Below are 55,088 nucleotides of genomic sequence, written 5' to 3' on the forward strand. Positions count from 1 at the left end.
TCTCCCTCCGGAGACGGCGGCGGCGTGGAGACGCGTTGTCGGGTTTCGCTCCGGACGTGCCTGTGCGGCACACATGGTTTCTCGCTGCCGATGGAGGTGGCGAGGGTCGCAGAGAGACCAGAGTTGCGGGCATAAACCGCCGAACGGGGCGCTCGACGGCGCCATGTATTTTATTAGTGATGAGGCACTTTCGAGCGCCCCGTCCGCAAAGCATACGGTGCTTCGCCGCTTGAGGCTGAGCGCCGATCTTCAAAACACGGGCCGCAAGGATCGCGTGGCGGCTGCGCCGTGCGCTCGCCGCGACGCAAGGCGCAGGGGCGCTTCGCACGGTGAATTCGGCACCTGGCCCATCAACCAATCCCGGAGGATGTCCATGTCTGACTATGACCACCACGAACTATTTTACGGCAGCCGCCCGACCAGGGCCGAATGGGTCGCGGACTATTGGCAGGGGCGACCGGCTCGCTTCGAGAAGCTGCAGCGGATGACCGCCGAGATGATGGCGATACCGCAGCTTCGCTGCCGCAGGCGCGTCTGCCGCCGGCGCCATTCCTGCCGCTTCGTGGGTCGCGACGACCGCCGCCCCTCATGCCTCCAAAATCTAAGGGCCGGCGAGCGCGAAGGCTACGAGGCGCTGCTGGAAAAGGCGAAGTACCGCCATGCCGAGCTCATGACGCGCGGCTATATCGCGCGCAGCGATCTCGATTTCGCCGCGCTCGAGGTGGATCTGGCGGTCACACCGCCTGGCGACGAGCGGATTGCCGACCTGCGCGCCTTTTGGCGACGTTTTCCCGTTAAGCCCTGAGAGATGCTATTCAGCGGCCTCTTCTCGCGGCTCTTCCACCACCGGCGCTGGGGCTTCCAGCTCGTAGCCGTAGCCTTGCAGCATCGTATAGGCCTGTTCGATTGCCTCGATCTGGGCCTCGGCGCCCTTTATGGCCTCGGCGATCGATTGCGAGCGGGCGCGCAGCATCGACCCCAGCACGTCGGCTTCCGGGCGACGGCCGAGGCGGTCCATGTGCTTGCGGATACGGGAGCGGTGGCGCTCCAGTTCGAGAATATGGAAGCGGCTCTTGACGATGTCGTCCGAAAGCCTGCGGCGCATGGCGGCCACGGGGTCGAAGCTGCCGGGCTCGCGCTCGTCGAGGATCATGTCGTTGACCAGCGTCTCCAGCATCATCAGGCCCTTGAGATCCCTCGGGTCGGCGAGCTGGGGGTCGTAGCCGGTATCGTCGAAGACCTTTCGGCGCACCGGGTCTTTCAACAGGTCGTAGCATGCCTGCAGCTTGCCGAACTGCTCCGTGTCGCCGCCACTGTCGGGATGGACGCTCTTTGCCACCTTGCGATAGGCCGTCTTGACGGCCTCCGCATCGGCATCGCGCGCAATTCCGAGCGTTGCATAGGGATCGATCACCTTGCCACCTGTCTTTCCGCCTGCCTCTGCCTGTTCGAGCCGCGGCCCTGCCGCTTCGTCCACCTGCTGCATAATCCCTCGAAGCGGCCTAATTCAAGGAAAGGATTGTTTGCTCCCGATAAATTCCGCCGTTCAGGCCGGCTGGCGATCGGCCGTCACCGTTGTCGCCATATGCGCGCCGGTCGGGACGGAATTGTGGAAGTCTTATGTTTTCCCCACTTTCCATCGCCGCGGGCGCCTCCGTTTCGCATGCGATCGGCGGGCGACGACAAACGTTTTTCCGCCAAGCCTTTGAAACTTGAAGCATCTTGCCGTCGAAAAGCCCTAATTTCTCGCTTGCTTTATGATGCAAATGCTGGCACGACTCGCGCGTTCGGGTATTTGCTCCCGGAGACTGGACCGACGTGGTATTGCCGCGGATGCGGCTGCTTGGGCTGATGCTCACGCGCGTAGACGTTCTTTCCCCGTACGTGACTTCTCGACTGACCTTTTGCGACCGCGTGAAAGGCACTGAGCCGTCCGCTCCCTGACAAGGGCGCGAACAACACCACTAGACCAACGGGAAAAGGACTATCCCATGGCCACCAAGGGCATCGTAAAATTCTTCAACCAGGACAAGGGTTTTGGTTTCATCACGCCGGATGGCGGCGCGAAGGACGTTTTCGTTCACATTTCCGCGCTGCAGGCTTCTGGCATCCAGTCGCTGCGCGAAGGCCAGCAGGTTACCTTCGACACCGAGCCGGATCGCATGGGCAAGGGCCCGAAGGCCGTCAACATCCAGGCTCACTAATTCGGCCTCTGGTCGACCGAGTGACATTCGACGGCGCGGTTAAAACCGCGCCGTTTTTCTTGCGGTACACAAGGCGCGATCGATGCCGGCCGGCGGTCTCGCCTTATCGAAGATTGCGCTGTATAAGCGGGCCGAAACCGAAAAAGCCTTTGTCCGCTCCGCCGCCGATCTGGCGAATGCCGGCGGCACACCCCATATCCGGCGCGATCCGCAACGTGGTTTCCAGGAGAGTCTCGATTTCGATGCGTTATGAGAACCCGATTTTCGCCGTCGCGCCGATGATCGACTGGACCGACCGCCATTGCCGTTACTTCCACCGGCAGATCAGCCGCAACGCGCTGCTTTATACGGAGATGGTGGTTGCGGACGCGATCATCCACGGGCCGCGAGACCGGCTGCTCGGCCATGACGCGGCGGAACACCCGGTCGCGCTGCAGCTCGGCGGCTCCGATCCGGCAAAGCTGGCCGAGGCGGTGCGCATCGCCGAACCTTTCGCCTATGACGAGATCAACCTCAACGTCGGCTGCCCGTCCGACCGCGTTCAGTCCGGCACCTTCGGCGCCTGTCTGATGCAGACGCCCGATGTGGTGGCCTCGAGCGTCTCGGCGATGAAGCAGGTCGCGCGCGTGCCGGTCACGGTCAAATGCCGCATCGGCGTTGACGAGCAGGACCCGGAAACCGTGCTGCCGGATTTCATCGCCCGGGTGCTGGACGCCGGCGCCGACGCCGTCTGGGTTCATGCCCGCAAGGCCTGGCTCAAGGGTCTGAGCCCGAAGGAGAACCGCGAGATCCCGCCCCTCGACTACGAAATCGTCTACCGCATGAAGGAACGCTGGCCGCAGGTCTTCATCGGCATCAACGGCGGCATTCAGTCGCTCGACGAGGCGGCGGCGCATCTGAAACATGTCGACGGCGTCATGCTCGGCCGCGCTGCCTATCAGAACGCTGCAATCCTCGCCGAGGTCGATCAGCGTTTCTTCGGCCGGGAAAGCTCGCCGTTCGACTGGCTGGCGCTGCGCGACACGATGATGGCCTATGCCGAGGCCCATATTGCCGGTGGCGGCAGGCTGCAGCATATCGCCCGACATATGGTCGGCCTGTTCACCGGGCTGCCCGGCGCTCGGCGCTACCGCCAGATCCTGTCCACCGATGCGGCAAAAGCCGGCGCTGGGCCGGAAGTGATCGCAGCCGCCTTCGCCGCCGTCGATCTCGCCGCCCTGTCGGAAGAGGCGCTGACGGCCTAGGCCGGTACTTTGCGCGGTGTCGCCGGCGAATAGAAGGAAAGTCCCAAGGAGAACTGCCCATGCCCCTCTACGCCCTTGCCGGCCACGCCCCCAAGACGCCTGCCCCGGGCCTCTACTGGCTGGCGCCGGACGCGACTGTGATCGGCAAGGTCGAGATCGCCGGGGAGGTAGGCATCTGGTTCGGCGCGGTGCTGCGCGGCGACAACGAGCCGATTGTCGTCGGCCGTCGGAGCAATATCCAGGAAGGCGTGATGGTGCATACCGATCCCGGCTTTCCGGTCTCGATCGGCGAAGGCTGCACCATCGGCCACCATGCCATCATTCATGGCTGCACCATCGGCGACAATTCGCTCGTCGGCATGGGCGCAACGATCCTGAACGGCGCGAAGATCGGCCGCAACTGCCTGATCGGCGCCAATGCGCTCGTCACCGAGGGCAAGGAATTCCCCGATGGCTCGCTGATCGTCGGTTCGCCCGCGCGAGTGATCCGAACACTCGACGAGGCCGCCGTCGAAGGGCTCAGACGCTCCGCGCGCAACTATGTGGCCAACTGGCAGCGCTTCGCCCGCGATCTCAAACGGATCGATTGAGGGCGGAACACCGGTTAGCGCTTTCCCTGGAATGGCGTCACGAACACGCCGCGCAATGTCCGCGCACTTCGATCGTCGCCTTCTCCGGCTTGAACGACTGCCCTTTCAGCCAGCCAAGCAGGCGATGGTCGACCTCATGGTCGTGGAACTCGATGACGTGGCCGCATCCGTCGCATATGGCAAAGGCGACGATGCCGTGATTGTGGCAATCCTCGTCGGGGTGGGCGCAGGCAACGAAGGAATTGATGCTTTCGAGCCGGTGGACGACACCGTATTCAAGCAGCTTGTCGAGCGCGCGATAGACCTGCAGCGGCGCGCGAAAACCGTGGTCGCGCAGGCGGTCGAGGATGGTGTAGGCGCTGAGCGGACCTTCCGCCTTCGTCAGCACCTCGAACACCAGCGTCTGGTTCTTGGTCAATGCCGGGCAGGTCATGGGGCCTCCTTCTCCTGCGGCACGGCGGCCGCCGGGTTGCGGCGAAAAGCGGGAAGCAGGCTGAGCAGGAAAAGGAAGAGCGCGGCGACGACGATGGACGGACCGGAGGGCGTATCGTAGCGCAGCGACCCGAAGAGCCCGCCGACCACGGCCGCCGCTCCGATCAGCGAGGCAAGAACCGCCATCGTTTCGGGCGTCAGCGCAAAACGGCGGGCGGTCGCGGCGGGGATGATAAGGAGAGCGGTGATCAGGAGGATGCCGACGATTTTCATCGCAATGGCAATCACCGCCGCCATCAACAGCATGAAGACGAGCTTGGCGCGCTCGGGCCGCAAGCCTTCGGCTTCCGCAAGTTCCGGATTGACGGTCGCGGCAAGCAGCGGCCGCCACAGCCAGGCGATGACCGCAAGCACCAGCACGCCGCCGCCCCAGACGAAGGCGATATCGCTCGGCGAAACGGCGAGGATGTCGCCGAAGAGGAACGCGATGAGATCGATCCGCACCCAACTCATGAAGGCCACCATGACGAGGCCGATCGCGAGCGTCGCGTGAGACAGAATGCCGAGCAGCGCATCCGCCGACAACGCCTGCCGGCGCTGCAGGAAGAGAAGTAGTATGGAGACGATGGCGGCAACGGCGAAGACCGAAAGCGTCAGGTTGACCTGCAACAGCAGCGAAAGCGCCACGCCGAGCAGCGCCGAGTGCGAGATCGTATCGCCGAAATAGGCCATGCGCCGCCAGATGATGAAGCAGCCGAGCGGCCCGATGGTGAGCGCCAAGCCGACGCCGGCAAGCAGTGCGCGCAGGAAGAAGTCGTCAAGCATCGCGGCCTCCTTCCCCTTCGACGCGCGCGGCTGTCGCTCCGCCATGGCCCTGATCGTGACGCCCGTGATCGTGCCCATGATGGTGGGCGTGATCGTGCGCCTCGCCATGCGCGTGGTCATGATCGTGCGCGTGATGGCCGTCGTCCGCATGGCAATGGTCGGTGATCGAGCCGTCCTCGTGCTGGACCCGGCCGTCCGGCAGATGGGTGTGGTCGTGATGGTGACTGTAGACGGCAAGCGACTGCGCGGCGCGCGAGCCGAACAGGCGCACATATTCCGCGCTTGCGGTAACGGACTGCGGCGTGCCGCGGCAGCAGACGTGGCCGTTGAGGCAGATGACGGTATCCGTCGCCGCCATGACGACGTGCAAATCATGCGAAATCAACAGGATCCCGCAGCCGGAGGAATTGCGGATCGACTTGATGAGATCGTAAAGCGCGATCTCGCCGCTGAAATCAACGCCCTGCACCGGCTCGTCGAGCACCAGGAGATCCGGCTTGCGGGCGATGGCCCGGGCAAGCAGCGCGCGCTGGAATTCGCCGCCGGAAAGGTGCTGCACCTCGGCGCGCGCCAGATGGGCAATGCCGGTCGCCTCGAGCGCCGCCATCAATTCCCCTTCGGGCAGCGGGCCAGTCAGCGTCATCAGCCGGCGAACGCTGAGCGGCAGCGTCCAGTCGACGGCGAGCTTCTGGGGAACGTAGCCGACCTTCAGGGACGGTATCCGCACCACCTCGCCTTCGTCCGGCTTGAGGACGCCGATCGCCGCCTTCGCGCTCGTCGATTTGCCAGAGCCGTTCGGCCCGATCAGGGTAACGATCTCGCCGCGGCGCACCGAAAAATCGACGCCGCGCACCAGCCATCGGCCGTTTCGCCGCACGCCGACATTCGAAAGCGAGACAAGCGGCCCGGTTTCGGCCTTTACCGAAGAAAGCATGATTTTCCCATTGCGCTGTTGCGTCCTGCTATCGCACACGTTATAGCATAACGCAATTGATGTAATAACATTACACATAACCTTCAAGGAGTTTTCGCAATGAGGTTGGCAAAAGTCCTGTATTTCGGAGCATCGATGTTTGCCGCAAGCTCGGCGCTGGCAGCCGAGCCGCCGGCGGTGGTGGCGTCGATCAAGCCTATCCACTCGCTGGTCGCGGCCATCATGGCTGGCGTCGGCACGCCCGAACTTATCGTCGAGGGCGCCTCGTCCCCCCATACCTATTCGATGAAGCCGTCGAACGCTCGCGCGCTGCAAGGCGCCAAAGTGATCTTCTGGACGGGGCCAGGCATGGAGGTGTTTCTGCAAAAGCCGCTCGCCGCACTCGGTAGCGGTGCTGTGCAGGTGGAACTGGACAAGGCCTCGGGCCTGACCAAGCTGAAGTACCGCGAAGGCGGCGCGTTCGAAGCCGATGACGACGGCGACGAGCCCGCGCCGGACGCCGTGGGCGAGCAGTTCGACATGCACCTTTGGCTAGATCCGATGAACGCGAAAGCCATGGCCGCGGAGATCACCGCAACCCTGGTTGCCGCCGATCCCTCCAATGCGCTGGCCTACCAGGCCAATCAGACGACCCTGAATACCCGGCTCGACGCGCTCGACAACGAGATCGCCAAGACCGTTTCGACCGTCAAGGACAAGCCTTTCATCGTCTTCCACGACGCCTACCAGTATTTCGAGCACCGCTACCGCGTCAAAGTCGCAGGATCGATCACGGTGAGCCCTGAAACCATTCCGGGAGCGGAGCGCGTCGCCGATATCCACCGCAAGGTCGCCGACCTCGGTGCGACCTGCGTCTTTGCCGAACCGCAGTTCGAGCCTCGTCTCGTGAATGTGGTGATCGAGGGAACCAAGGCGAGATCCGGTGTTCTCGACCCGGAGGCTGCCACCCTGCCGGAAGGCCCGGATCTTTACTTCAACCTGATGCACGGCGTCGCAAACGCCTTGAAGGACTGCCTGTCGCAGGAAAGCTGAAGCACGTCCGCCGGGCGGGCTCGGTCCCGCCCCGCTGGTCGAGCGTCCCGCGGCGTTGGCTTTCGCCTACGCGGTCAGTGCGCTCCTGACCGCAACCCGTACCTGCACCAACGCACCGAGAACCTCACCCTTTGCACCGCGCACGGGCGTCATCTTGCAGCCGATCAAGTGGTCGCCCTGGTCCTCGAGCGTATACTCGTAGCTGAGAGAATTACCCGCGAAGCAACCGTCGAGATTGGCGCGCGCCCTGTTTTCGAAGCGCTGGCTGCCAATGACTTCGCGGATATGCTTGCCCACCAGTTCGATGGGCTTCCTCGAAAGAGCGGCGGCATGGGCGGTGTTTGCATAGAGATAGCGGTAGTCGCGCGTTACGACTGCGACGTGATCGGTCATGCTTTCAAGAATAACGTCGCTGAGCCCGCCCGAATGCGCAAAAAGCGGCAACTCTGGCTCCGGAGGTCTCGAGGCGATCAGGACGGCGTCTGTCGCCGCACCGTGCGCATCCGAGAAATAGCGGTCGAGCAAGGCTGACATCGCGTTGGCGTCACGCGCAACACACGCACTATCGTCCGCCTCTTGACGGATCATGCTGATCAGAAACTGAAGCTGCATGTAGATTTCGAGCGTACTGCGCGCCCTGTAGGCGAGAATGGCCGCGACAATGCTTTCCATGTCCCGGTCGAGCAAACCCACGAGATCGTCATTGCCCGTTTTGATTGCCCGCTGCATCTGCGTGCTTTTCAGCGAAAAAGCATGAAAGAGTGCCAACAATTACGCTCTCCTGGTCCTGCGGCGCATGAATGCTTCTGACGTACGTACCCGTAACATGATCTTTGATCACGTTCAATCTGCGCCATGCGCGATTTCGCGTATAAAGGGAAATCTGTTCACGCGATAATTCACTTGAAGACGCTGTCTTTTATGTCCCAACGGTCGTGATACCAAAGCCATTGCTCCGGGTTCTCCCTGACCCAGGCTTCGACCTTGTCGTTCATCTTCTGCGCCGTCGCGGTAAGGTCGAGATTGCCGGCTGCGTCACGCGGCAGCTCCATGCACGGCTCGATCTCCAGCCTGTAGCGATTGCCGGGCAAACGCACGCAGCGCGCCGGATAAACCTCGCAATTGAACTGCCGGACGAGCTTCGGCAGCAGCGGATTGGTCTTGACGGGCCGTCCGAAGAACGTGGTCTTCAATCCCTTGCCGAACTTCTGGTCGACCAGCACGCCGACGCCTGCGCCGGCCTCCAGCTGACGTGCCAGTGCGAAGGAGGAGCCGGCATGCGAAGGCACCAGCTTGCCCATGCGGGCGCTGCGGAAATCGAAGACCTTCTGGGCGACATAGGGATTGTTCGGCGGCCGGAACAGCACGGTGACGTGCAGGCCGAAAGCCGCGCCCGCGACCGGCAGCAGCTCGAAATTGGCCGTGTGGCCGGTAAAGACGATGAAAGGACGCGGGTTGTCACGCAGGTCCATGAAGATCGGAATGCCAGAGACTTCCACCCTCCCCGGCTCGGCCCGGTAATAGTCGTAATCGAACAGCCGGTCGAGAAACACGTATTCCGCCGCGAGCCGCCCCATGTTGCCCCAGCTGGCAAGCGCGATCGCCTCGATCTCCGCCTCGCTCTTTTCCGGGAAGCCGTTCCTGAGGTTTGTCAGCATCAGCTTGTGGCGACGCGTGCGGGGCCCGATGAGCCGCGTCAAGCGGTCGGCGAAATTGATCGCCGCATCCGCCGGAAACAGCTTTAGGAAATTGAGGAACGCGAAAGCGACCTGCGCCACCAACCATTGCCGAAAGTGGATCAGCGACAGCACGAGCCGTGTAATGACGAGCTTCACGCGCTCAACCCACGTTGAGGATGATCTTGCCGAAGACCTGGCGGGTCTCCATGCGCTCCAGCGCCCGGTCGATATCGTCGAAGCCGACTTCCGTGTCGATTACAGGATGAACGAGGCCGCGCGCCATCTTCTGCATGGCGTTGGCCATGTTCTCCATCCGGCAACCGAAGGAGCCGAGCAGCTTCAACTGCTGCTGGAAGAGCATCATCAGGTTAAGATCGGTCGACACGCCGGAAGTGGAGCCGCAGGTGACGAGACGTCCGCCGCGCTTCATGCAGAGCATCGAGCCTGCCCAAGTATCCTTGCCGACATGTTCGAAGACGACGTCGACGCCCTTCTTCTTGGTGAGCTTGCGCACCACGCCCTCGAAGCGGTCGGTGCGGTAGTTGATGACGTGATCGGCGCCGAGCGCCTTCGCCCTTTCGATCTTGTCATCCGAGCCGACCGTGGTGATCACGGTGCAGCCGATCTTCTTGGCAAGCTGGATCGCCGCCGAGCCGATGCCCGAGCCGCCGGCATGGACAAGGATCGTCTCGCCGGGCTCAAGCTTGGCATTGTCGAAGAGCATGTGTTCGACCGTGCCGAAGGTCACCGGCGCAAGCGCCGCACTGACGGCATCGACGCCAGGAGGGGCCGGAACGAGCAGGCGCGCCGGAAGGTTGACCTTCTCCTGCGCGAAACCGTCGAGATGGAAACCGTGGACGCCGCCGACATGTTCGCAGAGGTTGTCGCGGCCTTCGCGGCAGGGACGGCAAAGCCCGCAGGTGCGCGCGCCGTAGATCGACACGAGCTGACCGGGCAGCACGTTGGCAACGCCGGGTCCAATGCTTTCGACGACGCCGGACGCTTCCGCGCCGATGACGAGCGGCATCTTGCGCTTGGCGAACGCCATGCCGCGCCAACCCCAGACGTCGATATGGTTGAGCGCGACAGCCTTGACGCGCAACGTCACCTCACCGGCACCGGGAGCTTCGGGCTCCGGCACGTCGGTGATCTCGAGTTTGCGGTCATCGATCAGTTGCAGAGCACGCATGATGTTTAGCTCTTTCTTCTACGTGGTTCACCGACATCCTCGGGGCTTATCCCGAGGATGACGTCAAAAACCACCTCGTCTCAAAATCAAGGAGGGTCTCTATGCCGGTTCGAGCGCCATGACAAGGCTGGCATTCTGCCCACCGAAGCCGAAGGAGTTGGAAAGGACGGCTTGCACCTGCTTTTCGCGCTTCTTGCCGGGCACGACATCAAGCGCAATCGCCGGATCCGGGCTGTTATAGTTGATCGTCGGCGGCACCGTGCCGGTCAGCATGGTCTGCAGCGAGAACACGGCTTCGACGGCGCCTGCGGCAGTCAACGTATGACCGATCATCGACTTGTTCGAAGACACCGGGATGGAAGCCAGCTTGTCGCCGAAGACGGCGAGCATGGACATGTACTCCATCTTGTCGTTTTCCGGCGTCGAGGTGCCGTGCGCGTTGATGTAGCCAATGCCGTTCTCGTCGATGCCGGCGTCGGCGAGTGCCGCGCGGATTGTCGCGATCGCCGGGCCGCCATCCGGCGACGAGCGGGTGCGGTGGAAGCTGTCGGCCTTTTCGCCGGCGCCCTTCATGATGCCGAGTACCCTGGCGCCGCGCGCGACGGCGGATTCCAGGGATTCCAGCACCAGGGTCGCGGCACCTTCGGCGATGACGAAACCGTCGCGGTCCTTGCTGAAGGGCTTGGAGGCCTTGGTCGGCGGATCGTTCTGGGTCGACAACGCCGAAAGCAGCGAGAAGCGGATCAGCGCTTCGGCGCTGAGCGAACCGTCGGTCGCGACCGTCAGCGCCCGCGTCGTGCGGCCCTGGCGGATCGCTTCGATGCCGAGCTGGATGGCGGTGGCGCCCGAGGCGCAGGCCGTCGACAACGTCACGGGCAAGCCACGTGTCCCGAAGCGATCGGAAAGCCGCTCGGAAATGGCGCCGAAGAGCGATGCCTCGTGGAAGGCGGCATCGGTGCGCTGGCGCATCGCGGCAAGAAAACGCTCATAGGCGTCGCCCGGATGATCGGCCGGCGGCGAGCGGTCGGCAAGGTCGAAACGGGCGCTCCATTCCGGTTCGATCGGCGGGGCTGCGAGGAACAGCGGCCCGTTGAAATCACCCGAGAGGCCGGCCTGCGCCAGCGCCTCGATGGTGGTTTCGCGCGCGAAGGCATAGGAGCGCTCGACGGCGTTCGGCACGGGAATGTCGATGAAATCGACCGTGCCGGCGATACGCGTCGAAAGCCCGTCCGTCGGAAAGCGGGTGATCCCGTGGATACCGGAAGTGCCCGAAGACAGCGCGTTCCAATTGTCGGCGAGCCCTTGGCCGAGCGAAGTGATGATGCCCATGCCGGTGACGGCGACGATCGGGCGGCCGAGATGATCCTTGTAAGCAGTCATGATCCTGTTACTCCTCACGCATCCGCGGAAAGTACGGCGATACCTTCGCCGCGCACATGGCCAACCGTCGTGACGACCGCGGTCCTGGTGCCGACAGCCATCGGCTTTTCATGCTCGCCGTCGAACGGCGGCACCTTGGCGCCATTGGCGACCGCAAGCGCGGCAAGCGCAAGCCCAAGCGGAAACTGCGCCTCCAGGCCGTGACCGAGCACCCCACCGTAACCACGAATGGCAGCACCCGGAAGCGCCGCTTCCAGCGTTGCCTTCTCGCGGGCGGCAAGGTCGAGCATGCCGGTCGTCCCACAGAAGACAGCCGTGCCGTCCGCGAAGGAAGCCTTCGCCGGTTCGAGCAGCCGTTCGAGGCGCGCTTCCAGCTTGCCGCCGTCGCGGTTGCCGCGATCCCCTTCGATCGCGTCGATCCTGGCATAGATGCGCGCGCCCCGCGTTTCTGCGTGAGCGCGCGATTCCAGAACCAGGAAAACGCCTGAAGAGCCTGGGATCAGGCCGCCGCCGTCTTGCGGCCCGCGCGACCAGAGCGGGCTCCACTCGCCACGATGATGCGCGCCGATCGACTCGGTGAGCAGGATCATATCCGGACGCTCCGCCGAGAAGGCGGCGCCCACCAGCGCATGGCTGGATTCACCGGACTTCAGGCGATGAAAGGCCGTCTCGACGGCGGAAATGCCGGCGGCCTCCTCGCCCATGAACGTGCGCGACGAGCCCGTCACCTTGTGGACGATGGAAATGTTGCCGGCGAGCAGATTCGAGAGTTGGGCAAGGAACAGCGTCGGGCGAAGCTCGGTCGTCAGCTTTTCGTTGAGCAGAAGCTCGCGGTCGTTGCGCTTCAGGCCTTCGTCGACGATCATCGTGTCGACATTGATATCGCGCTCGCCGCCACCGGCCGCCACGATCATGTCCATGGCGCCGCAGGCGTCGAGATCGTCCTTGAAGCCGGCATCGTCGAGCGCAAGGCCGGCGGCAAAGACGCCGATCCGTTGCCAATTCTCCATCTGCCGCTGGTCGCCGCGCTTGGGGATCTGCGCGGACCAGTCGATCACCGGCAGAGGATGCACGGGATACGGCTTGAACTTCTCGGTCTCGATCACCGTTTCGGGCGGACCGCCAGCGGTGAGCATGGCGATATGCGCGTCCGTGCCGACGCCCTGACAGGTAACGATGCCGATACCCGTGATGACCACATCATTCTGAGCCTTGCTCATACATCAACCCTCTTTATTGCAGCGTCGCCGAAACCGTCTCGGACGGGTTCAGGCTCTACAGCGCCTGCCGTCATTCATGACGGGCAAAGGACGCTGTCGCACTTTAGAACAGGCGCACAGCCCTTGGATCGTTACCGATTTGGGGATCATGCGCTGGCGGCGATGGCGTCGAGAAGACCCACCTCGCCCGCCCGCTTGCGAACGATCTCGGCAAGCGGCACTTCGTTGAACGGCATCGTGCGCAGCTTCAACTGCGCGTCGCAAACCCTTTTTCCGGCAATGGAAATCTTCGCTTTGGTCACGGCAAAGCCGGACCCTTCGTGCTCCAGCTGGGCCTCGATGTCCAGCACCGCTTCCGGTTCGACGAAGGTGCGCATCTTGGCGCCGTCGACCATCATCAGGAATGGCATGGCGGAGAACTTCGTCACACCAAGCACCAGCATCCCCGAGGCCTGAGCCATGGTCTCGATCAGAAGTACGCCCGGAACGAGGGGCATGCCGGGAAAATGGCCTTCGAACACCGGGCTCTTGGCCGGCACGACCGAACGCGCCCTAAGCGTCCCCTTTTGGAGATCGACGGCTTCCACCCGGTCAATCATCTGGAAATATTCCAGCAGCATCACGCTCTCCGGCCCGACCCCGGCAATTCCGCCGGGACATGGTTTAGAGGTTCAAGAACAAAACCGCCCGGCCGCCATAGTAGGCGGCAGGGCGGTCAAAATCATGTCGCGAGTGCTCAGCCCTTGGCGGCGCGCAGTTCGTCGATCTTGGCGCAGAGGTTCTTCAGGACGAAATACTCAGCCGTCGACACCTTGCCTTCGTTGACTTCCTGCGTCCACTGCTCGAGCGGGATCTTGATGCCGAATTCCTTGTCGATCGCAAAGACGATATCCAGGAAGTCCAGGCTGTCGATGCCGAGGTCATCAATCGTGTGGCTTTCCGGCGTGATCGTCTCGCGATCGATCTCGCTGGTCTCTGCGATGATGTCAGCAACTTTGTCGAATGTAGCAGTCACGCCCATACCTCTTGCAATGATTATTCAACCCCCCTCATAGGGAAATCCATTCCAAAAGCCAATGCCTTCAGCCGAACCACGCCGAAATTTGCCGCACGACTGTTGCCGAAACAGCATTGGCCCGCGCCGAACCCGCGTGTCGCCGCTTCCCTCATGCCTGCTGCTCCATGTCGCGGCCCGGCTGCGGGACGCTGCCTTCGAATCGGAGTAAAGATCGAGCAGCGCTGCGGCAAGCGCAGCCTATGGTGAAACAATGGACGGTCACGTCACAAACAGCAGCCTGTCGAACCTACCCCTGCTCTGCCGCTTCTGCGAAGGCCGGAGGAATGGTATTTGCGCCGTCCTCACACCGGCGCAGCTTCTGGAGATCAGCCGGCATTCCAGCCGCAGGCAGCTTGCACCCGGCGAGAAGATCGTTGCCGAAGGTGAGGAGATCTCCTCCTATCACAACGTCCTTCGCGGCGTCGTTGCCCTGAGCAAGACGCTCTCCGACGGACGTCAGCAGATCGTCGGGTTGAGATTTCCGTCCGATTTCATCGGTCGCCCATACGGCGACGAGAGCGACCTTGCCGCGCATGCCGCTGTGGAGACGGACGTTTGCAGTTTGTCGCGGGAACGACTGGACCGCATGGCCTTCGAGGTGCCGGATCTTGGCCGACGTCTTCATCGCCAGGCGCTGAAGGAACTGGACGAAGCGCGCGACTGGCTGCTGACGCTCGGCCGAAAGACCGCCAAAGAAAGGGTGGCGAGCTTTCTGCTGTTGATTGCGGCTGGCGCCGAACCCTTACCGAGAAATGCCACGGGATTCGAGTTGCCGCTCTCGCGTGCCCATATAGCAGACTTCCTTGGGCTGACGATCGAGACCGTCAGCCGCCAAATGGGCGCGCTGCGCCGGAGCCGCATCATCGCCCTCGAGGGCAGCCGCCGCGTCGCCATCCACGATGCCGAAGGACTGAGGCGAGCCGCAGCCCTCGGCTGACCGCCATCGCTACCTTCGGATAACGATCCGGGTGTTGTGCAGACCGGCTTCGCGGGTCATCGAGAAGAAGGTCGCGGCGTTTTGCGGCAGCAGGCGCACACAACCGTGCGAGGCCGGACGTCCAAGGCGCCTGACATCGTAGGTCCCATGGACGGCATAGCCGCCATTGAAGAACACCGCGTAAGGCATCGGAGCGTCATCATATTTCTTCGAGTGATGATCTCGCGACAGCCATTTCGCCCGGTAGGAGCCGGTGGGAGTGACGTACCCTCGCCGTGCCGTCGAGATCTTCCATCGGTATTTCATGATGCCGTCCTGGCTGACGGTCATCGTCTGCGTCCCAATATCAACTTGAGCAACCAATGCATCCGCATTAGCCGACACACTCATAAACTGTAAAAACACCGCGGCAGATGCCGCTACGATGGCCCTTCTCATCTGGTTCCCCTCTGTACTCGCCGCATCTCAGCGATTTCAGGGCAAACCTAACAACCAAAGCGTGATACTCTCCTAGATAGACTGCTATGCGCCCGTATACTCCTTGTCCCCGTAACGTTAGGGATGCCCTCAATCCCTTGATTACAATAACAACAGAAAGACCAGGAACGCCAGAACCACCAGCACGGTACAGGCGGAATAGAAGATCGAAATACCCGCCTCGACGTCGCTGGCGGTTGCAATGTCGCGCCCCGATCCGTTGATCATCGGCTCGCGAACGATCTCGCCGCCATAGACGCGGGGCCCGGCCAATTGAATGTCCAGAGCGCCGGCCATTGCCGCTTCCGGCCTGCCTGAATTGGGGGAGCGATGCAGCCCGCCGTCACGCACCGCCACGCGAAACGTGTTGGCGAGCGCGGCAATGCCGTTCCTGACGAGTGCGCCGGAAGCGATCAACAGGATCGACAGCCGTGCTGCCGGCCAGTTGGCCACGTCGTCCAGCCGGGCGGCCGCCCGGCCGAAATCGAGATAGGTCTCGGATTTGTGACCTATCATCGAATCCGCCGTATTCAGCATCTTGTATGCAAAGAGACCGGGCAGACCGAAGATCGCGTACCAGATCACCGGCGCCACCACGCCGTCGGAAAAGTTTTCGGCGAGGCTCTCGATCGCCGCGCGGCAGACGCCAGCCTCGTCGAGCGTTTCGGGATCGCGCCCGACGATCCGCGAAACGGCACGCCGCCCCCCGTCCAATCCCTCGCGCCGCAAGGCATCGGACACGTCGCTCACATGGTCGGCAAGGCTTTTCTGCGCAAGGAAGACGGCAACCAACATCGCCTCGATCGCAAGCCCGATAAGGCCGAACCTGGCAAAAAGCACGTGCACCGCCCAGCCGACGAGCGCGGCACCCGCAAGGAGGACGACGATCGACAACAGGCCGTTGCGCCGGCGTCCCTCCGCCGGAAGTCGCTTCAGGTTCAGATGCCGATCGAAATAGGAAATCGCCTTTCCGAAGACGACCACCGGATGCGGCACATGCGACCACATCCAGGCCGGGTCGCCGACGATACGATCCAGAAGCAGCGCCAGGACAAGAATAAGCAGGTGTTGGTCGATCATGGTCTTTCCATATCCGCAAGCGCGCCGGCAAGCCGCCGGTCGGCTTCCTCGTCGGGGGTAAGCCCGAAGCGCAGCCAATCGCCCGCGTAGTCGAACTTGCGGATCAGAATGTGGTGGCGGGCGAGATGGTCATATATGTGGGCCGCGCGCGGATCGGCAACCAAGGCGAAGAGATCAGTGCCGCCCGCAACCGTCAACCCTGCATCGGCAAGCACCGCGCCAAGCGCCTGCCGACGCTTTCGGATACGCGCGCGGATCGGCGCCGTGTCGGTGGCGAGCAGGTCGGCAGCGATAGCAAGCGCCGGTCCCGATACCGCCCATGGCCCCAGCCATTCGTCAAAGCGGTCGAGCAAGGAGGCTTGCGCGATCACGAAACCGAGCCGCAGGCCCGCGAGGCCGAAGAACTTTCCGAACGAGCGGAAGATGACGAGATTGGGCAGTACGGACGCGCGAGGGGCAAGGCTCGTTTCGGAATTTCCGTCCCCGAAAGCCTCGTCGACGACGAGGTACCCACCCCGCGCCCGCAGCACGTCGTGCAACGCCACCATCCGATCCGCGCCCCACAGCCTTCCGTCCGGATTGTTGGGATTGACGACGACGACCAGCTGGTGCGCAGCATTCACGGCATCGAGGCTTGAGATCGGATCGAGGGCAAGGCCGGCGCGGGCAAAGGCGCGGGCATATTCGCCGTAGGTCGGGGAGACGACCGCAACGCGTGCACCTGGCGCAAGCAGCCTCGGGAGCAACTGGATGACGGATTGCGTGCCGGGCACCGGCAACGGCAAAATGCCTCCGCTTCGATAGTATCGGCGCGCCGCCGCGCGTGCGGCATCGACGCGATGCTCATCCGGAAGCCGATGCCACGCTGAAACGGGAATATCCGGCAGGGAAACGGGGTTGGGATTGATGCCGGTCGACAGATCGAGCCAATCTTGCGGCCGGCCGCCAAAGAGGCGCGCCGCCGCGGTGATGCCGCCGCCATGCACGATTTTGCCGTTCATTCCGCTTCCCCGGCAATATCGATCAGGTGCATGTAGGACCCGGCGACGTTGCCGCGCTGGTGGCCGGTCGTTCCGAGATCGTTGCCAAGCGCGTCGCGTGCGGCGAACAGGCGACCGGCCTCGTCTTGCGAGGCGATGGTCGAATAGTGGAACTCATGCGCCGTCATCAGGCGCGTGAAAAATGAGCCTTCGAGGGGCGTAACGCGCCGGTAGCCGAGGTGCCGCTCCCGCTTCTGATAACTGGTCGTCACCGGCAGGAGCCCAAGCATCGCATGCCGCTCGCCGGATGCGTCGATCAATCCCTCGCCGAGCACCATGTAGCCGCCGCACTCGCCATAGATCCTTGCGCCGCGCGCGGCCGCTTTGAGCATCGCCTCGCGAAAACCGTTGCTGGCGGCGATCCGGCCGGCGTGCAATTCCGGATAGCCGCCCGGCAGATAGATCGCATCGGCATCCGCGCCAGGCGCCTCATTGGCGAGCGGTGAAAAGAAGGAGATCTGCGCACCGCGCCGGCGCCAGCCGAGCAGCATATGTTCATAGGAAAACGCAAAGGCGATATCGCGCGCGACGGCGATACGTTGTCCCAACGGCATGAGGCGCGCAATGTTTGCCGTGGAAGGCCCGATCGGCTGCTGATGCGCCGAGCGCAGCAGCTGGTCGAAATCGCATCCGGCGGAGATCGTCGCCGCGGCGCGCTCGATGAAATCTTCCAACCCGTTGTGCTCGCCAGCCTGCACCAACCCGAGATGCCGCTCCGGTAAAGTCAGCGCCGTATCGGCGCGCAGAACCGCGATCACCGGCATGCGGATGGCGGCAAGCGCGTTGCGCAACATGGCCTCGTGCCGGTCGCTGGCGACGCGGTTGAGAATGACGCCGGCGATCCGGACATCGGCGCGAAAATTGGCAAAGCCGCTGACGAGGGGTGCCACCGAGTGCGACATGCGCGAGGCGTCGACGACTAGGACGACAGCGAGCCCGAGAAATGCGGCCAGATCGGCGGGTGTGCCGCGACCATCGGCGGCGCCATCGAACAGACCCATCATCGCCTCGACGATGAGGACGCGCCCGCCCGCCCGATGCAATGCGGCATTGGCGGAGATCAGCTCCTCGCGCATAGCCCAGGGATCGAAATTCAGGCACGGCGCGCCGGTGGCCGCCGCATGGAATGCAGGATCGATATAGTCCGGCCCCGCCTTGCCCGGCGCGACGGCAACGCCCCTCGCACGCAAGGCCCGAAGCAGACCGAGCGTGACCGTCGTCTTGCCGGAGCCTGACGCCGGAGCCGCGATCAGGAGCCCGCTCATGCCGGGACGCGGCGGCCGCGAGCCGTCTGCGCCTCCGGTTGCAGCCGCCGGCCGGCAAGCGCCCCGAGCCAATCGAGCGAGGATCTGAGCCGCACGACCTCGCCGACCACGACGATCGCGGGCGGCTCGATGCCGAAGGCGGCGACCGCGGCTTGCGCCTCGCCGAGCGTTGTTTCCAGAACGCGCTGCGCGGCGGTTGCCGCATTGCAGACGAAAGCGACCGGCTCGTCCGGCGAGCGGCCCGCCGCAATCAGGTTGGCGCTGATCTGGCCGATATGTTTTATCGCCATATACATGACGATAACAGGCGAGCCCTGCCCTATCGCCTGCCAGTTGATGGCATCCGGCACGACGCCGGAGGAATCATGGCCGGTCAGGAAAGTGACCGCATGGTTGACGTCGCGGTGGGTGACGGGAATGCCGGCATAGGCCAATCCGCCGATCCCGGCGGTGATGCCGGGCACGATGCGGAACGGGATATTGTGCTCGACCAGCGTCAGCGCCTCTTCGCCGCCGCGGCCGAAGACGAATGGATCGCCACCCTTGAGCCGAAGTACGCGTTGTCCGGCCCGCGCCAGTTCGACCAGGCGAAGAGAGATGTCGCGCTGCTTGGCCGACGGCTTGCCGCCACGCTTTCCCGCATATTCGAGTGCGGCACCCGGCCGCGCGAGTTTCAGGCACTCCTCGTTGACCAGCGCGTCATGAACCACGATATCGGCCTCCGCCAGGCCCTTGGCGGCCAGCAGCGTCAACAGGCCCGGATCGCCAGGCCCAGCGCCGACCAGCCAGACGCTGCCCGGTTCCAGCGTCGGAAGGGAGGAAAATGCGGTATCACTCATGCCTGCTGTCCTATGCCCGGCGGGCAGAAATTGCAATCTGGCGCAGCATAGGACGATCCGGTAGTCAGGGACCCCGGGTCTGCGATGCCAACTTTGCTCGACGCGACGGCAGGCTCGGAACGAGAATTGAATCTCTTTGAGAAGACGCGGAATCAAATCCGCAGGCAATCCTTGCAAGCCATTGATATCGCGACCGGCTCTCCTCAATCGGCCTTTGCAAGCAGTTGCTGCATGAAGCGCGCTTGAATATGGGCGGCCTTGCGCCCGGCATCGTCGAGATAGGCGGAACCGCAAAATTGCGTGAGGTCGGCGGCGTCGGCGGCGTTCCGATGTTGCGCGGAGCCGGCGATCACCACCCGCCAGGCGCAGCCGAGAACGGCATTCGGGCGTACGGCATGGTCACAGCCCGTGCTCAGGCACAACGACACGCGCCGCTGGCTCTCCTTGATTCCGGCGATGGCGTCCGAATAATCCTTGGCCCAGCGCGTGCGGCTCGATTCGCAGTTCAAGGCGGCGCCATTCTGGCCGCATGCGACCGCCGCATTGATATAGTCGTCCGCCGGAGGCCAGTCGGGGCCTTCCGCCAGGCTGACACATCCGCAGGCAATCAAGGCAGCAACCGCAAAATTCACGCGAATCCCTCAACGACGTTTTCGCCGATGTTAGGAAGACCCGCTCGCTCGCACAAGCGGGAGAATGTGGCGTGACATTCCGATCTTCCTCAAACCCTGCGCAAGATGGTGTCGGAGATCAGATCGATGACCTTCTCCGATTCGATACCGGTGCAGACGATCTGGCTCGGCAGGTCGTCCCAGTCGCCCGGCGGGAAGCGCATGCCGTCCGGCTTGACGATCGTCTGGCCGTCGGCGATGCCGCCGCAGACCACGCGCACCGGCCCGGTGACGATCGAAAACAGCTCCGGCGCGACGACATAGACGCAGGCGCAGCTGTCATGCACCATCATGCCATCCTCGACGGCGTGCTTGTAGAAATCGATGTAGGATTGCGACAGGTCGTTGAGGAGCTGGACATCCTTGCCGCCGACCTTCGCCATGTCGGCGAGATAGCTGCGGCTCATGATCGTCACCGCCGTGACGTCGAGGCCGACCACGACCACCTTCCACGCCGCCGTCATGACGACGTCCGCTGCCTCCGGATCGCCGTGGATATTGGCTTCCGCCACCGGCGAGACATTGCCCGGAACGTAGAAATTGCCGCCCATGATGACGACATCCTTCACCAGCGTTGCAATTTCCGGATCGTGTTTCAGAGCAAGCGCTAGGTTCGTCATGCGACCGACGGCGACCAGTGTCACCTCGCCCGGATTTGCGCGCACCGTATCGATGATGAAGCGATAAGCCGGGCGCGGATCGAGCGGCAGGTCGATGACCTCAGGCACGTCGATACCGCCGAGGCCATTGTCGCCATGCACGAAGGTCGGCCACGGCCGCTCCTGGCGCGACGGATCGAAGGTTACGCCAGCGCCCCGCGCGACCGGGCACGGAATGCCCCACTCCCGCTTGAGAAACAGTGCGTTGCGCGTCGTCGTCTCGACGGAAGCATTGCCGAACACCGTCGTGATGCCCAGCAGATCGATCAAAGGATGGCGATGCAGGAAGAGAAGAGCCATGGCGTCGTCGACGCCCGGATCAGTATCGTAGATGACCTTGTGCATGATTAGTCCCTGTTATCCCGCGCCGAGCTGCTCGCAACTGCTGCGTCGGCGCGGCATCACCATAGCCGCCGCGCGCATTTCCGCAACCACGCAAGCTGCCGAACGCCATCGCAGGGATCGGCAAGGATCTATTCCATTTCGGCAATCGCGGCCGTTGCGAAGGCGGATTTTATCTTCGCCAACACCAGCTCCGCCGCAGGGCCTGCGGCCGCAAGCGCTGCCGCTTCCGCCACCCCATGACAGCCGACCCGCGCAAAGACGAGTTCCGACGGGTTCTTAAGCCGCGGGGTCTCTTCCTCGAGCCTTCCGGCGCTGAAGAACCGTGCAGGTACGTTCAGACGTCGTGCCGCTTCCAGGATCGCGGGCTCACCTTCCTTCATGTCGATCGAGGCCAGCGCCGCCACCTCTTCGGGCGCTATCCCCGCTTCGCGAAGCGCGCGTTCGGCAAGAGCGCAGACGTCCTCGATCGGGGCGGCTCGTTCACAACCCAGGCCGACCACGAAACGGCCCGCCATCGGTCGATCGTTTCCCACCGTCATGAATGCCCTCTCGTTCACATTTTGCCGGACTATGGCCCAACGGCAGTTGCCGCGCTTTGTCGCGAATGCAAGATAGCGCATTCCAGTCGTTCGAGTCCCTGCCTTGCAAGACCTTGCCCCCCATCTCATTCTTCTTCTCTTCGTCGCTGCCTTCTTTGCCGGTTTCGTCGATTCGATCGCCGGCGGCGGCGGGCTGATCACCGTGCCCGCCATGCTGATCGTCGGCCTACCGCCGCTGCAGATGCTGGGCACCAACAAGGCACAGTCGATCTTCGGCGCCGCCTCGGCGACCATCGCCTATGCCCGAAAAGGTCATGTACACCTTCCCTCGCAATTGCTGCTGGGGCTGATGGCGGTCGGCGGCGGCGCACTTGGGGCGACGCTTGCGACCATCCTGCCGGGCGACCTGCTGCGCGGCATGCTGCCCTTCCTGCTGATAGCTATCGCAGTCTATTTCGCCCTCAAGCCCAACCTCGGCGATATCGAGCGCCATCACCGCATCAGCAAGACGGTGTTCGGATTGACGCTGGTGCCGCTCATCGCCTTTTATGACGGCGCATTCGGTCCGGGCACCGGCTCCTTTTTCATGCTCGCCTTCGTGACGCTCGCGGGCTACGGCCTTCTCAAGGCGACCGCGCACACGAAGCTCCTCAATTTCGGCTCCAATCTCGGCTCGCTCATCGTCTTCGCCTCCTATGGCGTGATTCTCTGGAAGATCGGCCTTATGATGGGCGTTGGCCAATTTCTCGGCGCGCAGGCCGGCTCGCGCTTCGCCATGCGCAACGGTTCCAAAATCATCAAGCCGCTGCTCGTCTGCGTCTGCATCGCCTTTGCCGTCAAACTGATCTCGGATCCGACAAACCCCGTTCGGATGTGGCTCGGCATATAGGCTGTTTTGTTTCGCCTAAGGCATTCCGCGCGAGTTCGGATTTTTTCGATAACTGAGGCACGTCAAAAGAGCGCCAGCAGCAAGGCGCCGCTGGCGATGAGCGCCACGCCCAGCCAATTGACGAGATGGAGCTTCTCGCCGAGAAAGATGACGCCGAAGACGGCGACGAGCACGATGGAGAGCTTGTCGATCGGGGCGACGCGGGCAGCGTCCCCAAGCTTCAGAGCGCGAAAATAGGCAAGCCACGAGGCACCGGTCGCCATGCCGGAAAGGCCGAGGAAGAGCCAGGTCTTTCCCGAGATCGTGGACGGGGGTTGCCATTGGCCCGTGGCGGCGACGATGGCTGCCAGGACGACGACGATGATCAACGTGCGGATCAGCGTCGCCAGATCGGAGTTGACGCCGGCGACGCCGATCTTGGCGAAAATCGCCGTCAGCGCCGCGAAAGCCGCCGAAAGGATCGCCCAGAACAGCCAGCTCTGGGTCATCAGAATTCGACGCCCGGCTGACCCTTGATGCCGGAGCGGAACGGATGCTTGATCAGCTCCATCTCCGTCACGAGATCGGCGATCTCGATCAGATCTTCCTTGGCGTTCCGGCCAGTGAGCACGACGTGGGTCATATGCGGCTTTTCCGTCTTCAGGAAATTCACGACCTCGTTGATGTCGAGGTAGTCGTAGCGCAGCGCGATATTGATCTCGTCAAGCAGCACCATGGAGTTGCGCTCGTCGCGGATCAGATCCTTTGCCTTCTCCCAGGCGGCAGCAGCCGCCGCAACGTCGCGGGCGCGGTCCTGCGTTTCCCAGGTAAACCCCTCGCCCATGGTATGGAACTGGCAGATATCGGAAAAATGCTTCTCGATCAGGTCGCGCTCGCCGGTCCACATCGCGCCCTTGATGAACTGCACGACGGCCGAGGGTTTCCGGTGCGCGATATGCCGGAAGATCATGCCGAACGCAGACGACGACTTACCCTTGCCCTTGCCTGTGTGGACGATGATCAGGCCCTTCTCATCGGTCTTCGTGGCCATGATCTTGTCGCGCGCCGCCTTCTTCTTCGCCATCTTTTCGGAATGGCGGGCGTCTTCTTTGCCGGTAAGGTTGTCGATATCGTCGGTCATTCGAATGCTCACTTTTCTGGACGTATGTAGTGGAAACGGCAGTAGGCTATTTCGAGCACCTGCTCGTCGGCAGATCCGCGAACGCGGTAGACTAAGCGATGCTCACCTGAGATACGGCGGGACCAAAAACCGCGAAGCTCACCGCGCAACGGCTCAGGCTTGCCGACACCTGCAAAAGGCGTTCGCATGCACTCCTTGATGAGCACGTTGATTTTTTCAACGCAGCTCCAGTCATTTTGCTGCCAATAGACGTAATCGAGCCATGCACGGTGCGACGAAGCCAATTTCACGGCTTGCGTTCCACAATATCATGGTCAACTGCGCCACCGGCCTCCATCTCCGCAATGGACTCGCGAAGAAGCTGCGCGTTCACAGGATTGCTCATCAGATGAAGCGTCTCCTGCATGCTCTCATATTCTTCCTCGGAAATGACAACGACGGCCTTCTGCTTGTTGCGCGTGACAAAGAGCGGCGCGCGACTATCGATGACCGCGTCCAGATGCGATGCGAGATTTTGTCTGAACTCCGTGAAGCCGACATGGGCCATGATGCTCTCCATACGATTTCTGTACATAAATACGTACATCCAAGGCACGTAGTCGTGAAATTATGTCTCACCGCTCACCGGAAATCGTCGATTTCTCTGCCAAAGGGCCGCCGCGCCAGAGATAGAGGGCGACCAGCGGCTCCCCACTCGTCTTCATGGCGTGACGCGCATCCGACGGATGATGGATCATTTCTCCCGGGTGCCGCTCCTCAAAGGTGCCGCCTTCCTTGCTCCACAGCGATCCACCGGTCAGCGGGATATAGATTTCCTCGGCGACATGGTGGTGGTCGGGGTAGTGGATGCCAGGGCCGAGCATCAGGAAGCCGCCGGCCATGACTTCACTTTCGAAATGGCCGCGGGTGCCGAACAGCTCGGTCCAGCCATAGCGCTTAAGGAAGGCATTTCCGAAATCATCGGCGTTATATGTCTGCGCCCAGTGAAGTGAGGGCGCCGCATGCATGAGGGCGCGCAGCAGAATAGTCTCGCGATTATCCGAGATCACCGGCGCAAGATAACTGACGACCGGCAGGCTGCGGGGCGCAAGCAGACGTTCGGGCATCTCCCAATCGAAACCATTCAGGAACCGCGCCAGCACCTCGGTCTCATGGGAGGCGAGATAAGCGCGGAAGCTGTGCAGCAGGGGTGTCAGATCGCTCATGAAAGCAGCGCCTCGGCTGAGCCAGTCGCCTGCAGGTCGAACTGTGCCGAATTGCTGCGCGGGATCCAGAGCCCGCGATCGATTGCTTCGAGCAGGCGCGCCTTCATCTCGTTCAATGCCGCCGGGTTCTTCTCGGCCATGAAATCGCGCACGAGGTGGTCCGCGACGAAGGCCTGGTAGACCGCCTCGAAATGGTGGTTCCGCACGGCACCCGTCGTTGCAGCGAACGCAAAGAGATAGTCGACGGTGGCGGCGATTTCGGCAGCACCCCTGTAGCCGTGGCGCATGACGCCGGCGATCCACTTCGGATTGACGACCCGGCCGCGAACGACACGGCCGATCTCTTCCTCGAGCGAGCGGATCACCGGCTTTTCCGGCCGTGAATGGTCGTTGTGGTAGATCGCCGGCCGACTGCCGCCGAGCTTTTCGGCCGCCGCCGCCATGCCGCCCTCGAACTGGTAATAGTCGTCGCTATCGAGGAGATCGTGCTCTCGGTTGTCCTGGTTCTGCACCACGGCCTGGATGGAGCGCAAGCGCTCCTCGAAGACGCCACGCTCTGCGCTGCCCTCGTCGCCTGCGCCATAAGCGTAGCTTCCCCAGACGAGATAGGCTTCCGCCAGATCGGCGCGGTGCTCCCAGCCCTTCTCGTCGATCAATGCCTGCAGGCCGGCGCCATAGGCGCCGGGCTTGGACCCGAATACGCGGAAGCCGGCTCGCTTGGCCGCGGTCGCCTCGTCGAGACCGGCTGCCGTAAGCCGCGCCGTCTCGCCGCGCATGCGCTCTGCGATCGGATTGTCGGCCGCATCCTCTTCGAGCGCGCCAACAGCCCGGATCGCCTTGTCAAAAAGCGCGATTTGCTCGGGAAAGGCATCACGGAAGAAGCCGGAAATGCGGAGCGTCACGTCCACGCGCGGCCGTCTCAGCATCGCCTGCGGAATGATCTCGTAACCGGTGACGCGCCGCGAGGCCATGTCCCAGACCGGCTTGACGCCGATCAGCGCCAAGCCTTGCGCGATATCGTCGCCGCCGGTGCGCATGTTCGAGGTGCCCCAGGCGGTCAGCCCGAAAGAGACCGGCCATTCGCCGTGATCCTGGACGTAGCGTCTGACCAGCAATTCGGCGGATTTCTTGCCGAGTTCGTAAGCGGCAGGCGTCGGCACGGCGCGGCTGTCGATGGAATAGAAATTGCGCCCCGTCGGCAAAACGTCGGGCCGCCCCCGCGTCGGCGCGCCGGAAGGGCCGGGCGGCACGAAGCGGCCGTCGAGACCTCTCAACAGCGCTTCGATCTCGGCCGGGCCGCAGGCGTGGATCGAGGGCCTTAGACGGTTTTCGATCTCGGCAAGAACGGCGCCGGTCTTTGTCCAGTCGTCTGGACAGACCGTCTCGCCCGACACAAGCCTGGCCGCCAATAGTTCGATACGCTCGACGGTGTCGCCGTTGGTGCGCCACGGGTCGTTCGAGACGTCCTGCAGCGGTTCCGGGCGCAAACCGTCCCAGGACGCCGCCATGTCGCAGTCGAGGGGGTCGAACAGCGGGTGAGCCCCCGCCAGGCCCTTCAATCCCGCATCGCCAGCGATCGCCCGCTGCAGGCTCATATCGCCGCCCTCGCCGAGGCCGCGCGGCACGCGTGCCAGCGCGACGGTCAGATCGGTCAGCAACCGCCCCTCAGGCGAAACGCCGAAGATGTGCAGGCCGTCGCGGATCTGCAATTCCTTGAGGTCGCAGAGATAGGCGTCGAGTTTCTTCAGCGCGCTGTCCTCGCCTTCATCCTTGGCGATGCCGGCATCCTGGTCGAGCCCGATGTCGGCGACAAGATGCAGAATTTGCTTGCGCAGCAGGCGAATGCGGCGCGGGTCGCTGCCGGAAGCCTCGTAATATTCGTCGACCAGCGCTTCCAGATCCTTCAGCGGTCCATAGCTTTCGGCGCGGGTCAGCGGCGGCGTCAGGTGGTCGATGATGACGGCGCTCGTCCGGCGCTTGGCCTGCGTGCCCTCGCCCGGATCGTTGACGATGAAGGGATAGAGATGCGGCAGCGGACCGAGGATAGCCTCCGGATAGCAGGTCTCGGATAGCGCCAGAGCCTTGCCCGGTAGCCATTCGAGATTGCCGTGCTTTCCCATGTGGATGACGGCATGAGCGTCAAACTCTTCGCGCAGGAAGGCATAGAAGGCGAGATAGCCGTGCGGCGGCACCAAATCCGGCGAATGATAGCTTTCCTTCGGATCGATGTTGTAGCCGCGCGCCGGCTGGATACCGACCAGCACGCCACCGAAACGGCAGAGCGGCAGCGCGAACCCCTCGCTCAGAAAATACGGATCGGCCTCCGGCGCGCCCCAACGCGCGGTGATTTCGTCCTGAATCTGAATGGGAAGAGATGCAAAGAAGCTTTTGTATCGGTTGAGGGAAAGTACCTCGCGCACCAGCTTGCCGTCGCGCCCGGAGTTCGTCGGGCCTTCCGCCAGATGCCGCATCAACGCATCGCCGTCAACCGGCACATCGGCAACGGGATAGCCAGCCGAAAGCATCGCACCGAGCACCTCGATGGTACCCGCCGGCGTGTCCAGCCCGACGCCGTTGCCGAGCCGGCCGTCGCGGTTGGGATAGTTCGCCATGATGAGCGCGACGCGGCGGTCGCGGGGCGTTGTCCGGCGCAGGTGCGCCCAGTTCGCCGCAAGCCGCGCGGTGTAGCGCATCCTGTCCTTAGCCGGGACGCTGGCGACGATATTGGCCTCGACTTTGCTGTCGTAGCGGGCAGCGACCTTAAAGGAGACGGCGCGGGCAAGCACGCGTCCATCGACCTCCGGCAGCGCCACGTTCATGCCCAGATCGCGCGCCGAGAGCCCTTGCGACGACGCCTCCCAAGCCTCACGCGAGGAGGCCGAGAAGATCGCCTGCAACACCACGGCGTCGTTCATTTCCAGAACCGTGGGCTCGCGGTTCGCACCGGGCGCGGAGACCGCAAAGCCGGTGGTGTTGACGACGACGTCGGGCTTCAGCTCGGAAAAGACGCTTTCGAGAATGCCCTTCGATACGGGGTCCTTGAGGCTGTAGGCAAAAACCGGCAGCGCCCGAATGCCCTCGGCCGTCAATGCATCGATCAGGGCTTCGACCGGCTTGGTCTCGCCGCTCTGGACGAGGGCGCGGTAGAAGCTGATAGCGACGATCGGCCCTGCGGCGCCGCCGGCAACCTGCCGCCATTGGTCAAGCCCGATCACGCCCCTTCCCGGCCACCAGATGCCGGCCTTCATCAACGGCGCCGCCGGTTCCGGCTTTTCAGCACCGGAGAGCATCGCCGAGGCATAGGCGAGAAATGACCGCGCATTCGCATCCCCGCCCTCGATCAGATAGGACCAGAGCGCGTTGAGATCGTCGAGCGCAACGTTGGAAAACGGGGTCAGCCCGGGATCCGGCTTGGAATCGCCCGGTAGTGCCGCGATCAGCGCTCCCTGACGAGCGGCGACAGCGTGCAGCGCTTCCAGTGCATAGTTGAAATAGCTGGCGCCGCCGAGCGCGCGGACGATGATCAGCTTCGCATGGCGCGCGGTGCGCTCGATGTAGGTATCGACCGACATCGGGTGCTTGAGGCTCATCAGGCTCGCTAGCCGCAGCGAATGCCGCTCGTCGCCCTGCCCGTAAGCCGCGGCAACGGCCGCAAGCTCGGTGTCGGCGGCCGAGAGGAACAGGATGTCCCCCGGCGACTGGCCGAGATCGATCGCCTCATCGCCGTCAGCGATCGTTCCTTGCTGGGCTAGGAGGAGATGCATGATGACACCACTTTGTCCTGCCGGGTCTTAGCGAGCCGCGAACTCCCGACCTCCCCCCTTGCGGGGGAGATGTCACGAAGTGACAGAGGGGGCTGGCCGCGACCGCTGGGCGCCATGTCAGACCAGCGCCTCGATCGCCCCGCGCACGACTGCCTCGTCCATGTCATGCAGCCCGATCACCACCAGCCGGCTGGCGCGCTCCTCGCCCGGCACCCAGGCGCGGTCGAAATAATGGTCGATGCGGCTGCCGACCGCCTGGACCTGCAGGCGCATGGTCTTTCCAGGCACATCGACGAAGCCCTTCAACCGCAGCACGTCGTGCTGGCCGATGACGGTTTTCAGCCGTTCGATGAAGGTCACCGGCTCGGCGATCGGGCCGAGATCGACGACGAAGCTGTCGAATTCGTCGTGGTCGTGCGGGGCACCGTCCTCGTGCTCCAATTCGTGGTGGGATTTGCGGTTGGCGATGTCGCCCTCGGTGCCCACGCCGAGGCCGAGCAGTATCGCGGCGGACACCTCGCCGTTCCTCGCTTCGATCATCGTCGGCTTGCGATGCGTGCGCGAGGCGACCTCGGCGCGAACGCTGGCAATGCCCGCCCGGTCGAGCAGATCGGTTTTGTTGAGCACGATCAGATCGGCGCAGGTCAGCTGATCCTCGAACAGCTCCTCGATCGGGCTTTCGTGATCGAGCGCTTCGTCCTCCTTGCGGCGGGCATGGACGGCATCATGGTCATCGGCGAAACGGCCGGCGGCGACGGCAGCGCTATCGACCACGGTCACAACGCCGTCCACCGTCACTTCGCTGCGGATATCCGGCCAGTTGAAGGCCGCGACCAGCGGCTGCGGCAAAGCGAGGCCCGAGGTCTCGATGATAATATGATCGGGGCGGCGTTCGCGCTCCAGGAGCTTCGTCATGGTGGGGATGAAGTCGTCGGCGACCGTGCAGCAGATGCAGCCGTTGGTCAGCTCGATGATATCGTCCTCGGTGCAGGCCTCCGCGCCGCATCCCTTCAAGACGTCGCCATCGACGCCGAGATCGCCGAACTCGTTGATGATGAGCGCGATCTTCTTGCCGCCCGCGTTCTGCAACAGGTTGCGGATCATCGTCGTCTTGCCGGCGCCCAGAAAGCCGGTGATGACGGTTGCGGGGATCTTTTCCTGGTTCATGCAATTCAACCCTTCATTTTGAGCGGCAGTCCCGCTGCCACGAAATAGACTTCGAATGCCGCCGCGGCGACCATTTGATGCAGCCGTCCGGCATGGTCGCGGAATTCGCGCGCCATGCGGTTTTCCGGCACGATGCCAAGACCGACCTCGTTGGAAACAAGGACGATCAGCGCTCGCGCGCTTGGCAGATAATCGGCAAGGGCGGCGAATTCGGAGGCGAGATCCCGACCCTCCATCATGAGATTGGTAACCCATAGGGTCAGGCAATCGACAAGGATCGCACGGCTCCCCAGATCGATCGCGGCAAGCCGGCGAACGAGATCGAGAGGCTCCTCATGCGTCGTCCAAAGATCGCCGCGATTCACCTGGTGGCTGGCAATGCGCGCGCCCATCTCGTCGTCCCAGGCACGCCCCGTCGCGACATAGTGGCGATCGAGGCCGGAGGCTGCGACCAACTGTTCGGCAAAGCGCGATTTGCCCGAACGGGCGCCGCCGAGAATAAAGGCCGAACGAGAAGAAATCTCCACCATCAGCGCCCGCCCATTGCCGGCGCGGGCAGCTCGATCCCACAGGGGATGGCGGCAGCATAAAAGCCGGCGTCGATGCCCCGAGAAGCCTGAAGTGCCATGACAACCTCCGTGCTGGCAGCGGAACTTCCGTTCCTTTGGTGGGCTCTTCGCCCGGCACGCATGGCAGGTCTCCTGGCTCGCGGGTGCGGCGCTGCGATCGAGGCGAACCGGAAACCGGTCGCCCTGATCGCGACGCCTGCGGATCCTTCTCGCCTTCCCGGCTCGATCATCATGAAAAGGCGGACGATTCGTAGAAATAGAGGCGTCCAACCCCGGTAGATCATGATGCCACGCCAGTGGCTTTTCCGGCTTCCTTGAACCCCTCGCCCGCCCACCTCATGCGGACAGTCGGCCAGGAGCCGCAGCAAACCGGACGATAGGACCCTGACCGCTCTACAGTCGCGGGGTCGGCTGCGATGAGGACGCCCGGTTTGGGTCCGTCCCGCCGCATTCCCTTTTGATCCCGTGCGGCAGGCCGCCGCCCAGGAACCATCCGTAAGGCGGTCATGATTAGGCTTTCGCTTTCGCCAAGTCAACGAAGGCCCAAGGACGCGACACAGCCTGTTCCGTTGACGAAGCCGGCTGCAATAAATCCAGCATGAGTCAGTATTTTGCCGCAATTATTTGACGTTAACGACATATACCGTCCTAACCCTCGGACACCAGCGCGACATCGTTCTTCCCATGCTGCAGAAATTCCAGCGCCGCCGCTTCGGCGCTCTCACAACCCTATTCGATCTTGGCCGTCTAAGGGCGCTGATGCGCCGCAGCGAGCTTGGCCTCGTCATTGCCGGCGCCTTCGTTGGCGTCACGTCCGGCCTGGCGGTGACTGTAATGAGCCTCATCTCGCGGCGCATGCACGCGTTGATCTTCGGCATCGACGAGGCCGACCGGCTGAGCTCCGCCGCGATCGACAACAACCTGCTGCTTCTCACCGCCCCGATCGTCGGCGGCGTGCTCCTCGGGATCATGCTCTTCATCCTTGCCCGCACCCGCAAGAAACCGATGGTCGACCCCATCGAAGCGAACGCGCTGCATGGCGGGCGCCTGTCGCTCACCGACAGCATCGTCGTTGCGGTCCAGAACCTTGTCTCCAACGGTTTCGGCGCCTCCGTCGGCCTTGAGGCCGGCTATACGCAGCTGGCCGCCGGCATTGCCTCGAAGCTGGGATACAAGCTGCAGCTTCGCCGCGCCGACCTCAGAACCATCGTCGGCTGCGGAGCGGCGGGCGCGATCGCCGCCGCCTTCAACGCGCCGCTGACCGGTGCCTTCTACGCGTTCGAGCTCATCATCGGCACGTACACCATCGTCAGCCTGACCCCGGTGGTCGTTTCAGCACTGATTTCCACCCTCGTCGCCCGCCTTTTCGCCGGCGACGAATTCGTCATCGACGTCGGCGATTTCGGCAGCATCGTTCCCGCGGACTATATTCCGGCCCTTCTGCTCGGCGCTTTCTGCGCCGGCGTCGGCATCCTTCTCATGCAGGGGGTGTCCTTCATCGAGGAGATGGCGCGCAAGAGTTCCATCGCGCCGCCGCTTCGTCCCGCGATCGGCGGCATCGTGGTCGGCCTGCTGGCGATGATTTCGCCGCAGGTGTTGTCGGCCGGTCACGGCGCACTGCATCTCAACCTATCGACGGAAGTCGCCATTCCGGCATTGATCGGCCTGCTGCTTTTGAAATCGTTTGCCTCGGCGATCTCCATCGGGTCCGGCTTCAGGGGCGGCCTGTTCTTCGCCTCGCTGTTCATGGGCGCGCTGCTCGGCAAGCTTTTCGCCTATTCGGCTCCCTATTTCGACCACGCGACGCTGACGCCGGTGATCTATGCCGTCGTCGGCATGAGCTCGCTCGCGGTCGCCGTCATCGGCGGGCCGCTGACGATGACCTTTCTTGCGCTGGAGATTACCGGCGACTTTCCGATCACCGCGTTGGTGCTCGCCGCCGTCATCACCTCCTCGCTGGTCGTGCGCACGACGTTCGGCTACTCCTTCGCCACGTGGCGTTTCCATCTGCGCGGCGAGAGCATCCGCAGCGCCCACGACGTCGGCTGGATACGCAACCTCACCGTCGAACGGATGATGCGCCCCGATATCCGCACCGCAAGGGCGGGCATCAGCATGGAGGAATTCCAGCGCGATTTCCCGATTGGGTCGACGCAGCGCGTCATCATCGTCGAAGAGGGAGACAAGTATGCCGGTATCGTGCTCGTGGCGGACATCTATGCCAGCCCCGTCGACACGGTCGAGGAAGGCCGGGGGGTGGCGGATTTCGTTCGCTACCGCAACGATTTCCTGCAGCCGCTGATGAATGCCAAGCAGGCGGCGGCAATCTTTGACAAGACCGAAAGCGAAGCCCTCGCCGTCGTCAACAACCTGATCGAGCGCAAGGTGATCGGCCAGCTTAGCGAAAGCCACACCTTGCGGCGCTACAGCGAAGAACTCGACCGCCGCCGGCGTGAGGTTTCAGGAGAGATTTGACGTCGCCGGCGGCAAAGCTACCCCAGCAGACGCTTCAGCCATTCCTTGTCCAGGACCGCGTCCAGTTCCGCCGCGATGTCGTCGAGGGCGGCATCCACGCTTTGCCGGTAATTCGTACTGTCGCCGCTCACGCCGAAACTTTGAAGCAATTTCGCGCGGAAAGCGTCGCTGGCGAAAAGCCCGTGCAGGTAGGTGCCCATGACACGGCCATCGGGCGAGATCGCGCCGTCGGCCCGGCCGTCGATGATGGCGGAGGGCCTGGCGCAATCGGCTCCCCGGGTAATCCCGAGATGGATTTCGTAGCCCACGAGCGGAGCGTCGTACTCCGTGGAGCGGGCGTGGCTGTTGCGGACGGTCTTTTCCGGCGCCATCTCCGTCTCGACGTCGAGGAGTGAGAGACCCTCTGTCTCCGTCTCCAGTCCCTCCAAGCCATGGGGATCACAGACCTTGCGGCCCAGCATCTGATAGCCGCCGCAGATGCCGATGACGCGACCGCCTCGGCGCACATGAGCCGAAAGATCGCGATCCCAGCCCTGGCGCTTGAAATCGTGGAGGTCGCCGATCGTCGATTTCGATCCGGGCAGCACGATCAGCGCCGCATCGGACGGCAGGGCCTCGCCGGGGCGCACGAAAACGAGGTCGACATCAGGCTCGGCGCTGAGCGGGTCGAGATCGTCGAAATTGGCGATACGCGGCAGAACGGGCACCGCCACCTTCAGCGCGCCGGCGGAACCGCGCGTCAGTCGCTCAAGGACGACCGAATCCTCGGCTGGCAAACGGCCCGCCGCCTTCAGCCAGGGCACGACACCGAAGCAGGGCCAGCCCGTGAAGCCTCCAATCGCCTTGATGCCGTCGTCGAAGAGCGAGACGTCGCCGCGGAACTTGTTGATGAGGTAGCCCTGGATCATGGCCCGATCCCCCTCGTCGAGGATCGCATGCGTGCCGACCAGCGAGGCGATGACGCCGCCGCGGTCGATGTCACCGACGAGGACCACCGGAACGTTGGCGCGCGTGGCAAAGCCCATATTGGCGATATCGCCCGGGCGCAGATTGATCTCGGCCGGGGAACCGGCGCCCTCGACGATGACGAGATCGGTTCCGGCCCTGACGGTCGCGAAACTCTCCAGCACGGCGCCCAGCAATTGCGGCTTGAGCTTTTGATAGTCGCGGCCCTTCGCCTGGCCCCAGACCTTTCCCTGCACGACGATCTGGCTGCCGGTGTCGGTCTGCGGCTTCAGGAGCACGGGGTTCATGTGGACGCTGGAGGGCACGCGGGCAGCCAGCGACTGCAGCCACTGGGCCCGGCCGATCTCGCCGCCGTCGTCTGCGACGGCCGCGTTGTTCGACATGTTCTGCGGCTTGAACGGGCGGACCCGCAATCCTCTGTTTGCGGCAAGCCGGCAGAGAGCGGCGACCAATACCGTCTTTCCGACATCGGAGCCGGTGCCTTGCAGCATGACGGTGCGGGTCATCGAGAAAAACCCCTCGGGCTAAACGCCATCAAATGTCTTCGCTGCTTCATTTTCGACCCGATTCTCAGAATTTGCCACCCTTCCGGCCTGGCAAAAATGCACCACGTCTCCGCATGATCAATTTGCGACATGCGATGACGATTTCGTGCGTTGTAGCGCGCCGCAATCACCATTATCTGCACGCTCAATCGCCAACCGCTGTGCCGGACAAATCCGGTTCGAAGGATACCCAGATGCTCTTCATCTTCAACAACAAGAATTCCATCCAGATCGCCTGGGGTTCGAAGCTCTCGGCATATCGCCCGGAGAGCCGGATGCGCCAGCTCGACACGCGCTTCGGGACTGTTGGCTTCATCCGCACCTACAGCGCCGGTTGATCGCGCGCCGGTTGATCGCGCGCCAGTCAGCGCTTCCTATACCAGGGAAGCGCGAAACTTGTCCCGAGAATAGGCTAGAAACGTAAAAGCCGCGCCGGTGTAAAAAATACCGGTCGCGGCTTTGTCAAAAGCTTGCGGGCTCGCCTATACCTGTCGAGGACGCAGTCTCCGGGACGCAATACCTGATCCGGAGAGGCAGCGAGACTTCGCCGCGCACCCAAAGCAATAACCAGACATCGTTACCGGAACGTTATTTTGCACCCAGGGGAGCGCGAACTTTTTCGTCTCGCCGATTTTTTTCATTTTTCTTAGAATTCTCTGAAAATCGAAAAACGGCGTGAATGGAACACAAAACGTCCGCGCGAGGCGTGACTCCCGGGCCTTTACTTGTTCCAGCCCAAGATTGGCCTGCCACGATAGCCGGTTTGCGCCCGCGAACCGTCGAAATCAGGCTAATTCAAATGCTTATCGGAACTTGCCGATGGAGTGGCGGAAGCGGCTGCGGGCGCAAAGCGGTTGATTTCTCTTACCGAATCCTTACGGTTAGCGGGTGGCGATCAAACGGCACGCTCGCGGCTAATCCGCGCAGGCGTATAATAAGCAACAAGCGCTACGCATAGGGGACCAGCGAAACGTCGTCAGCGGCGGATGAGCGGTATGGAAATTGACCACGCTGACGGGGATTGATCGGCGAAGCGATGCCGATCCGTCCGAGGAACTAACCGCAAGAGCACTGGGAGATAATTCAATATGAAAAAGCTTATCGCTTCCACGATATTGGCAGCCGGTCTTTATGGGCTTGCCGGTACGGCATACGCCGCCGACTGCGGCGACGTGTCGATCGCCGAAATGAACTGGGCTTCGGCCGGTGTCGCCGCGCAGGTCGACAAGATCATTCTCCATGAAGGCTACGGCTGCAACGTGACGCTGGTTACCGGCGACACCCAGCCGACCTTCGCCTCCATGGACGAAAAGGGCGTGCCGGACATGGCCCCGGAACTCTGGGTCAATGCGGTGCGCACCTCGCTTGACAAGGCCGTGTCGGAAGGCCGCCTCATCGAAGCCGCGCCGCTCCTCAGCGACGGTGGCGTCGAAGGCTGGTGGATCCCGAAATTCCTCGCCGACGCACACCCGGACATCAAGACCGTCCAGGACGCGCTGAAGCATCCGGAACTGTTCCCCGCCCCTGAAGATCCTTCCAAGGGCGCCGTCACCAACTGCCCGTCGGGCTGGAACTGCCAGATCTCCACGGCGAACCTCTATAAGGCGCTCGGCGCCGACAAGCTCGGCTTCACGCTGGTGGACACCGGCTCTGCCGCCGGCCTCGACGGCTCGATCGCCAACGCCTTCGAAAAGAAGACCGGCTGGTTCGGCTACTACTGGGCGCCCACCGCCATCCTCGGCAAGTACGAGATGGTGCGCCTGAGCTTCGGCGTCCCGCACGACAAGAAGGAATGGGACGCCTGCACGGCGATACAGGATTGCGCCAGCCCGAAGGTCAACTCCTACCCGGTATCCGACGTGTTCACCGTCGTCACCAAGGCATTCTCCGAGAAGGCCGGCGTCGCGATGGACTACGTCAAGGTCCGCAAATGGGATAACGGCACGGTCGGCAAGGTTCTGGCCTGGATGACCGAAAACCAGGGCACCAACGAGGACGGCGCAAAGTACTTCCTGAAAACCTACCCCGACATGTGGACCAAGTGGGTCTCCCCGGAAGTCGCGACGAAGGTCAAGGCCTCCCTCTAAACGCTTGAGAACAGGCGCGGCGGGCTCTCAAGGCCTGCCGCGAACCCGCCCGCAACTCTCAGACCGACACGAGCGGTGCGGTTTGACGTCGCAATGAGGAAACGATTACGCCAGTCGTTGTTGTACACGGAGTGATGCAGCCTGAAGAACCGGTGACAGCGCTGCAATTGGACTGGCCACCTTGAAAGCCACGGGAAAGGCACGTCTTAAACCGGATAAAAAAGGGGAATGCGATGGCTTTGCAATGTAGTTTCCTGCCGGACGCGCTTTGCAATTTTCCGGCAATCAGCGACACCGTTATCCGAGAAGCCCGCAAGCAGATCGACGACGGCTTTCGCGGACTGGTGCGCGCCTACGGAACCGTGATCGATGCCGTCGTACGGCCGCTCCAATGGTTCCTCAACTATCTGGAATGGCTGTTTACCAATACGCCGTGGTTCATCATTCTCTTGGTGATGCTGGCGGTCGTCTACTTCGCAAGCCGCAACGTCAAGATCGTGTTTGGCACAGCGGTCTCCATGCTTTTGATCGGCGTCTTCGGCCTCTGGAACGACACGATGGTCACGCTTGCCATGGTGACGGTCTGCACGTTGATCGCCATCCTGATCGGCCTGCCGATCGGCATCCTGATGGCCCGCTCCGACCGGTTGCAATCCATCATCAATCCCACCCTCGACGTGATGCAGACGATGCCGAGCTTCGTCTATCTGATCCCGGTCGTGGTGATTTTCGGCATCGGCAAGGTGCCTGGCCTCATCGCCGTCGTGATCTACGCGGTTCCACCGATGATCCGTCTCACCAATCTCGGCATCCGGCTCGTCGATTCGGAAGTGCTCGAAGCGGCCGACGCCTTCGGCTCGTCGCACAGCCAGAAGCTGTTCAACGTGCAGATCCCGCTTGCACTGCCGACAATCATGGCCGGTATCAACCAGACCATCATGATGTCGCTCGCCATGGTCGTCGTCGCCTCGATGGTCGGTGTCGGCGGCCTGGGCCGCAACACGCTGCAGGCGATCAACAACCAGTTCTTCACGGTCGGCTTCCTCAACGGCTTCGCGCTCGTTGCCATCGCCATCATCTTCGACCGGACCAGCCAGGCCTACGGCAAGCGGCTTCAGAAGCATTCGGAGGTCATTCATGGCTAGTCACGCGATCGAGATCAAAAACCTCTACAAGATCTTCGGCCGGCGCAGCTCCGAGTTCGTCGATCTCGTGAAGCAGGGGATGACGAAGACCGAACTCAACCTCAAGCACGGCCACGTGCTCGGCCTGCGCGACATCAACATCAACATGCCGGCCGGCGCCATCACCGTCGTCATGGGCCTCTCTGGCTCGGGAAAATCGACGTTGATCCGCCACATCAACCGCCTCATCGATCCGACTGCCGGCGAAGTGATTTACGATGGCGCCGACGTTTGCCGGATGTCGGAGGGCAATCTGCGCGAGTTTCGCCGCCACAAGACGGCGATGGTTTTCCAGAAGTTCGCGCTGCTGCCGCATCGCACTGTCATCGAGAACACCATCTACGGCCTGGAAATCCAGGGCGTGGCGCGAGCCGAGAGCGAGAAGAAGGGGCGCTACTGGATCGATCGCGTCGGGTTGAGCGGGTTCGAGAACCACTATCCGAACCAGCTCTCCGGCGGCATGCAGCAGCGCGTCGGTCTTGCCCGTGCGCTTACCAACGATGCCGATATTCTCTTGATGGACGAGGCCTTTTCGGCCCTCGACCCATTGATCCGCGTTGATATGCAGAGCGTGCTCCTCGACCTGCAGAAGGAGCTGAAGAAGACCGTCGTCTTCATCACCCACGACCTCGACGAGGCGCTCAGGCTTGGCGACAAGATCGCCATCTTGAGGGACGGCAATATCGTCCAGCAGGGCAGCGGACAGGACATCGTGCTGAAACCGGCCGACGAATACATCACCGCCTTCGTCAAGGAGGTGAACCGTGGCCGCGTCATCGAGGCGCAGACGATCATGAAGCCGGTTTCCGGCGAGGTCTCCGGCCCGCGCATCGCCGCCGACACCGTGCTCGAAATCGCCGCCAAGCAGATGACGGAAGCCGGCCAACACTCGGCCGTGTTGGTCGATGCCGCCGGCAAGCCCATCGGCATGATCGACCTGCAGGGCATCATCACGGCCATGGTGACGCCGACGACGCACGTGACTGCCGAAATGGCTGCGGCCTAGAAACGCCTTACCGCCGCACAAAAGCGCCCCTCACCGGGCGCTTTTTTCTTGTCAATGGCCGAAGCGGGGCTTTTCGTGCTTTCGCTCCACCCGTTGAAGTCATATAAAGACATCTTTATATTATCACCGCTATTCCAACCTCCAAGGATACCCCATGAGCGCCGTCTCCAACCCGTTGACCGAACTCCTTGCCGAAAAAGGCGTGCTGCTTGCCGATGGCGCGACGGGCACGAACCTGTTTGCCATGGGCCTTGAGGCCGGCGAGGCGCCCGAAATCTGGAACGAAGAGCATCCGGAGCGGATCACCAAGCTGCACCAGGACTTCGTCGACGCGGGCGCAGACATCATCCTGACCAATACCTTCGGCGGCACGAAGCACCGGCTGAAGCTGCACCACGCTCAGGATCGCGTGCACGAGATCAACAAGAAGGCTGCCGAAATCGCCCGCGCCGTTGCCGACAACGCCGGCCGCAAGGTGATCGTCGGCGGCTCCGTCGGCCCGACCGGCGAGCTCTTGATCCCGCTTGGGGCGCTGACCTATGACGACGCGGTCGCAGCCTTCGCCGAGCAGATGGAAGGTTTGAAGGCCGGGGGTGCGGATGTCGCCTGGATCGAGACGATGTCTTCGCCGGAAGAAATCCGCGCCGCCGCGGAAGCCGCCGGCAAGGTCGGCCTTCCCTACACCTATACCGGCTCCTTCGACACCGCCGGCAAGACGATGATGGGCCTGCATCCGAAGGATATTCATGGCGTCGCCAACGACATCGGCGGCGGCCCGCTCGCCGTCGGCGCCAATTGCGGCGTCGGTGCCTCCGACATCCTGTCGAGCCTGCTCGAAATGACCGGTGCCGATCCGCAAGCGACCGTCATCGTCAAGGGCAACTGCGGCATTCCAGAGTATCGCGGCGCCGAGATCCACTATTCCGGCACGCCGCCGCTGATGGCCGACTACGCACGCCTCGCGCGCGACGCCGGCGCGAAAATCATCGGCGGCTGCTGCGGCACGTCGTGCGGCCACCTTGCCGCCATGCGCGCAGCCCTCGACGACTACACGCCGGGCCCGCGCCCGACGCTGGAGATGATCGTCGAACGCATCGGCCCTCTGCGCAACAAGACCGCCGAGGAAAGCAGCGCCACTCCCGCCCGCGAACGCGGCCGGCGTCGCAGCTGATCTATCGTCCTCTCGTTCTGCGCCGGGCTTCAAGCCTGGCGCAAGCAACCCGCTGAATAGTCGTTGTAGGCCAGCCGGAATCGGGTCTGGCGGACAACTTCTCACGAGACGCGGCAAATCCCTACGGATGCCACGGATCACATAGACAGCGGGCTGTTGCCGCGCCGCCAACAACGGCGGCTCGACGCGGCAATCAACGAGGACGAAGCTTTGACTGAGGATATCCTGCTCGAAACGAGTTACGGTTCGGACGGCGCCGATCCTTCGCAATATCTGTTGAAGCAGTTGCGCCCGGACGACATGCTCGTGCTCGATCTTGCCTGCGGCAGCGGCGAATTCGGCAGCAGGATGAAGGCGCTCGCGCCGGGGCGCATCGTTATCGGCTTCGAAAAAGACGCGACGATCGCGGAACAGGCGCGAAACGTTCTCGACCTGGTTTTCGATCAGGATATCGAGGAAGGCGATCTTCCGCCTATTCCGCCTGAAAGCGTCGATTGCATCGTGCTTGGCGACAGCCTTCACACGCTGCGCGACCCAGCCCAGGTCCTTCGTCGCCTGAAGCCCCTGCTCAAGCCGACGGGTCAAGTGATCTGCAGCGTCCAGAACGTCCAGCATATCAGCGCGCTCGCATCTATCCTCGCGGGCGACGTCCAATACCAGCCGGACGGCCCCCTCAATCGCAATCACCGCCGCCTGTTCGGCGCGGCCAACATCCAGAAGATGTTCCTGGACGCGGGCTACCTGCCCAACTTCGCGGATGCCGTTCGCGGCCAGCTGTCGGACGCGATGAAGGCAGCCTTCAGGCCGCTGCTTACCCACCTGAAGCTGAATGCCGGCTTCTTCGAAAGCAAGGCGGCGATCCATCAGTATATCTGCGTCGCCTCGCCGATGGCCGACGTCGAGCCCCACAGCGAAGGCATCACCTTCATCATCGCCGTCAACAATACGCGGCAGCTGCGAGACAATCTTTGCGCCTCGCCCGTATTGCAGAACGAGCGCCACGAGGTCATCCCCGTCGTCGGCGCCACGAGCGCCGCGGACGCGCTGCAAACCGGCCTGGGTCGGTCGCATCGGCGCAACGGTCTCTTCGTGCTCCTGCACCAGGACGTCTACCTGCCGGCCGGCTGGGACGACAAGCTGCTTGCCGGTATCGTCGAGGCTGAGCGGACAGTGGGCCCGGTCGGCGTCGCCGGCGTGTTCGGCGTGGTGCGCTCGCAAAGCGGCTCGTTCGAAAGGGCCGGCAAAGCGCTCGACCGCACCAACCTCTTGGCAACGCCGCACCAGCTGCCGGCATCCTGCGACAGCCTCGACGAGATCGTGCTTGCGTTTCCGGTACAGAACGGCTCGATCGTCGGCCTCGCGGAAACCCTCGGCTTCCACATGTACGGCTCCGAGGCCTGCCTTGCTGCCTGGGATTCGAACCAGGTTGCCGTGATTGTCGACGCGCCGTGCCTCCACAATTCCGAGTCCGGCTTCCAGCTGGACAATTCCTTCGCAACAGCGGCCGGCAAATTCGCCGAAGCCCGCAACGACAACCTGCCCTACGCGACCACCTGCGTGCAGTTCAAACCGGACGGGCAGGTCGTCGCTTGGTGAGCGGGCTTCGCAAAGAATGCGAGCGCATCGAACTCATTCCTCGATCCGGCTACGCCGTAAGCAGTTACTTGAACAATGCTTGAACCCTGGAGCGCAGTTCGCCTGACGTAGCTACTTGCAGTTCTTGCACGATGCTTCGGGGCAGAGCCTACGCCTCCATCGCCGCTTCGCCTTGGGATCTATCGGTTGATCAGCTTAGGCAGCCAGCGCCTCGTCAATAAGTGCGATGCGGTCCATTCGTCCGGACCTCTCAACGCTCTTCCGCGACCACCCCATGCCTCGGAATGATTCTGAACAGGATGCGCACCGGCCAACAAAAAACACGACTTTCACTGTGGGTTGGAGAGCGCCCCTGACACGACCGCTTTCAATATTTCGGCCTGAGAAATCCCGCGCATGATGCCGAATCCGGCCTCGGCGATCCGCTCGCGTTCGGTCGCATCGGCGACAAGCGCCAGGCATCGATCGATGAGCGCGTCGTAGCTTGAAACGGCCATACCGGCGGCGTAGGGGGCGATATCAGGGTCGGCGGCGTTGCCCTCCGTCAGAACGCAGACGCGGTTTGCAAGGAGAAAGGAAACGCGGACGATCTCGAAGACCTGGGCATCGAAGTGATGGATGTTGATGACGACCTTGGCGCGCGCGATCGCCGCATCGCGCTCGGCGCCGTAGACGCCGAAAAGGGGGACGACATTGAGGCCCGCCGACTGCAACCCAAGGAGAAGGCGGTGGCGGCGCTCGTTCACCGAACCGTAGAACAGAACGTCGATGTCCTTGTTGGCCGCGTGCCGGATGCGCGTCAGCTCCTCGTGATAGCCCACGCTCAGGAGACCGGCGTGGTGAATGCCGAGATTGACCAGCCCCCGCCGGTTACGCTCGCTGTAGTCGAGAACGCGAAACTGCCGCAGCAGCGATACGTAGTTGCCGTTGATCCAGCTGCTGTCCTGAGAGACCTGTTCGAGATTGACGAGGATCGTGCCGCGCGGAAGCCAGTTGACGGCCTCGGCCGGCAAGAGATTGGCGCCGAAGACGATCGGGATGCGGCCGCGCCAATTCGATGGTTCCGTCACCAGCGGCGCATCGCCGCCAAGCTCGGCAAAGGCATAGTGCAGACCGAGCGCGACGTCCTCGAAGGCGCGGCTGTGGACGTAGCCGTGCGGGCCGACGATCCAGACGCAGTGCCTGACGCGGTGATGATCCCAACCATGAGGAAATGCGGACAAGGGATGCCCTGCGCCGAATGAAAGGGATTGCGGCTGCGCATGCATTGCTTTGCACTCCTCTGCCTTGCCGGCAAGCGGCGCGGGGTGCGCGCCTCGATAAGACTGTCCGGGAGAATCGGAATCTTTCTCCCCGCCGGAATTTGGCAAGCGAGGCTGGGATGAACCTTGCGAAGGAGGATTGCCAGCGCGAAAGTTTCGGGTATCCAGACCTAGAGTGCGACTAGCGCAACCCCTCGCCGACCGGTGCGGTATCGAGCGCGGCATCGCGCGCCGGCTCGACAACGGCGATGATCGGGCCGATTGGAAAAGCGCTGTCGCGGCGCTGCCATTCGGGGAGGAAAAGGCTCGAAATGCTGCCGTCGAGAAACAGCGCGTTCCGGCAATCGAGCAGATCGCGAAACAGCGTCGCGAAATCATGGAAGCGCACCGGTCCGTCTGAAATCGCGAAGACGGCGATGCCGCTCGCCATGACACCGACGCCGTTGCGCACTTTCAGGCTGGTGCTATCGACGAGAAACGATGGATGCAGCTTGCCGTCGATGACGAGCATCGGTCCCGACTGCGTGGCATAGGAAGGCTTGGTGCGGGACGCCGCGAATGCCCTGCTTTCCATGACGCCGGCGCGGCCCTCCTCGATATAGAAGACGCCGTTCGGCAAGAGGTGGAAATTGCCCCAACCGCCATGGGTGTTGAGTGCCTTTAGCTGGAGCCCGCCCTCGACGTAAAGGCCAACCGGCGACAGACCTTCCTCGTACATGCCGCCGTTCATGGCGAAGCGGAGCGTAAAGCCCTTCGACGCAAGATCGTCTTCCAGCGCCTGGAACGACCCGTAGGGTTTGCCCGCCGGACCATTTTCATAGAGCCGGATGTTGGAGACGGCCGGATCGAACCGGCAAACCGTATAAGCGTCGCCTCGATAAAACACCTTGCTGCAGGTTTCGCCGGCAACCGCCGCTTTCGCGGCAAGAAGAAAGACGATCGCGGTCACCAGGCGCAGCAACGAGGGCACTCCGGTAGCAACGCGCGTCAGGGGCTGAGCGCTGCCATATGAAAGGCAAGCTGGCCAGGCGGATAGCGATAGTCAATCCCGACTGGGCAAGCCTCGCGCGCGAGGCAACCGCCGGCAAGACAGGTTTTTTTGCCCTCATCCGTCCTCAAATGCGCCCGACAGGCGCCGACGTCAAAACCGCTCAGCGATATCGCGTTCGGCCGACAGCGCGTCAGGCAAGGCTTTTCGGCGCAGTGGTCGCAAGGGTGCACGGACGCGACCGAGGAAGCTTCGTCGTCGATCGGCAGCTTGAATCCAAGCCCGCCGCGATAGCCGTGCCAGAGGCCGTAGACGGGATGGATCAAGATCCCGAGCGGAGATGGCTTCAGGCCTTCAGCACGCATCGCCCATTGCTGGAACGGCTGCCAGGGGGGATCGGAGGGGAAGTAAGCGGTCGCGCCCAGTCGCTCGGCAAGCGGCCGGATCAGCGCCTTCGACCATTCGTCGAGCGGGTCGGCGATGACAGCATGTTCCGGCCTCGACCGCCAGCGGGAAAAGGGCTCCCATAGCGACCCGCCGATATTGCCGAGTAGAACGACGCTTTTCGCCGGCGAACCGTCGTCGAGCACCGGTGCCGTTTGGTCATCCTCGAAACGGACGACGCCGCGCAAAGAGATACCGTGCGGCGAAAGCGCCGCACGGATGTCTTCAAGCAAGTCGAAGGAGCCGTTCATCGCGGCCCCTTATAGTGATAGTGCGGCCGCCAGACTTCCTTCTGGATCAGGTCGGCGACGCGCGTAGCCCCGCCTTGCTCCCTGGCGGCATCGGGCTCCCTTCAAGTGAAGGCATCAGGCATCGAATCCTTGCGGCTCTTGATGAAGGCGAGCAAGGCTTCGTCGATCGCGGGATCAAGCGCCGGTGCTTCGTAGTGGTCGAGCCAGGAACGGCAAAGCGCATTGGCGCGCTCCTCGACGCGCTTGCGGCCTTCGACGTCCCACTGTTCGAACGAGTTGTTGTCGGCAAGTGCAGAGCGGTAGAAGGCGGACTGGAAATTAGCCTGCGTGTGGGCACAGCCGAGATAGTGGCTGCCCGGACCGACTTCGCGTATCGCATCCAATGCCTGACCGTTCTCGGAGAGGTCCACGCCCTCGGCCATCTTCTGCATCATGCCGAGTTGGTCCTGGTCGATCATGAACTTCTCGTAGGAACTGACCAGGCCGCCCTCGAGCCAGCCTGCGGCGTGCAACACGAAGTTCGTGCCGGCAAGCAGCGTCATATTCAGCGTATTGGCCGATTCGTGTGCGGCTTGCGCATCCGGCACCTTCGAGGCGCAGAGCGAACCGCCGGTACGAAACGGCAGGCCGAGGCGACGGGCGAGCTGTGCCGAACCGTAGGAGACCAGCGACGGCTCCGGTGTGCCGAAGGTCGGCGCGCCCGACTGCATCGAGATCGAAGCGGCGAAGGTTCCGTAAAGCACCGGCGATCCCTTGCGGATCAGCTGCGTGAAGGATGCGCCGGCCAGAACCTCGGCAAGAATCTGCGTCAACGTGCCGGCGACCGTCACCGGGCTCATCGCGCCGGACAGGATGAACGGCGAGACGACCGAAGCCTGGTTATGCCGCGCGTAGACCTTCAGGGCGCCGAGCATGGTCTCGTCGAACACCATCGGTGAGTTGGCGTTGATCAGGTTGAGCGTGACACAGTTGTTCTCGACGAACTCATCGCCGAAAACCAACTTGGCCATGGCAATGGTGTCTTCGGCGCGCTCGGGTGCCGTCACCGAGCCCATGAACGGCTTGTCGGAATATTTGATATGGCTATACACCATATCGAGGTGACGCTTGTTGACCGGAATGTCGACCGGCTCGCAGACGGTGCCGCCCGACGAATGCATCGACGGCGCCATATAGGCAAGCTTCACGAAATTGCGGAAATCCTCGATCGTCGCATAACGGCGATTGCCCTCGAGGTCGCGCACAAAGGGCGGGCCGTAGACGGGGGCAAAGACCGTCGCCTTGCCGCCGATATGGACGCTGCGCGCGGGGTTGCGGGCGTGCCAGGTGAATTCCTTCGGCGCGGTCTTCAGAAGCTCGCGGCAAAGCCCCCTCGGAAAGTGCACCCGCTGCCCCTTCACGTCGGCGCCTGCCTGTTTCCACAATTCCAGCGCTTCCGCGTCGTCGCGGAATTCGATGCCGATTTCTTCGAGCACCTGGTCGGCATTGCGCTCGATCAGCGAAAGGCCCTCTTCGTCCAGCACTTCGTAGACGCCGATCTTGCGGGTGATGTAGGGAAGCGACGGGCCGGGACCGCCGCCGCTGCGCGAGGCGCGCCGCGCCGCGGCACCCCTGCCCTCTCCGCGCTGACGCCGTCCACCACTGTCATTGCCTGCGGCGGGTTGCTCGTTCAAATCATCCATGATGCTTCCTCGCTTCTGCGCACGAACGCGCTCGTACCATTGCCGCCATGCTAGCCGATTCCGTCTGGCGGACGTTCCTTTATGCGCCAGCAATTAGCATAGGACAGACATGCGCAAGGTGAAATTGCCATACCGTTTGCGAACCGCATGAGCCGCTGCCTGCGTGCTTCTGCCCGTCGTCGTCGCTATTTATTCCGGCGACGTCGCATTCGAAAAGAGTTTTGTCACGGTTGAGGTTTAACTCTTTATCGGGCAGTGTCTCAAATAGTAGCCGCTGACGCATCGATTTCTGCAAGCCGCTGAAGCAGCGCACCAAAACGGGATGGGAAGCATGGCTGACGACGACATCATTCTCGCGGAACTCTCTGACGAAGAACTCGTGCAGCAGATGCATGACGACCTGTACGACGGGCTGAAGGAAGAGGTCGAGGAAGGCACGAACATCCTTCTCGAACGAGGCTGGGTGCCCTACGACGTCCTGACCGAGGCGCTGGTCGAAGGCATGCGCATCGTCGGTATCGATTTTCGCGACGGCATCCTGTTCGTTCCGGAAGTGCTCCTATCCGCCAATGCAATGAAGGCCGGCATGTTCATCCTGCGGCCGTTGCTCGCCGCAACCGGCGCACCGAAGCAGGGCAAGATGGTGATCGGCACCGTCAAGGGCGACATCCACGATATCGGCAAGAACCTCGTCGGCATGATGATGGAAGGTGCCGGATTCGACGTCATCGATCTCGGAATCAACAACCCGGTCGAGAACTATCTCGACGCCATCGAGCGCGAGCAACCCGACATCATCGGCATGTCCGCTCTATTGACGACGACGATGCCCTATATGAAGGTCGTCATCGATACGCTGAAGGAAAAGGGCATGCGCGACGACTACGTCGTTCTCGTCGGTGGCGCTCCGCTCAACGAGGAATTCGGCAAGGCCGTCGGCGCCGATGCCTACTGCCGCGATGCGGCCGTGGCCGTGGAAACCGCCAAGGACTTCATGAAGCGCAAGCACAACAGCCTTGCTGCCGGCGCTTAATCCGCGCGAAAGGTTCCATCCGGCTGCGTAACCTTGCAGCCGGATGCAGCAATGCCGATGTGTGCTACTGAGCAGCCTTTGCCACCGTATGGCCGGCCGATTGCGTCGCGTTGACGGCGCTAGCCGTGTCTCTGCCCACGCCTTTGATGGTGTTGGCGCAGGAGGCCATCGTCATCAGAACGATGCAGGCGGCGCCAATTTTTGCCAATGTCGATGCGGTCATGATCGGAGTCCTCGCAAAATGGTTTTTGATCGAAAGCGGGCGGAGACCACCCCAGCGCGAGAAGAACGCACGACATCGCAAAAAGTTCATGTGATTGCGTGCGGCGCAATTGCGCGCGAGATATTGGCGATCGCGAGGATCAACAGCCTCGATTACATCGATCTGCGCTGCCTGCCGGCCATCCTTCACTGTTATCCGCAAAAGATCACACCGGAACTCGACAAGGCGGTCGCAGAGGCGCGTGAGCGCGGATTTGACAGGATTTTCATCGGCTATGCCGATTGCGGCACGGGCGGCGATATCGACCGACTGTGCGAGCGCGAGGGTATCGCCCGGCTGTCTGGACCGCACTGTTACTCCTTCTTCACCGGCAACGAGGATTTCGCCGAGCGCGCCGACGAGGATTTCGCCTCCTTCTTCCTGACGGACTTTCTGGCGCGCCAGTTCGAAGCCTTCGTGATCCAACCGCTCGGGCTCGATCGTCACCCCGAACTCAAGGATATGTATTTCGGCAACTATAAGAAGGTCGTCTACCTGTCACAGGAAGAGGACCCGGAGCTTCAGAAAAAGGCAAAGGCCGCCGCGGACTATCTCGGCCTCGACTACGAATATCGCTTCACCGGATATGGCGATCTCGGCCAGGAACTTTTGGCCGTCTGATTTACGACATCGGTGCCCTAGCAATCAGTGCCTGCGCATAAGCGGCATATATTCCCCTCCCCTCCAAAAGCCTTGTTTTCAGGGGGAATACTATGCTCCTTTCCGAAAACACGCCGCCAATGCCGAAATTGTCGGGGACGGCGCGTGAGCGCGTCGTTTTTCGACATGGGCGGCGTCGTGGCGAGCGCAGTCCGCCAAGAGCGCGGCGTGCATTGTGGATCAAAGAGGAGAGCATCGTATGGCAGACCGCATCGTCGTCTATTGGCGCGACATTCCAGCCCAGATCATCATCAAACAGGGCCGGAAAGCCGCCAAGCGGGAGCTCTCGCTGCGCTTCACGGAGGCGATCGACATGTGCGCGATGCGCACCGGTGCCGCCGAGACCGACGACTATCTCGCCGAGTGGCGCAAGGCCGATCCCGTGCCCGTTTCCGACGATCTCGAAGCCGAGGCCGACAAGGCTGCTGCGGAACTCGAAGCCGCCTACGACCGCGAACGCCTCGTAGCACTCGTGAAAGCCGGGGGACGCGACAATGGCTGACGCCATACAAAAACCCGGCAATGCGGCTGCCGGCGCCAAGGCCAAAACCGGCGCCTACACGCCAGCCGGTGTGTCGCCGAGCCGCCGCGCCCGTCATAAATACACCGTCCGGCTTTGGGCGGTCAGGAACTCCCGTTTTCTCGAATGGTTCTATCGCCGCTTCGCGGACGCCTTTTTACTCTTGCATCCGGTGTGGAATGCCCTCGGCTACGCCCGCGTCGAGCGGCCGATCACCTTCGTCGAACGCCATGTGAAGGGCTTTCTCTTCGATTGTCGCATGTGCGGCCAGTGCGCGCTCTCCTCCACCGGCATGTCCTGCCCGATGAACTGTCCCAAGCAGTTGCGGAACGGCCCCTGCGGCGGCGTGCGCGCAAACGGCAACTGCGAGGTCGAGCCGGATATGCCCTGCGTCTGGGTGCAGGCATGGAAGGGCTCGCGCAACATGGAGCATGGCGACGCGATCCTGAACGTGCAGAAGCCGGTCAATCAGTCGCTGCGCGAAACCTCCTCCTGGCTTCGTGTCACCGCCGAAGCCGCCGCCGCCCGCCAAGCCGCCAAGGAAGCTTAGATCGTATGCCCCAAATCGACGAAAATCCGCTTGGCGTCCATCTGCCCCTCGATCCACAGCCCGGGCATTCGTCCCTCGGCCGGCTGGAGCGCGTTCTGCGGCGCGGCGAATTCGCGGTAACCGCCGAACTCAATCCGCCCGACAGCGCCGACCCGCAGGATGTCTACGAGCGCGCCTCGGTTTTCGACGGCTGGGTGGATGGCATCAATGCGGTCGATGCCTCCGGCGCCAACTGCCACATGTCGTCGGTCGGCATCTGCGCGCTGCTGACGAGGATGGGCTACGCGCCGATCATGCAGATCGCCTGCCGTGACAAGAACCGCATCGCCATCCAGGGCGACGTTCTCGGCGCCGCCGCCATGGGGGTCGCCAACATCCTTTGCCTGACCGGCGACGGCGTCCAGGCCGGCGACCAGCCGGGTGCCAAGCCGGTCTTCGACCTCGACTGCATGTCGCTGCTCGAAACCGTGCGCATCATGCGCGACAGTTCGAAATTCCTCTCCGGCCGCAAATTGTCGACGCCGCCGAAGGTCTTTCTCGGCGCGGCGATCAATCCCTTCGCGCCGCCTTACGACTTCCGGCCCTATCGGCTGGCCAAGAAGATCGAAGCCGGCACGCAGTTCGTCCAGAGCCAGTATTGCTACGACGTGCCGATGTTCCGCGAATATATGAAGAAGGTGCGCGATCTCGGCCTCAACGAAAAATGCTTCATTCTGGTCGGCGTAGGCCCGCTCGCGTCGGCAAAGACGGCGCGCTGGATGCGCTCGAACGTTCCGGGCGTTCACATTCCGGATGCCATTATCAAGCGCCTCGAAGGTGCTCAGGACCAGAAGAAGGAAGGCAAGCAGCTCTGCATCGACATCATCAACGAGGTGAAGGAGATCGAGGGCGTGTCCGGCATTCACGTCATGGCCTACCGCCAGGAAGAGTATGTAGCGGAGATGGTGCATGATTCGGGCGTCCTTAGGGGCCGCCAGCCCTGGAAGCGCGAAGTGGGCCGCAGCGATGCTCTGGTCGCCGAACGGCTCGAACACATTCGCGAAGGCAAGGAAGAAAACCAGCAGGAAATGGCGGAAATCGCCGCGCATCACGTGCCGCAACACAGCCATTGAGAACCGGCCGCCGCGCCGCGGCCGGCTTGTAACACCTATCGCGGCACGCTAGACAGCATCGACGTGCCCCTGACCAAAGGACCAGTCATGACGCGCACCATCGTCGCATCCGCCACCCGCGAAATCATCATCGGTTTTGATCAGCCGTTCTGCGTGATCGGCGAGCGCATCAACCCGACCGGCCGTAAGAAGCTCGCCGCCGAAATGATCGTGGGCAACTTCGACACCGTCATCAAGGACGCGCTGGAACAGGTCGCCGCCGGCGCTACCATGCTCGACGTCAACGCCGGGGTGACGTCCGTCAATCCGAACGAGACGGAGCCGGGCTTGCTGGTGCAGACGCTCGAAATCGTGCAGGGACTGGTGGACGTGCCACTGTCGATCGACAGCTCCGTGACCGCAGCCATCGAGGCGGCGCTGAAGGTTGCCAAAGGCCGCCCGCTCGTCAACTCCGTGACCGGCGAGGAAGAGAAGCTCGAAGCGATCCTGCCGCTCGTCAAGAAATACGACGTACCTGTCGTTGCCATATCCAACGACGAAACCGGTATCTCGATGGATCCGGACGTCCGCTTCGCCGTTGCCAAGAAGATCGTCGAGCGGGCCATGGATTACGGGATCAAACCCCACGACATCGTCGTCGACCCGCTGGTGATGCCGATCGGCGCGCTCGGCGACGCCGGCCGCCAGGTCTTCGCGCTGCTGCACCGCCTGCGCAACGAGTTGAAGGTCAATACCACCTGCGGGCTTTCCAACATCTCGTTCGGCTTGCCGCATCGCCACGGCATCAACGCCGGCTTCATCCCGATGGTCATCGGCGCCGGCATGACTTCTGCGATCATGAACCCCTGCCGTCCGCAGGAAATGGAGGCCGTGCGCGCCGCCAACGTCTTGAACGGCACCGATCCGAACTGCGGCAACTGGATCATGACCTATCGCGACCACAAGCCGGCGGAAGCCGGCTCCGCAGCACCTGCCGCCGCCTCACCGGCCGGCAGCGGCGGTGGTCGTCGTGGCGGTCGAGCGGCACGCGCCGGAGCGGGGGCTAGAAGCGAATGAAACCGATCCGGAACCAGGGACTTGTTCAGGACTTGGCCAGCCTCTGGTTCCAAGCCCCCATGGTCATCGCCATGCGCACGCAGGCGCTCGGCATGGCAATGATGACCGGCAATACGAAAGACATAAAAGAATTCAACCGCATGGTGACGGAGAAGGCGGCAGCCGCCGCTGAAAGCGCCATGGCTCTCAACGTCTCGATTGCCCAGCAGAGCGTGGCCGCGGCAACCGCGATCGTCACCGGGCGCAAGCCTGCATCCGCGGCAACAGTCGCCACCAAGGCAGCGCATGCGGCGGTGAAACCCTACAGCAAACGCGTGCGCTCCAACGCCCGGCGGCTCACAGCCAAGAAAGACTGATAAAGTGGACTCCAAACCAGACCGGTCCGACGCTCTCGTGCTCTTCATGCCCTCCGGCAAGCGGGGCCGCTTTCCGGTCGGCATGCCGGTGCTGGAAGCCGCGCGCCAGCTCGGCGTCTATGTCGAGAGCGTCTGCGGCGGGCGCGCCACCTGTGGACGCTGCCAGGTTTCCGTGCAGGAAGGCAGTTTCGCCAAGCACAAGATCGTCTCCTCCCTCGATCATATCTCGCCGATCGGCCCGAAGGAGCAGCGCTACGCCTCGATCCGGGAACTGCCCGATGGACGGCGCCTGTCCTGCTCGGCCCAAATCCTCGGCGATCTCGTCATCGACGTGCCGCAGGATACCGTCATCAACGCCCAGGTCGTTCGCAAGGCCGCGACAGACCGCGTCATCGAGCGCAACGCAGCCGTGCAGCTTTGCTATGTCGAAGTCGAAGAGCCGGACATGCACAAGCCGCTCGGCGATCTGGACCGGCTGAAGGCCGTGCTCGAAAAGGACTGGGGCTGGAAGGATCCGCTGATTGCCTCGCACCTCATTCCGCAGATCCAGGGGATCCTGCGCAAGGGCAATTGGGCAGTGACGGCGGCGATCCATCGCGACATGGATTCCTCGCGGCCTTTCATCGTCGGCCTGTGGCCGGGCTTGAAGAACGAGGCCTACGGCATTGCCTGCGACATCGGCTCGACCACCATCGCCATGCACCTGGTATCGCTGCTGTCGGGACGTATCGCAGCCTCGTCGGGCACCTCGAACCCGCAGATCCGCTTCGGCGAAGATCTGATGAGCCGCGTCTCCTACGTGATGATGAACCCGGACGGTCGCGAAGCGATGACCAAGGCGGTCCGCGAGGCCGTCAACGGCTTGATCGGCAAGGTCTGCGAGGAAGGCAATGTCGATAGGCGCGACATTCTCGACGCCGTCTTCGTCGGCAATCCAATCATGCATCACCTGTTCCTCGGCATCGACCCGACGGAGCTTGGCCAGGCGCCTTTCGCGCTCGCGGTCTCCGGCGCGCTGCAGTTCTGGGCGCATGAAATCGACGTCGATGTAAACCGAGGCGCGCGCGTCTACATGCTCCCCTGCATCGCCGGCCACGTCGGCGCGGACGCTGCGGGCGCGACGCTCTCCGAAGCGCCCTATCGGCAGGACAAGATGATGCTGCTTGTCGATGTCGGCACCAATGCCGAAATCGTTCTCGGCAACCGGAACCGCGTCGTCGCCGCCTCCTCCCCGACCGGTCCTGCCTTCGAAGGTGCGGAAATCTCTTCCGGCCAGCGTGCGGCGCCCGGCGCCATCGAGCGCGTGCGGATCGACGCAGAGACGCTTGAGCCGCGCTTCCGCGTCATCGGCGTCGACAAGTGGTCGGACGAAGAAGGCTTTGCCGAAGCCGCCTCCGCCGTCGGCGTCACCGGCATCTGCGGTTCGGCCATCATCGAGGTCGTGGCCGAAATGTATCTTTGCGGCATCATCTCCGAGGATGGCGTCGTCGATGGCTCGATGGCCGCGAAAAGCCCGCGCATCATCCAGAACGGCCGCACCTTCTCCTACCTGCTGCACGAGGGCGAGCAGCGCATCACGGTGACGCAGAACGACGTTCGCGCGATCCAACTTGCCAAGGCGGCGCTCTACGCCGGCATCAAGCTCCTGATGGAAAAGCAAGGCGTCGGCCATGTCGACACCATCCGCTTCGCCGGCGCGTTCGGCTCCTTCATCGATCCGAAATACGCCATGGTGCTGGGGCTCATCCCGGACTGCGATCTTTCCGAGGTGAAGGCGGTCGGCAATGCCGCTGGCACCGGCGCGCTGATGGCGCTGCTCAATCGCGGACATCGCCGAGAGATCGAGGAAGTTGTCAAGAAAATCGAGAAGATAGAGACGGCGCTTGAACCAAAGTTTCAGGAGCATTTCGTCTACGCCATGGCGTTGCCGAACAAGGTCGATACCTTCCCGGAGCTATCCAAGATCGTCACGCTGCCGGAGCGCAAGGCTCTCAGCGAAGATCCAGGCGGCGAAGGCGGCGGCCGCAGACGGCGCCGCCGCCGCGAATAGGTCCTCACGTTACCGCGAACCCGCCCTCCGCTTCGTCACGCAGTCCACAGCGGTCGCCTCCACGCGTCTGGCGCTTTCCAGCGTCGGATGCGCTTTGCCGACCTGGAAGAGGTTCCGCCCGTCAGGCACGGTCCTGACGATGGTGCAGCGCGTGGTATAGGGTCTACGGGCGACATAGTAGGGACCGGCAGAGCCGACATAGGGCGCGGCGGCTAGGGCGGGTCCTGCGGCAACCGAAATAGCAACCGCCAGCAAAATGAACGTCGGGGCCATGGAATACCTCTCCGTTGACAGGTGGCTGCCCCACTTTAGCGCATGGATAACCACTAGAGGTTCTCACGGCGCTCAACAATTCGAGAGCCGTACGAGTCATCATGGTGACCGACCGTGAGACGGCTGGAGCGAAGCCCCTTGCGGCTTCGGCCTCAAGCGGCCCGCGCCATTTCGCCGAAAGCGTAGCGTATGCTCTCGGCAACGGCCTTCGCCGGTCCATGCATTTGCGACGCGGTCAGCAGCCGAATCTCGAAGGATGAAAGCTCCGGCAGGCCCTCGTTCGCGCCGAGAATCTGCATGTCGTCGGTGACATAGGAACGCGGAAACGGCGCAACGGCGAGATCCGATACGATGGCGGCGCGCTGCGCCATTGTGTGGGCGCTGAGATAGGCGACACGATACGGACGCTTGTTCTTCTCCAGCTGCGCAATCGCGTCCGAGCGCCAGATACAGCCATCCTCCCAGATCGAAATCGGCAATGGATCGCGCAGATGCGCCGTGCCGCACTTGGCGCCGGCCCATACCAGTCGTTCCGTGTAGATGACCTCTCCCTCCGTAGGGACCGGCCGCGTCGCGCAATTGATGAGTGTCAGATCCAGGCGCTGCTCTTCCATCCGCCGGCGCAGGCCGATGCTCATGTCGACCGTCACGTCGATCATGATCGCCGGATAGGAGGCGGCGAAGTTTCGAAGGATCGTCGGAAGAAGACGCTCGGCGATATCGTCGGGCGCGCCGAGCCGCACTACGCCGGTCAGTTCCGGCATGATGAAGCGAGAAACCGCCTCGTTCGAGAGCGCCAGCATGCGGCGGGCATAGGTGAGCAGCATCTCTCCGTGCTGCGTGAGGCTGACGGAGCGGGCATCGCGAAGGAAAAGCGTGGCGCCCAGCTGCTCCTCAAGCTTCTTGATCTGCATGGAGACGGCAGACGGCGTTCGCAGTACCGCGTCCGCGGCCGTGGAAAAGTTGCCTGTCTCAGCAATCGCCACGAAGGTGCGTAGAACGTCGTTGTCCAGCAGAGGGAGCGGACGGCGAATGGATACAGTCATCGCATCACCTTTCAATTTTTCTGATCTTAAGAAGAATATCATTTCGTTTGATTGAAAGTCAAGAAAGGCACATGTTCCCCCTGCCTAACGACGTTAGCCAGCCAAAGGAGAACGGTCATGGCTATGCATGAATTCTCGACCATCCTGCAGCTTTTCCGCGC

Annotated in this window: 59 protein-coding genes and 1 riboswitch (1 of these 60 running past the window's edge); of the genes, 24 read left to right on the forward strand and 35 right to left on the reverse strand. The window is 62.8% G+C overall.

Annotation, left to right across the window (positions count from 1 at the left end):
• Positions 1–373: 373 nt before the first annotated feature.
• Complete coding sequence (locus tag AB4048_RS19470; RefSeq protein ID WP_442203634.1) at positions 374–805, forward strand: hypothetical protein; 432 nt, start codon at positions 374–376, stop codon at positions 803–805.
• A gap of 6 nt (positions 806–811) precedes the next feature.
• Here the strand turns inward: AB4048_RS19470 and AB4048_RS19475 are convergent, their stop codons facing one another.
• A complete protein-coding gene (locus tag AB4048_RS19475; RefSeq protein WP_442203723.1) occupies positions 812–1,414 on the reverse strand; it encodes a J domain-containing protein in 603 nt (200 codons plus the stop codon).
• A 577-nt stretch (positions 1,415–1,991) separates the two neighbouring features.
• On the opposite strand from AB4048_RS19475, the gene AB4048_RS19480 reads away from it, so the two are divergent.
• The 4 genes from AB4048_RS19480 (at position 1,992) to AB4048_RS19495 (ending at position 4,038) form a co-directional block, all read left to right on the forward strand.
• Entirely contained in the window at positions 1,992–2,204 is a 213-nt protein-coding gene (locus AB4048_RS19480; RefSeq protein WP_442203635.1) for a cold-shock protein, read from the forward strand.
• An 82-nt stretch (positions 2,205–2,286) separates the two neighbouring features.
• Complete coding sequence (locus AB4048_RS19485; protein ID WP_442203636.1) at positions 2,287–2,457, forward strand: hypothetical protein; 171 nt, start codon at positions 2,287–2,289, stop codon at positions 2,455–2,457.
• Positions 2,447–3,448: a tRNA dihydrouridine(20/20a) synthase DusA gene (gene dusA / locus AB4048_RS19490; RefSeq protein WP_442203637.1), complete on the forward strand. Its 1,002-nt coding sequence runs from the start codon at positions 2,447–2,449 to the stop codon at positions 3,446–3,448. The genes AB4048_RS19485 and dusA overlap by 11 nt, the downstream gene beginning before the upstream one ends.
• A gap of 59 nt (positions 3,449–3,507) precedes the next feature.
• Positions 3,508–4,038, forward strand: coding sequence for a gamma carbonic anhydrase family protein (locus AB4048_RS19495; protein WP_442203638.1), 531 nt, complete (start codon positions 3,508–3,510; stop codon positions 4,036–4,038).
• 37 nt (positions 4,039–4,075) lie between these two features.
• Here AB4048_RS19495 and AB4048_RS19500 read toward each other — a convergent pair whose 3' ends face one another.
• Genes AB4048_RS19500 through AB4048_RS19510 form a run of 3 tightly spaced genes read right to left on the reverse strand, consistent with a single transcriptional unit; the run spans position 4,076 to position 6,229 of the window.
• Positions 4,076–4,471 (reverse strand): Fur family transcriptional regulator, encoded by a 396-nt coding sequence (locus tag AB4048_RS19500; RefSeq protein WP_442203639.1) that lies wholly within the window; start codon positions 4,469–4,471, stop codon positions 4,076–4,078.
• Positions 4,468–5,295: a zinc ABC transporter permease subunit ZnuB gene (znuB, locus tag AB4048_RS19505; protein WP_442203640.1), complete on the reverse strand. Its 828-nt coding sequence runs from the start codon at positions 5,293–5,295 to the stop codon at positions 4,468–4,470. Before znuB ends, AB4048_RS19500 begins: the two co-directional genes overlap by 4 nt.
• Positions 5,288–6,229 carry an ATP-binding cassette domain-containing protein gene (locus tag AB4048_RS19510; RefSeq protein WP_442203641.1) on the reverse strand — a complete coding sequence of 314 codons (942 nt, stop codon included), beginning with the start codon at positions 6,227–6,229 and terminating at the stop codon, positions 5,288–5,290. Before AB4048_RS19510 ends, znuB begins: the two co-directional genes overlap by 8 nt.
• 99 nt (positions 6,230–6,328) lie before the next feature.
• Between AB4048_RS19510 and AB4048_RS19515 the strand changes: the two genes are divergently transcribed.
• Positions 6,329–7,261, forward strand: coding sequence for a zinc ABC transporter substrate-binding protein (locus AB4048_RS19515; protein ID WP_442203642.1), 933 nt, complete (start codon positions 6,329–6,331; stop codon positions 7,259–7,261).
• A 66-nt stretch (positions 7,262–7,327) separates the two neighbouring features.
• Here AB4048_RS19515 and AB4048_RS19520 read toward each other — a convergent pair whose 3' ends face one another.
• The 7 genes from AB4048_RS19520 to AB4048_RS19550 all read right to left on the reverse strand — a co-directional run bounded on the left by AB4048_RS19520 (position 7,328) and on the right by AB4048_RS19550 (position 13,750).
• Entirely contained in the window at positions 7,328–8,029 is a 702-nt protein-coding gene (locus AB4048_RS19520) for a PAS domain-containing protein (protein ID WP_442203643.1), read from the reverse strand.
• A 131-nt stretch (positions 8,030–8,160) separates the two neighbouring features.
• Positions 8,161–9,096, reverse strand: coding sequence for a lipid A biosynthesis lauroyl acyltransferase (locus AB4048_RS19525; protein WP_442203644.1), 936 nt, complete (start codon positions 9,094–9,096; stop codon positions 8,161–8,163).
• 4 nt (positions 9,097–9,100) lie between these two features.
• The gene (locus AB4048_RS19530) at positions 9,101–10,129 is read right to left on the reverse strand and encodes a zinc-binding dehydrogenase (protein ID WP_442203645.1); all 1,029 of its coding nucleotides are present in this window, start codon (positions 10,127–10,129) and stop codon (positions 9,101–9,103) included.
• 99 nt (positions 10,130–10,228) lie between these two features.
• Entirely contained in the window at positions 10,229–11,509 is a 1,281-nt protein-coding gene (locus AB4048_RS19535; protein WP_442203646.1) for a beta-ketoacyl-ACP synthase, read from the reverse strand.
• A 14-nt stretch (positions 11,510–11,523) separates the two neighbouring features.
• Positions 11,524–12,729 carry a beta-ketoacyl-ACP synthase gene (locus tag AB4048_RS19540; RefSeq protein ID WP_442203647.1) on the reverse strand — a complete coding sequence of 402 codons (1,206 nt, stop codon included), beginning with the start codon at positions 12,727–12,729 and terminating at the stop codon, positions 11,524–11,526.
• 146 nt (positions 12,730–12,875) lie between these two features.
• Positions 12,876–13,349, reverse strand: a complete 474-nt coding sequence (locus AB4048_RS19545; RefSeq protein ID WP_442203648.1) for a beta-hydroxyacyl-ACP dehydratase — start codon at positions 13,347–13,349, stop codon at positions 12,876–12,878.
• A 116-nt stretch (positions 13,350–13,465) separates the two neighbouring features.
• Complete coding sequence (locus AB4048_RS19550) at positions 13,466–13,750, reverse strand: acyl carrier protein (protein ID WP_442203649.1); 285 nt, start codon at positions 13,748–13,750, stop codon at positions 13,466–13,468.
• 247 nt (positions 13,751–13,997) lie between these two features.
• Here AB4048_RS19550 and AB4048_RS19555 point away from each other — a divergent pair, with 247 nt between their 5' ends.
• A complete protein-coding gene (locus AB4048_RS19555; protein ID WP_442203650.1) occupies positions 13,998–14,723 on the forward strand; it encodes a Crp/Fnr family transcriptional regulator in 726 nt (241 codons plus the stop codon).
• Positions 14,724–14,732: 9 nt separating this feature from the next.
• Here AB4048_RS19555 and AB4048_RS19560 read toward each other — a convergent pair whose 3' ends face one another.
• From AB4048_RS19560 to AB4048_RS19595, 8 genes are all read right to left on the reverse strand, one after another.
• Positions 14,733–15,161: a L,D-transpeptidase gene (locus AB4048_RS19560; RefSeq protein WP_442203651.1), complete on the reverse strand. Its 429-nt coding sequence runs from the start codon at positions 15,159–15,161 to the stop codon at positions 14,733–14,735.
• Between the two features lie 141 nt (positions 15,162–15,302).
• Complete coding sequence (gene cbiB / locus AB4048_RS19565; protein ID WP_442203652.1) at positions 15,303–16,280, reverse strand: adenosylcobinamide-phosphate synthase CbiB; 978 nt, start codon at positions 16,278–16,280, stop codon at positions 15,303–15,305.
• Complete coding sequence (gene cobD, locus AB4048_RS19570) at positions 16,277–17,281, reverse strand: threonine-phosphate decarboxylase CobD (protein WP_442203653.1); 1,005 nt, start codon at positions 17,279–17,281, stop codon at positions 16,277–16,279. Before cobD ends, cbiB begins: the two co-directional genes overlap by 4 nt.
• A complete protein-coding gene (locus tag AB4048_RS19575; protein ID WP_442203654.1) occupies positions 17,278–18,585 on the reverse strand; it encodes a cobyrinate a,c-diamide synthase in 1,308 nt (435 codons plus the stop codon). Before AB4048_RS19575 ends, cobD begins: the two co-directional genes overlap by 4 nt.
• Complete coding sequence (cobA, locus tag AB4048_RS19580; protein WP_442203655.1) at positions 18,582–19,424, reverse strand: uroporphyrinogen-III C-methyltransferase; 843 nt, start codon at positions 19,422–19,424, stop codon at positions 18,582–18,584. Before cobA ends, AB4048_RS19575 begins: the two co-directional genes overlap by 4 nt.
• Before the next feature lie 203 nt (positions 19,425–19,627).
• Positions 19,628–20,056 (reverse strand): hypothetical protein, encoded by a 429-nt coding sequence (locus AB4048_RS19585; RefSeq protein WP_442203656.1) that lies wholly within the window; start codon positions 20,054–20,056, stop codon positions 19,628–19,630.
• An 89-nt stretch (positions 20,057–20,145) separates the two neighbouring features.
• Entirely contained in the window at positions 20,146–21,099 is a 954-nt protein-coding gene (locus AB4048_RS19590) for a nucleoside hydrolase (RefSeq protein ID WP_442203657.1), read from the reverse strand.
• A gap of 128 nt (positions 21,100–21,227) precedes the next feature.
• Entirely contained in the window at positions 21,228–21,638 is a 411-nt protein-coding gene (locus AB4048_RS19595) for a cobalamin biosynthesis protein (RefSeq protein WP_442203658.1), read from the reverse strand.
• A gap of 103 nt (positions 21,639–21,741) precedes the next feature.
• On the opposite strand from AB4048_RS19595, the gene AB4048_RS19600 reads away from it, so the two are divergent.
• On the forward strand, positions 21,742–22,527 hold the full coding sequence (locus AB4048_RS19600; RefSeq protein ID WP_442203659.1) for a TSUP family transporter: 786 nt from the start codon (positions 21,742–21,744) through the stop codon (positions 22,525–22,527).
• A 62-nt stretch (positions 22,528–22,589) separates the two neighbouring features.
• On the opposite strand, the gene AB4048_RS19605 is transcribed toward AB4048_RS19600, so the two are convergent.
• The 8 genes from AB4048_RS19605 to cobU all read right to left on the reverse strand — a co-directional run bounded on the left by AB4048_RS19605 (position 22,590) and on the right by cobU (position 30,313).
• The gene (locus AB4048_RS19605; protein ID WP_442203660.1) at positions 22,590–23,015 is read right to left on the reverse strand and encodes an EamA family transporter; all 426 of its coding nucleotides are present in this window, start codon (positions 23,013–23,015) and stop codon (positions 22,590–22,592) included.
• Positions 23,015–23,647 carry a cob(I)yrinic acid a,c-diamide adenosyltransferase gene (cobO, locus tag AB4048_RS19610; RefSeq protein WP_442203661.1) on the reverse strand — a complete coding sequence of 211 codons (633 nt, stop codon included), beginning with the start codon at positions 23,645–23,647 and terminating at the stop codon, positions 23,015–23,017. Before cobO ends, AB4048_RS19605 begins: the two co-directional genes overlap by 1 nt.
• An 8-nt stretch (positions 23,648–23,655) precedes the next feature.
• Entirely contained in the window at positions 23,656–23,937 is a 282-nt protein-coding gene (locus tag AB4048_RS19615; RefSeq protein WP_442203662.1) for a Txe/YoeB family addiction module toxin, read from the reverse strand.
• Positions 23,934–24,194, reverse strand: a complete 261-nt coding sequence (locus tag AB4048_RS19620) for a type II toxin-antitoxin system Phd/YefM family antitoxin (RefSeq protein WP_442203663.1) — start codon at positions 24,192–24,194, stop codon at positions 23,934–23,936. Before AB4048_RS19620 ends, AB4048_RS19615 begins: the two co-directional genes overlap by 4 nt.
• A gap of 67 nt (positions 24,195–24,261) precedes the next feature.
• Entirely contained in the window at positions 24,262–24,852 is a 591-nt protein-coding gene (locus AB4048_RS19625) for a dimethylsulfonioproprionate lyase family protein (protein WP_442203664.1), read from the reverse strand.
• On the reverse strand, positions 24,849–28,616 hold the full coding sequence (gene cobN / locus AB4048_RS19630) for a cobaltochelatase subunit CobN (protein WP_442203665.1): 3,768 nt from the start codon (positions 28,614–28,616) through the stop codon (positions 24,849–24,851). Before cobN ends, AB4048_RS19625 begins: the two co-directional genes overlap by 4 nt.
• A gap of 117 nt (positions 28,617–28,733) precedes the next feature.
• Entirely contained in the window at positions 28,734–29,783 is a 1,050-nt protein-coding gene (cobW, locus tag AB4048_RS19635; RefSeq protein WP_442203666.1) for a cobalamin biosynthesis protein CobW, read from the reverse strand.
• A gap of 5 nt (positions 29,784–29,788) precedes the next feature.
• Positions 29,789–30,313, reverse strand: a complete 525-nt coding sequence (gene cobU, locus AB4048_RS19640; protein ID WP_442203667.1) for a bifunctional adenosylcobinamide kinase/adenosylcobinamide-phosphate guanylyltransferase — start codon at positions 30,311–30,313, stop codon at positions 29,789–29,791.
• 397 nt (positions 30,314–30,710) lie between these two features.
• A riboswitch (cobalamin riboswitch) is annotated at positions 30,711–30,861 on the reverse strand.
• A gap of 175 nt (positions 30,862–31,036) precedes the next feature.
• Between cobU and AB4048_RS19645 the strand changes: the two genes are divergently transcribed.
• The gene (locus AB4048_RS19645) at positions 31,037–32,827 is read left to right on the forward strand and encodes a chloride channel protein (RefSeq protein ID WP_442203724.1); all 1,791 of its coding nucleotides are present in this window, start codon (positions 31,037–31,039) and stop codon (positions 32,825–32,827) included.
• Positions 32,828–32,844: 17 nt separating this feature from the next.
• Here the strand turns inward: AB4048_RS19645 and AB4048_RS19650 are convergent, their stop codons facing one another.
• A complete protein-coding gene (locus AB4048_RS19650; RefSeq protein WP_442203668.1) occupies positions 32,845–34,299 on the reverse strand; it encodes a cobyric acid synthase in 1,455 nt (484 codons plus the stop codon).
• A 233-nt stretch (positions 34,300–34,532) separates the two neighbouring features.
• Between AB4048_RS19650 and AB4048_RS19655 the strand changes: the two genes are divergently transcribed.
• The 6 genes from AB4048_RS19655 (at position 34,533) to AB4048_RS19680 (ending at position 41,382) form a co-directional block, all read left to right on the forward strand.
• Positions 34,533–34,676, forward strand: coding sequence for a hypothetical protein (locus AB4048_RS19655; protein ID WP_442203669.1), 144 nt, complete (start codon positions 34,533–34,535; stop codon positions 34,674–34,676).
• A gap of 750 nt (positions 34,677–35,426) precedes the next feature.
• On the forward strand, positions 35,427–36,425 hold the full coding sequence (locus AB4048_RS19660; RefSeq protein WP_442203670.1) for an ABC transporter substrate-binding protein: 999 nt from the start codon (positions 35,427–35,429) through the stop codon (positions 36,423–36,425).
• A 233-nt stretch (positions 36,426–36,658) separates the two neighbouring features.
• Positions 36,659–37,570 (forward strand): ABC transporter permease, encoded by a 912-nt coding sequence (locus AB4048_RS19665; RefSeq protein ID WP_442203671.1) that lies wholly within the window; start codon positions 36,659–36,661, stop codon positions 37,568–37,570.
• On the forward strand, positions 37,563–38,615 hold the full coding sequence (locus AB4048_RS19670) for a quaternary amine ABC transporter ATP-binding protein (protein WP_442203672.1): 1,053 nt from the start codon (positions 37,563–37,565) through the stop codon (positions 38,613–38,615). The genes AB4048_RS19665 and AB4048_RS19670 overlap by 8 nt, the downstream gene beginning before the upstream one ends.
• Before the next feature lie 154 nt (positions 38,616–38,769).
• On the forward strand, positions 38,770–39,786 hold the full coding sequence (gene bmt, locus AB4048_RS19675; RefSeq protein ID WP_442203673.1) for a betaine--homocysteine S-methyltransferase: 1,017 nt from the start codon (positions 38,770–38,772) through the stop codon (positions 39,784–39,786).
• 210 nt (positions 39,787–39,996) lie between these two features.
• On the forward strand, positions 39,997–41,382 hold the full coding sequence (locus tag AB4048_RS19680; protein ID WP_442203674.1) for a class I SAM-dependent methyltransferase: 1,386 nt from the start codon (positions 39,997–39,999) through the stop codon (positions 41,380–41,382).
• A gap of 329 nt (positions 41,383–41,711) precedes the next feature.
• Here the strand turns inward: AB4048_RS19680 and AB4048_RS19685 are convergent, their stop codons facing one another.
• The 4 genes from AB4048_RS19685 to AB4048_RS19700 form a co-directional block, all read right to left on the reverse strand.
• The gene (locus AB4048_RS19685) at positions 41,712–42,605 is read right to left on the reverse strand and encodes a hypothetical protein (RefSeq protein ID WP_442203675.1); all 894 of its coding nucleotides are present in this window, start codon (positions 42,603–42,605) and stop codon (positions 41,712–41,714) included.
• A 220-nt stretch (positions 42,606–42,825) separates the two neighbouring features.
• Positions 42,826–43,614 (reverse strand): phosphodiester glycosidase family protein, encoded by a 789-nt coding sequence (locus AB4048_RS19690; protein WP_442203676.1) that lies wholly within the window; start codon positions 43,612–43,614, stop codon positions 42,826–42,828.
• A 17-nt stretch (positions 43,615–43,631) separates the two neighbouring features.
• On the reverse strand, positions 43,632–44,327 hold the full coding sequence (locus AB4048_RS19695) for a ferredoxin (protein WP_442203677.1): 696 nt from the start codon (positions 44,325–44,327) through the stop codon (positions 43,632–43,634).
• Positions 44,328–44,428: 101 nt separating this feature from the next.
• Entirely contained in the window at positions 44,429–46,009 is a 1,581-nt protein-coding gene (locus tag AB4048_RS19700; protein WP_442203678.1) for a trimethylamine methyltransferase family protein, read from the reverse strand.
• A 331-nt stretch (positions 46,010–46,340) separates the two neighbouring features.
• Between AB4048_RS19700 and AB4048_RS19705 the strand changes: the two genes are divergently transcribed.
• The gene (locus AB4048_RS19705) at positions 46,341–47,042 is read left to right on the forward strand and encodes a corrinoid protein (RefSeq protein WP_442203679.1); all 702 of its coding nucleotides are present in this window, start codon (positions 46,341–46,343) and stop codon (positions 47,040–47,042) included.
• Positions 47,043–47,106: 64 nt separating this feature from the next.
• Here AB4048_RS19705 and AB4048_RS19710 read toward each other — a convergent pair whose 3' ends face one another.
• Positions 47,107–47,265 (reverse strand): entericidin, encoded by a 159-nt coding sequence (locus AB4048_RS19710; protein ID WP_442203680.1) that lies wholly within the window; start codon positions 47,263–47,265, stop codon positions 47,107–47,109.
• A gap of 18 nt (positions 47,266–47,283) precedes the next feature.
• On the opposite strand from AB4048_RS19710, the gene AB4048_RS19715 reads away from it, so the two are divergent.
• The 7 genes from AB4048_RS19715 (at position 47,284) to AB4048_RS19745 (ending at position 53,608) form a co-directional block, all read left to right on the forward strand.
• Complete coding sequence (locus AB4048_RS19715) at positions 47,284–47,925, forward strand: DUF1638 domain-containing protein (RefSeq protein ID WP_442203681.1); 642 nt, start codon at positions 47,284–47,286, stop codon at positions 47,923–47,925.
• Positions 47,926–48,163: 238 nt separating this feature from the next.
• Positions 48,164–48,466: a virulence factor gene (locus AB4048_RS19720; protein ID WP_442203682.1), complete on the forward strand. Its 303-nt coding sequence runs from the start codon at positions 48,164–48,166 to the stop codon at positions 48,464–48,466.
• The gene (locus tag AB4048_RS19725) at positions 48,459–49,034 is read left to right on the forward strand and encodes a methylenetetrahydrofolate reductase C-terminal domain-containing protein (RefSeq protein ID WP_442203683.1); all 576 of its coding nucleotides are present in this window, start codon (positions 48,459–48,461) and stop codon (positions 49,032–49,034) included. Before AB4048_RS19720 ends, AB4048_RS19725 begins: the two co-directional genes overlap by 8 nt.
• Before the next feature lie 5 nt (positions 49,035–49,039).
• Positions 49,040–50,146 carry a methylenetetrahydrofolate reductase gene (locus tag AB4048_RS19730; protein WP_442203684.1) on the forward strand — a complete coding sequence of 369 codons (1,107 nt, stop codon included), beginning with the start codon at positions 49,040–49,042 and terminating at the stop codon, positions 50,144–50,146.
• An 87-nt stretch (positions 50,147–50,233) separates the two neighbouring features.
• Positions 50,234–51,202, forward strand: coding sequence for a methyltetrahydrofolate cobalamin methyltransferase (locus tag AB4048_RS19735; RefSeq protein ID WP_442203685.1), 969 nt, complete (start codon positions 50,234–50,236; stop codon positions 51,200–51,202).
• Positions 51,199–51,558 (forward strand): hypothetical protein, encoded by a 360-nt coding sequence (locus AB4048_RS19740; RefSeq protein WP_442203686.1) that lies wholly within the window; start codon positions 51,199–51,201, stop codon positions 51,556–51,558. Before AB4048_RS19735 ends, AB4048_RS19740 begins: the two co-directional genes overlap by 4 nt.
• A gap of 46 nt (positions 51,559–51,604) precedes the next feature.
• A complete protein-coding gene (locus AB4048_RS19745) occupies positions 51,605–53,608 on the forward strand; it encodes an ASKHA domain-containing protein (protein WP_442203725.1) in 2,004 nt (667 codons plus the stop codon).
• A 9-nt stretch (positions 53,609–53,617) separates the two neighbouring features.
• Here the strand turns inward: AB4048_RS19745 and AB4048_RS19750 are convergent, their stop codons facing one another.
• Positions 53,618–53,881 (reverse strand): hypothetical protein, encoded by a 264-nt coding sequence (locus AB4048_RS19750; RefSeq protein ID WP_442203687.1) that lies wholly within the window; start codon positions 53,879–53,881, stop codon positions 53,618–53,620.
• A gap of 152 nt (positions 53,882–54,033) precedes the next feature.
• Complete coding sequence (locus AB4048_RS19755; protein ID WP_442203688.1) at positions 54,034–54,969, reverse strand: LysR family transcriptional regulator; 936 nt, start codon at positions 54,967–54,969, stop codon at positions 54,034–54,036.
• Between the two features lie 75 nt (positions 54,970–55,044).
• Here AB4048_RS19755 and AB4048_RS19760 point away from each other — a divergent pair, with 75 nt between their 5' ends.
• Positions 55,045–55,088, forward strand: partial view of a hypothetical protein gene (locus AB4048_RS19760; RefSeq protein ID WP_442203689.1) — the start only. 121 nt of this gene lie beyond the right edge of the window; only the first 44 of its 165 coding nucleotides appear in the window; it begins with the start codon at positions 55,045–55,047; its stop codon lies off the right edge, out of view.

Source organism: Rhizobium sp. RAF56, assembly GCF_052113965.1.
Lineage (GTDB): Bacteria > Pseudomonadota > Alphaproteobacteria > Rhizobiales > Rhizobiaceae > Rhizobium.

Coding starts and splice junctions, on each gene's coding strand:
- AB4048_RS19470 (WP_442203634.1), top strand. CDS start 374: ATGTCTGACTATGACCACCACGAACTATTTTACGGCAGCCGCCCGACC.
- AB4048_RS19480 (WP_442203635.1), top strand. CDS start 1,992: ATGGCCACCAAGGGCATCGTAAAATTCTTCAACCAGGACAAGGGTTTT.
- AB4048_RS19485 (WP_442203636.1), top strand. CDS start 2,287: ATGCCGGCCGGCGGTCTCGCCTTATCGAAGATTGCGCTGTATAAGCGG.
- dusA (WP_442203637.1), top strand. CDS start 2,447: ATGCGTTATGAGAACCCGATTTTCGCCGTCGCGCCGATGATCGACTGG.
- AB4048_RS19495 (WP_442203638.1), top strand. CDS start 3,508: ATGCCCCTCTACGCCCTTGCCGGCCACGCCCCCAAGACGCCTGCCCCG.
- AB4048_RS19500 (WP_442203639.1), bottom strand. CDS start 4,471: ATGACCTGCCCGGCATTGACCAAGAACCAGACGCTGGTGTTCGAGGTG.
- znuB (WP_442203640.1), bottom strand. CDS start 5,295: ATGCTTGACGACTTCTTCCTGCGCGCACTGCTTGCCGGCGTCGGCTTG.
- AB4048_RS19510 (WP_442203641.1), bottom strand. CDS start 6,229: ATGCTTTCTTCGGTAAAGGCCGAAACCGGGCCGCTTGTCTCGCTTTCG.
- AB4048_RS19515 (WP_442203642.1), top strand. CDS start 6,329: ATGAGGTTGGCAAAAGTCCTGTATTTCGGAGCATCGATGTTTGCCGCA.
- AB4048_RS19530 (WP_442203645.1), bottom strand. CDS start 10,129: ATGCGTGCTCTGCAACTGATCGATGACCGCAAACTCGAGATCACCGAC.
- AB4048_RS19535 (WP_442203646.1), bottom strand. CDS start 11,509: ATGACTGCTTACAAGGATCATCTCGGCCGCCCGATCGTCGCCGTCACC.
- AB4048_RS19540 (WP_442203647.1), bottom strand. CDS start 12,729: ATGAGCAAGGCTCAGAATGATGTGGTCATCACGGGTATCGGCATCGTT.
- AB4048_RS19545 (WP_442203648.1), bottom strand. CDS start 13,349: ATGCTGCTGGAATATTTCCAGATGATTGACCGGGTGGAAGCCGTCGAT.
- AB4048_RS19550 (WP_442203649.1), bottom strand. CDS start 13,750: ATGGGCGTGACTGCTACATTCGACAAAGTTGCTGACATCATCGCAGAG.
- AB4048_RS19555 (WP_442203650.1), top strand. CDS start 13,998: ATGGACGGTCACGTCACAAACAGCAGCCTGTCGAACCTACCCCTGCTC.
- AB4048_RS19560 (WP_442203651.1), bottom strand. CDS start 15,161: ATGAGAAGGGCCATCGTAGCGGCATCTGCCGCGGTGTTTTTACAGTTT.
- cbiB (WP_442203652.1), bottom strand. CDS start 16,280: ATGATCGACCAACACCTGCTTATTCTTGTCCTGGCGCTGCTTCTGGAT.
- cobD (WP_442203653.1), bottom strand. CDS start 17,281: ATGAACGGCAAAATCGTGCATGGCGGCGGCATCACCGCGGCGGCGCGC.
- AB4048_RS19575 (WP_442203654.1), bottom strand. CDS start 18,585: ATGAGCGGGCTCCTGATCGCGGCTCCGGCGTCAGGCTCCGGCAAGACG.
- cobA (WP_442203655.1), bottom strand. CDS start 19,424: ATGAGTGATACCGCATTTTCCTCCCTTCCGACGCTGGAACCGGGCAGC.
- AB4048_RS19590 (WP_442203657.1), bottom strand. CDS start 21,099: ATGCACAAGGTCATCTACGATACTGATCCGGGCGTCGACGACGCCATG.
- AB4048_RS19595 (WP_442203658.1), bottom strand. CDS start 21,638: ATGACGGTGGGAAACGATCGACCGATGGCGGGCCGTTTCGTGGTCGGC.
- AB4048_RS19605 (WP_442203660.1), bottom strand. CDS start 23,015: ATGACCCAGAGCTGGCTGTTCTGGGCGATCCTTTCGGCGGCTTTCGCG.
- cobO (WP_442203661.1), bottom strand. CDS start 23,647: ATGACCGACGATATCGACAACCTTACCGGCAAAGAAGACGCCCGCCAT.
- AB4048_RS19620 (WP_442203663.1), bottom strand. CDS start 24,194: ATGGCCCATGTCGGCTTCACGGAGTTCAGACAAAATCTCGCATCGCAT.
- AB4048_RS19625 (WP_442203664.1), bottom strand. CDS start 24,852: ATGAGCGATCTGACACCCCTGCTGCACAGCTTCCGCGCTTATCTCGCC.
- cobN (WP_442203665.1), bottom strand. CDS start 28,616: ATGCATCTCCTCCTAGCCCAGCAAGGAACGATCGCTGACGGCGATGAG.
- cobW (WP_442203666.1), bottom strand. CDS start 29,783: ATGAACCAGGAAAAGATCCCCGCAACCGTCATCACCGGCTTTCTGGGC.
- cobU (WP_442203667.1), bottom strand. CDS start 30,313: ATGGTGGAGATTTCTTCTCGTTCGGCCTTTATTCTCGGCGGCGCCCGT.
- AB4048_RS19645 (WP_442203724.1), top strand. CDS start 31,037: ATGCTGCAGAAATTCCAGCGCCGCCGCTTCGGCGCTCTCACAACCCTA.
- AB4048_RS19650 (WP_442203668.1), bottom strand. CDS start 34,299: ATGACCCGCACCGTCATGCTGCAAGGCACCGGCTCCGATGTCGGAAAG.
- AB4048_RS19655 (WP_442203669.1), top strand. CDS start 34,533: ATGCTCTTCATCTTCAACAACAAGAATTCCATCCAGATCGCCTGGGGT.
- AB4048_RS19660 (WP_442203670.1), top strand. CDS start 35,427: ATGAAAAAGCTTATCGCTTCCACGATATTGGCAGCCGGTCTTTATGGG.
- AB4048_RS19665 (WP_442203671.1), top strand. CDS start 36,659: ATGGCTTTGCAATGTAGTTTCCTGCCGGACGCGCTTTGCAATTTTCCG.
- AB4048_RS19670 (WP_442203672.1), top strand. CDS start 37,563: ATGGCTAGTCACGCGATCGAGATCAAAAACCTCTACAAGATCTTCGGC.
- bmt (WP_442203673.1), top strand. CDS start 38,770: ATGAGCGCCGTCTCCAACCCGTTGACCGAACTCCTTGCCGAAAAAGGC.
- AB4048_RS19695 (WP_442203677.1), bottom strand. CDS start 44,327: ATGAACGGCTCCTTCGACTTGCTTGAAGACATCCGTGCGGCGCTTTCG.
- AB4048_RS19700 (WP_442203678.1), bottom strand. CDS start 46,009: ATGGATGATTTGAACGAGCAACCCGCCGCAGGCAATGACAGTGGTGGA.
- AB4048_RS19705 (WP_442203679.1), top strand. CDS start 46,341: ATGGCTGACGACGACATCATTCTCGCGGAACTCTCTGACGAAGAACTC.
- AB4048_RS19710 (WP_442203680.1), bottom strand. CDS start 47,265: ATGACCGCATCGACATTGGCAAAAATTGGCGCCGCCTGCATCGTTCTG.
- AB4048_RS19715 (WP_442203681.1), top strand. CDS start 47,284: ATGGTTTTTGATCGAAAGCGGGCGGAGACCACCCCAGCGCGAGAAGAA.
- AB4048_RS19720 (WP_442203682.1), top strand. CDS start 48,164: ATGGCAGACCGCATCGTCGTCTATTGGCGCGACATTCCAGCCCAGATC.
- AB4048_RS19725 (WP_442203683.1), top strand. CDS start 48,459: ATGGCTGACGCCATACAAAAACCCGGCAATGCGGCTGCCGGCGCCAAG.
- AB4048_RS19730 (WP_442203684.1), top strand. CDS start 49,040: ATGCCCCAAATCGACGAAAATCCGCTTGGCGTCCATCTGCCCCTCGAT.
- AB4048_RS19735 (WP_442203685.1), top strand. CDS start 50,234: ATGACGCGCACCATCGTCGCATCCGCCACCCGCGAAATCATCATCGGT.
- AB4048_RS19740 (WP_442203686.1), top strand. CDS start 51,199: ATGAAACCGATCCGGAACCAGGGACTTGTTCAGGACTTGGCCAGCCTC.
- AB4048_RS19745 (WP_442203725.1), top strand. CDS start 51,605: ATGCCCTCCGGCAAGCGGGGCCGCTTTCCGGTCGGCATGCCGGTGCTG.
- AB4048_RS19750 (WP_442203687.1), bottom strand. CDS start 53,881: ATGGCCCCGACGTTCATTTTGCTGGCGGTTGCTATTTCGGTTGCCGCA.
- AB4048_RS19755 (WP_442203688.1), bottom strand. CDS start 54,969: ATGATATTCTTCTTAAGATCAGAAAAATTGAAAGGTGATGCGATGACT.